The sequence below is a fragment of the Bacillus cereus genome, assembly GCF_002561295.1.
GTDB lineage: Bacteria > Bacillota > Bacilli > Bacillales > Bacillaceae_G > Bacillus_A > Bacillus_A cereus_S.
The window spans coordinates 57,672-115,342 of record NZ_NTUG01000003.1 but is presented as its reverse complement, the minus strand read 5'-3'; the positions used below and the strand labels follow the sequence as shown (position 1 = coordinate 115,342).

Genomic DNA, 57,671 nt, shown 5'->3' with positions numbered 1-57,671 from the left:
ACTAAAATATATCTATATTCTATATTACTATTAATTGTAAAGATTTTCTTGTTTTTTCATTTGATGATTTCAAAAAGGAGAAGTTGATATAGTATTTAAAGGATAATCTTGGCGTTCAAATCCCCTTGTTCACCCGTTTATTTTCTATTTTCCATCCACCATTTTTCTTAATCTCTAAAACTATATTCATCCCAATAGATTCCTTATAAAGGACATAACCACGGTCTGATTTCACGTATACCACTGGCTCTCCTATGCATGTTCTAGCACAGGAGTTATTTAGTAATTCAATTAATGATAATTCGCTAGAATCAGTTTTACTCAAATGAATCATTGTATCCATATTCACTTTACGAAACCCTTGTAAGTCTACGCCAAAGCTCTTTTCCATATCTATAGTAGTGTTAGGGTGCGTGATTTCAACTGTATTCTTTTTCTCTAAAAGATAACCGTTTCCATAAAGAAACTTCAAATATCCAATCCATACGATTAAAAGTAGCATAAGACATAGACTAGCAACTTTAATTTGTTGCAGACGTCTACTTACTAGCGTTTCTGAGCGTTTCACTAAGTTTATTCCTCCTCACATTTTTACTTTACAGTATGCATGTCTACATATATTTAGAAGCAAGTTTATCCCGCTATTTGCGGGCTGTAATACTCCCACCTCAAAATTCGGCGGGTGCAATGTCCAGCTCTAGCGGCTAAAATCTCCAGCCGTTTCGCTCCCTCGGACGAGGCAAAAAGCGCCTCTNNAACTGCCCGTAAAAGCCTGATTGGTGAGGGCTGATAATCAGTGGGGGATGAAGAACCCCCCCACTGATTAAAGTTTCACTTTATGAAGTAACGAAACATTGAATAAATCTGTACAAAATACACCTTTTCATCTCCCGTCTTTTGTTGATACATATGACGATGGTATAATAGATTGCACATGTATCGATTGGAATTTTTCATACTTGGGAATAAATAAAAAGAGAACTTGTAATGGCTGGAAAACCGTGATAATATCAAAAATGTACTGATTGACTATATTGTCCGAATGGTCATTTTGGAGGTGAAGATGTGGCGATTGATAGAAAACGTTCTATTATTGAGGCTGCAACAAAATCTTTTTCCGCTTTTGGTTATAAGGCAACCACAATGGATCAAGTTGCAAAATTAGCAAATGTGGGGAAGGGAACAATTTATACTTTTTTCAAAAATAAAGAAGAGCTGTTTGGAGAAATCATTTCTAACTTAATTGTTGAAATGAAGCAAGTAGCAAAAGACGCAATCCATTCAGATGTTTCCTTTTTTGAAAATGTACATAAAGCATTATATAGTATTTTAGAGTTTAGAAAAGAACATCAATTGATGATTAAACTTATTCAAGAAGAACGAGATATGGGGACGAAAGAAGTACAAGAAGGTATGCAACAAGTGGAGACTGAGATTGTATCGGTCATCCAATCTTATTTAGAAGTTGCGATTGAAAAGGGCGAGATTAGTAAATGTGACCCAGAGATTACAGCTTTTATCATGCTTCGTTTATACGTATCACTTATTTTTGATTGGGAAAAAAATCATAAACCACTAGATAAAGAACGAATCGCAGAACTTTTTGAACTTTATTTATTAAAAGGATTGTCAAATTAAGATAATCCTTTTATTATAGTTAAGAATGACCGATTGAACGAATTGGTCATAAGTATATAAATCCAAATAAAAAACGAACATCAAACCATTCTTTTTAGATGGGAGAGAGCATCCGGCCATGCATAGAAGCGGTCAGTGCCCTTTTTAGTCCCATGCTAAGTGAAAACAAAAGGAAAAAGTAAGTGGAGATCTTCTTTTGTTTTCAAAGCCGCGACTTAGATGCTTGAAAATCAAGTTGGATATATAAGAGGGGAGGAATATGAGGGGGTAAAAAGATAATGTTTTATTTGTTTGAATTGACCAAATGAATAAAATAGTCATTTAAAATGAAAAGGTGCATAGTATAGAGAGAAGATGATAAGAGTTAAACATATAACAGAATATAACCTTTTTATTTACTTTAAAATGACTAATTGAACGTTTTGGTCATTAATAAAGGGAGGGGAAACAATGAGAGGATTTACGTTGCTTGGTAAGGAATTTACGGAAATCATAAAAAGCAAAAAAATCTTAATACCGATTATAGCCGTTTTATTTGTACCGCTCTTATATGCGGGAATGTTTTTATGGGCGTTTTGGGATCCATATGAGCAATTAGATGATTTACCCGTTGCGGTAGTGAACCTTGATAAAGGTGCAGTATTTGATGGGAAACCAATTGAAGTTGGAAAAGGTTTAGTCGATGAATTAAAGAATAATAAAAGTTTTAAATGGGAGTTTGTGAGTGAAAAAGAAGCAAAAGAAGGAATGGAGAACCGAAAATATTATATGTTGGTGCGAGTTCCAGAAAACTTCTCAGATAACGCAACAACGCTACTAAAAGAAAATCCAAGACCATTAAACTTAGAATATATTCCAAATGAAAGTTTAAACTTCTTATCTTCACAAATTGGTGGAACTGCGATTGAAAAAATTAAAGGTGAAGTATCTAATACGTTAACAAAAACGTATGCAGAGAAAATGTTTGATTCGATTAAAGATGTTTCACAAGGATTTGCAGATGCGAAGGATGGAGCAAATAAACTACATGACGGAGCCGGAGAACTGCAAGATGGTTCTGGCAAAGTGACAGACGGCTTGCATACGTTGCAAGGGAAATCTGGCGAGATGGTAGATGGGGTCCATAAATTAGCAGATGGATCCGGCCAAGTAACAGATGGCTTGCATACGTTACAAGGGAAGTCTGGAGAAATGGCAGGCGGAGTTAATAAATTATTAGATGGATCTGGAAAAGTAACAGATGGCTTGTATACGTTACAAGGGAAGTCTGGGGAAATGGCAGGCGGAGTTAATAAATTATTAGATGGATCTGGAAAAGTAACGGATGGCCTGTATACGTTACAAGGGAAGTCTGGAGAAATGGCAGGCGGAGTTAATAAACTAGTAGATGGATCTGGAAAAGTAACAGATGGCCTGTATACGTTACAAGGGAAGTCTAGTGAGATGGCAGGCGGAGTTAATAAATTATTAGATGGTTCAAGTCAAGTCAGTAACGGCTTAAATGTATTAGTAACGAAATCAGGCGAAATGCAAATGGGAATTGGAAAGTTAGTAGACGGCTCAAGTCAATTAACAAATGGTTTAAACCTATTTGCAAGTAAAACAGGTGAGCTTCAAAAAGGAGTAGGCGATCTTTCAGATGGATCCGGCCGATTATATGATGGATTAAATAGTCTAGCTAGTAAATCTGTTGAGCTTAATGAAGGTTTAAAAGGTGCTTCAATCGGTTCTAATGGGGTACAAAAGGGTGCCAATGACCTTTCAAGTGGAATGAAAAAACTTGATGGTGCACAAGGAGAATTAGAGCAGGGAGCACAAAAAATTCAAAAAGGGTTGCAAGATTTAAATAATCAATTGCAGAACGCTGCAGCAGGATTATCAAATGTGAAAACGAACGTACCAGCTGTATTGAAACAAGCGAATGAACAAATTGCTGGATCAGCGGAAAAAGTACAGCAGTTAAATACCGTTGCGCAGTCAAATGCAGGTGATGCGAATCAAGCAGTGCAAGATATAGAGGCGTTAAAACAACAAATTGAAAAGTTACCAAAAGAATCTCAAGATCAGCTACGACCTTTTCTAACAAATGCTGTAAAGAGTACAGCTACTGTCCAAAAGAAATCAGCTGGGGTAGCAGATGCAACGACTAAGTTGAACAAAGAGGTATCACAGTTAACAGTCAAAGTAAATGAAACAGCAAACGGATTACAAACGAAGTTACCAAATCCTGAGAACCTTAACGCCGTAGTTACTGGTGTTGAAGCATTAACAAAAGGACAAAATGAATTTGTTAGTAAATTCCAAGAGTTTGGTAAAGGATTAAGTACGGCGACAACTGGAGCAGAGAAATTAGCAACAGGAAGTCAGAAGCTAAATGATGGTATGAGTCAATTAGCTGAAAATGGTCCAAAACTAGTAGAGGGAGTAAATGAACTAGCGAATGGAGCAGGCAAACTAAACGGAGGTTTAAATAAACTATCAGATGGATCTGGTCAATTATCAGCAGGTGTGACTAAGTTGGTAAATGGCTCAGGAGCAGTAACGAATGGACTAGATCAATTATCAACAGGTTCAAACCAACTGATTGCAGGTGTAAACAAGTTGGCAGATGGATCTGGAAAAGTGACGGGTGGTTTAAATACCTTATCAGGTGGAACAGGTCAATTGGTTTCTGGTGTAAATAAATTAGCAGATGGATCCGGTCAAGTGACAGGTGGTTTAAATACCTTATCAGGTGGAACGGGTCAATTGATTACTGGAGTAAACAAACTGGCAGATGGATCCGGTCAAGTAACAGGCGGTTTAAATACCTTATCAGGTGGAACGGGTCAATTGATTACAGGCGTAAATAAATTAGCAGATGGATCTGGCCAAGTAACAGGCGGTTTAAATACCTTATCAGGTGGAACGGGTCAATTGATTACTGGAGTAAACAAACTGGCAGATGGATCCGGTCAAGTAACAGGTGGTTTAAATACCTTATCAGGTGGAACAGGTCAACTGGTCGATGGCGTAAACAAACTAGCAGACGGCTCCGGTCAAGTAACAGACGGTCTAGTTAAAGTAAATGATGGAACTGGAGAACTCGCTGAAAAACTAGGCGAAGGTGCTGAAAAAACAGGCGAGATAAAAGGAACAGATAAAACATACGACATGTTTGCTGATCCAGTGAAAGTACAAACTGAGAAGATGGCAGAAGTTCCAAACTACGGAACAGGATTTACACCATACTTCTTATCTCTTGGTTTATTTGTTGGGGCACTTTTATTATCGATTGTGTTCCCATTACGCGAGACAGTTGGTATACCAAAATCAGGATTTAGCTGGTTTATAAGCAAGTTTGGTGTACTACTTGCAGTTGGCGTAATTCAGGCGCTTGTTGCAGATGCTGTATTATTATTAGGATTAGGTATCGAAGTACAAAGTTTGGCATATTTCGTATTGTTTAGTATTTTGACGAGTCTATCGTTTATCGCGTTAATTCAGTTCTTAGTAACTACTTTCAGCGACGCTGGACGTTTTATCGCCATTTTAACATTAATTCTACAATTAACAACGAGTGCGGGTACATTCCCACTGGAGTTAATTCCAAAACCACTACAAGTATTTAATGCGTGGTTACCAATGACATACTCTGTATCCGGATTTAAAGCAGTTGTATCAAGTGGAGATTTCGGATTTATGTGGCAAAATGCAGGTATATTAATGACCTTTATTGTTCTATTATCACTTGGAACAATTGGTACATTGACTTGGATGCATAAGCGCCAGTTTCGTAATTTAGTAGAAGAGAAATGAATAGAAGCCTAGGGGAGTGATCCTCTAGGTTTTTATTATGCAAAACTATATAAATAAGCATTGAAAAACCAACATAAAACTATTCTTTTTAGATGGGAGAGCGGATCCGGCCGTGCATAGAAGCGGTCAGTGCCTTTCTTTGCCCCATGCCGTGTGAAAACAAAAAGAGGAAATAAGTGGAGAATTGTTTTTGCTTTCATAGCCGCAGCTCATATGTCGAAAAATCAAAATGGATTTATATAGGCTATGTTCTAAATGATTGTTGCTATTATAAAAAGGATTACAGAATAGCGTGATGGAATAGGTTAAAAAGGGTTAAGTGACTCTTTGAAGGAGCGTGTTACATGAAAAAATGGACTGCCCTTGTAATAATTAGTATCGTTCTTGTAGGTTCATTTCTTTTATATTCTAGTCTTTATGGCAATCCGGTCAGTAAATATCGCATGGTAAAGGCTACAAAACAGTATCTTCTCGAAAAGGGGTATAAAGAAGAAGATATCATTTCTGTAGAGTCTGCTTATCATATGAAGAGAAATTCAGATAGGATGAAAGGAACGGTATCGTACGTTGTATTCAGAGACGAACCGAAAATAAAATATTTATATATCCAATGGAGAAATCCAAGTCAAGTTCAACAACACTGTTCCTATTACGATGAGGAAACAAAATTAGAGGAATTAGGAAATACAGAAAAACGCAACCACCTGGAAGCTAATTGCACTCAAAGTGATGGGTAATATTCATTTAGAGGACGATTCTTAGTTGGAGTGTTTTTTTACTAGAGGGGGATATCAATGAACGACAGTCAAGTGAAATTTAGAGATACAGTCATTAAAAACTTTTTTGATGCAAACGATAAGTTAAAAGCGATGCCTAGTCAAAAGAAGAAAAAATTAGTGATATTTGAATACCTCATAAGTAAATTAAATCCGGAGCAGCAATATACAGAGAAAGAAATAAATGCATTTATAAAGCAGTATCATGAAGACTTTTGTACGATTCGGAGGGAATTTATCATTCATGGATTTATGGACCGGAATGAAAGTGTGTATCGTGTAAATGCCAAGGAAGTGTGGAAGAATTGGGAAAGTCTGTAGAGTATCGAAAAACACACTAATCCTAGCATGTTTCTTTGGATTTCCAAGTTTCACATAATGTACAAAAAATAACCATTTCCACTATGGTAATATTAGAATGTAATCGTATTCATTTAAAACTTAATGGAGATGAGAAAAGATGACGACATGGTTTGTTGTTATGTTAGTTATTTTCGGTGCTTTTAAAATAATCGTAGCGAGTATTCCAACTTCTGTTGTGGAGTCATTGATTAGTAGATTTGCATTGCATCCACAATTAAATGCCGAAGATGTTACTGTAACAATTAATGGAGAGCCTTTAGAAGATGAAGAGAAAATTCAAATGATTGATCAATTTAATGAAGCAATATTTTTAGAAAAGTATTATTTCCCTCCGCAAAGCAGCGGAACACCAGTAGTGATTCATATGAAGAAGGGCAAACACGATTTGAGCTATTCTATGTACAGCTACGACGATCACATCGATGTAGTGAAACAATATAAGAAGAAAGTAGTCGCGTATAGTTTGCGTTCTAAAGAGCTGCAAAATCATTTTATGCTAGTAGCGGGAGATGCAATGTAGGTTACCAAATATATGATTTGGTAACTTTTCTTTTTATAAAAAAAGATGTTTGAAAAAGGAGTAGTCATGTTACAACTTTCTCATATAAATAAAATTCATATTATCGGAGCTGTTGGAAGTGGAAAAACGACTTTAGCTAGGCGAATATGTGACATGAAACATATACTTCATATTGAGTTAGATAATGTTGTGTGGAGGAGAGCGGAAACAGGTGATATAAGGCGATTAGAAGATGACAGGGATGCCTATTTACAAAGCTTCATTATGAAAGAATATTGGGTGACTGAAGGCGCACATTACCAGCAATGGATTACTCCTGCATTAGAACAAGCAGATGTTATTATCTTCATAGATCCGCCTTATTCTACTAGGATATATAGGGTAATAAAAAGATGGATTTTCCAATGCCTAAAAATAGAAAAAGCAAATTATAAACCGTCTTTTTCCATACTTGTCAAAATGATAAAATGGACAAATTCACATGAAGCACAGGGACGGAAGGCTATTGAAGGAATACTTACACAATATGAAAAGAAAGTAGTGATTGTAAAAAGTGCGAAACGGATTGCTATTGAATGAAACGAATTTATTTTCGCTATAAAGTTAGATAAAGAAAAAGACTTCCAATTCATGTGAAGCCTTTTTCTTTATTGCATTCATCTCGTTATTTAATTGTAATGTGTTGCTTTAGCCTTTCCATTTGACGAAGGTGATGGGAAAAATGCATATAAACCAATTGAAACCACTCGGCAGCATTTAAATAACCGAATCCTGGATGCTCCGCTTTATAGTTGCTTGGAATGGAGGAAATCCTTGGTTCTATTTCTTTCATTTTCTCAACGAGCTGTAACAATGCTTGTTGAATCGGCTCTTTATTTGTTGGGTTTTCTGGTGTGTATCCAGGGCGATTAGGTACTTTTATTTGTATAGGGGGGAAAGAACCTAGTGCATATATTTTTTCACCTGCTTCGGTTTTCTTTCCATCTATCGTTGCAGAATGAGTTGAACACTTTTCAATTGCATGTAATTGCATGTTTGAAGCCGTAAGTAAATGATTATACATTTGTCCGAGAGACCATTCGTCTTCAGAAGGCTTTTCTCTAAATTGTTCAAGGGAGTATGTTTCTAACTCGTTTGTGTAATGTGCTGCTAGATCCTCAAATTTCTTTAAAATAACATTTGTATTCATCGTGATAACTCCTTTTCTTGTATAAGATTTTGTTCTTAAGAGTTACTATAAATGAATGGTGTTGACACCATTATGTCAGCAGTGAAAGAAAAAATTACATTTGCAGCATTTTTTTTGCTTCTTCACGAATTTTTTTCGAAAGAACAGCCGGTTCTAACACTTTTACTTGGCTTCCCCAGCTCAATATCCAAGAGAATACTTCATCTAGGTTTCTTGATTTCAAAAAAACGTGAAATCCATCCACTCTTTGTTCATAGGAATCTATATAAAAGTAGCGGGATTCAATAATTTTATGTGAAATCGTAGATGGAAATAATAAATGGATGGTATGGGTCCGATTATTTTCAGGCTGATAGTTTGGTAAATAGAAGTCTTCAGGTTTCGTAAAGAATTTCTGTTCTTTTTGTAAGTCACTCATACGATCCAAACGAAAATGCCGTATTTGCTGCCGAAGTAGACAATAGGAAACAATGTACCAAATTCCCGGAATATTGACTAAGCCATACGGGTTCACGGTACGTTTTGTTTTGTCAGTTTCATCCGGTTTACGATAAGAAAAAGAAACACATTGCTCTGTTTGAATGGCTTCCTGCAGGAGAAGCAGCTGCTTTTCTAGTTGCTCCGGAGCTTGTTTTTGGTGAAGGAAAGTACCGGAAAGAAAACGGAATGTTCCTCTTAATTCCTTTACTCTTTGTTGTTGTTCAGGAAGGAGTATGGATTCTAATTTTTCTTTAGCAGTTTCTGCATGTATAGAAAAAGTAGAATCGAAATTATTCTCAACGTAATCACTTCCTAACAGGAGGGTTACAGCTTCTTCTGGTGTGAGTTGAATAGGCGGCAAGAAATAACCATCCATTAAAGAATAACCTTGCCCTGGCATTGAAAATAACGGAACGCCTGATTCACTAAGTGCTTGCATGTCGCGATATATTGTTCTTTTACAAGTTTCAAATTTTTCAGCTAAGCTCTTGGCTGTGACAAGTTGTTTTCTCTGTAATTCTATAAGAATAGCAAGTAAACGATCGGTTCGATTCATTATGTATCATCCTTATTTGCGTAATAATCTTGATAATGGAATGTTCGGAACTTGTAATGGGTTCTCCTGCATATACAGACTTTTTCCTATGTATAATATTAATATAGTAAAATCGTGCGAACGGATATTGCGGTTTCCAATAATATACTATATAATCTACTTAAGAAAACGTTTTCATACAAAGGGGGAGAATTTCGTGTCAACGATCGAGGACGTGGCGAAATTAGCGGGGTTATCAAGAACAACGGTTTCTCGGGTGATTAACAACCATCCGTATGTATCGGACGAGAAGAAAAAGAGGGTTCAACTAGCAATGAAGCATTTAGGCTTCGTTCCTAATTCTGCAGCAAGACGGCTTAGAAAACAAAAAACAGAAACAATTGCAGTGCTTGTTCCAAGGATTACAAATCCTTTTTTCAGTAGATTTATTGAAGCAATTGAAATTGCTGCTTCTGAACATAAATATAAACTGATTATCTGTCAAACAAGATACTTACCGGAAAAAGAGATGGAATACTTACAACTGTTATCAACAAAACAAGTTGATGGTATTATTTTATGTTCACTTGAGAATCCATGGGAGAATGTAGAGCCATACTTACAACACGGTCCAATCGTGTTATGTAATGAATATATTGAAGAGGCAAATATTCCAACGGTTAAATTTGATCATGCGCAAGGAGCGTATATTGCTGCGAAGCATGTGTTAGAACAAGGGTATCGTAACCTTATTTTCTGCCGCGGGAATGAAACGAAAGTAGTAAGCCAACAGCGAAAAATGGGCTTTTTGCGTGCAATCACTGAGAAGAGTAAACAAGTAGAAGCAATCGACTTTCTTGAAAACGCTTTCTCTTGGGATGATGGTAAGAGAATGTTCCATGAAGTATTAAAGGACAAAAAAAATCCTACCGCTATTTTGGCAGGAGGCGATGAAGTCGCAGCTGGAATTATCGCAGAAGCAAAACGCCATGGCTGGAGCATTCCTGATGATTTAGCTGTAGTGGGCTTCGATAATCAAATTTTATCACAGATTTCAGAGCCTGGTATTACGACAATTGAACAGCCAATTGATGAAATGGCCCATAAAGTTGTCGACTTAATGATGGATAAAATCCATACGAAAAATTATCGTAAAAAAGAATTGTATGAGTTTGAACTGGAGCTCTTGGTGAAAGGTTCAACGATGAAGGATACAATGTTACTAGCCTAGTAGACGATGTCTGCTAGGTTTTTCTTATATAAATCCAATTTGATTTTCCGACATGTAAATTAAGGTTATGAAAAATAAAAAGGGACTTCCACTCATTTCCTACTTCTGTTTTCACATGGCATGGGGTTAAAAAAGGAACTGACCGCTTCTATCCATGGGCGGATCCTCTCTCCAACCTAAAAAGAATGATTTTATGCCGTTTTTTCAATCCTTATTTATATATGTTTACAAAGTACTACTCTTCATGAACGCAATCGTCGCATTTGTTATGATATGCTTCGTGTTGCTCATCAATTTCCTTCCCGCAATGTGCACACGTTTTTGTTGGCAAATTTCTGAAAAATTCCATCGGTTGATCAATCATGTAAATCCCTCCATTTCCATTTCTTAGTATTATTGTATTAGTACAAATGACCGATGTCAACAACTGTTTTATAACAAAGTGAAAAATAATGAAAAAGTTTAGGAAATGGATTATAGTTAACAATGTAGAGTGTAAGTAAAAATCTTTCTCAAGTAGGGAGAGAATGCTGCATTTCTAGAGGTTTAGAAAGGATGGATACATATGAAAATGACTGTTGTTGGCTTTTGGGGTGGCTTTCCAGAAGCGGGAGAAGCAACGTCGGGGTATTTGTTTGAACACGATGGTTTTCGTTTACTTGTTGACTGTGGCAGTGGTGTACTAGCACAGCTTCAAAAATACATAACACCGTCTGATATAGATGCAGTTCTGTTGTCACACTATCATCACGATCATGTTGCAGATATTGGGGTACTGCAATATGCAAGATTAATTACAAGCATGACAAAAGGGCAATTACCACAATTGCCGATTTACGGGCATGGTTTTGATGTGCAAGGATTCGCTTCTTTAACACATGAACCATATACGAAAGGAATTGTGTACAATCCGGAAGAAACAATGCAGATTGGGCCTTTCTCTATTTCATTTTTAAAGACAGTTCATCCGGTTACGTGCTATGCAATGCGTATTACAGCGGGAGATAAAGTTGTTGTATACAGTGCAGATTCTAGCTATATTCCTGAATTTGTTCCATTTACAAAAGATGCGGATTTATTTATTTGTGAATGTAATATGTATGTACATCAAGAAGCTGCAAAAGCAGGGCATATGAATAGTACAGAAGTAGCGGACATTGCAAAGAAGGCAAATGTTAAGGAACTATTATTAACACATTTACCGCATGCAGGAAACACATCTGATTTAGTAGAAGAAGCAAAACAAATTTTCAGTGGGCCAATTGTGCTTGCACATAGTGGTTACACTTGGAATTCATGAGGTGATTACATGTTATTTATTGATAATAAAGGGATTACAGATCCTACAATTAACTTAGCAATTGAAGAATATTGCGTGAAAAATTTAGATATTGATGAAACGTATCTACTGTTCTACATTAATGAACCTTCTATTATCATTGGGAAAAATCAAAACACAGTAGAAGAAATTAATGCTGATTATGTAAAAGAAAAAGGGATTCATGTTGTGCGCCGTTTATCAGGCGGAGGCGCTGTATATCATGATTTAGGGAACTTAAACTTCAGCTTTATTACGAAAGATGACGGCGATAGTTTCCATAACTTTAAAAAGTTCACAGAGCCTGTGACAAAAGCACTTGGAAAATTAGGTGTAAATGCAGAGTTAAGTGGTCGTAATGACATTTTAGCTGAAGGTAGAAAAATTTCAGGTAATGCACAGTTCTCAACGAAAGGTCGTATGTTTAGTCACGGTACATTACTGTTTGATTCTGAAATTGATCATGTTGTATCGGCGCTGAAGGTGAAGATGGACAAGATTCAATCAAAAGGAATTAAATCAATCCGTAGCCGCGTAGCGAATATTACGGAATTTCTAAATGAAAAAATGACGACAGAAGAGTTTAGACAACTTCTTCTTGAGACGATTTTTGAAGGAGAAACAGAAGTTCCAACATACGAGCTAACAGAAGAGGATTGGAAAGAAATTCACAAAATTTCGGAAGAGCGCTACCGCAATTGGGATTGGAACTACGGTAAATCTCCGAAGTTCAACTTACAACATTCACACCGTTTCCCAGTTGGACAAGTTGATGTTCGCCTAGAGGTAACAAAAGCGACAGTGACTGAATGTAAAATATACGGCGATTTCTTTGGCGTCCTAGATGTACATGATATTGAAGAGCGTTTAACGGGTGTACAGTTTGATAAAGAAGCGTTTGCTGCAGCGTTAGAAGACGTAGATGTAAAACGCTACTTTGGTAATATTACAAAAGAAGATTTCTTAGCATTGTTCTTTTAATGGTGAACTACTCCTCAAAAATTTGAGGAGTAGTTTTTTTGTCGTGATTTACCGAAGGGGCGATATCCTGTGTTGAATCGCTGATGAAATTTTCATACATTACACCATGTTATATTTTTATGAAAAAATTGTAAGGACGACAAGTCACATTGCTACGAGCGATGAATGAATCTTCATTCCGCTCATACCTACTGGTAGCAGTACTTTACGATGTTACTTTATATACGAGTATTTGAATGTTACTTGCCACTTGAATTTTCTTTTAATATAATGTATTTAGAATTTTTAAATTTTCTAAATTTTATAAAGGTGGGATTTGTGTGAATCTCGTTCAATCTTTGGCTGAAACAGCAAAACAGAAAGGAGAGAAACCGGCTTATATATTTATGGATCAGTCGGTCTCGTATGACCGATTAAACAAAATGGTCACGCAGTTTTCTAGTAATTTAGCAAAAATGGGCATTGGAAAAGGGGACAATGTCGCATTAGTTGTTGGAAATTCACCACATTTTTTAGTTGGCTTATACGGGACGATGAAAGCTGGAGCAACTGTCATTCCAATTAATCCAATTTATACAGCAGACGAAATGCATTATATTTTACAAAATGGAGATGTAAAAACAATCATCACACTCGACGTTCTTCTACCTGTTATACAATCTCTTACAACAAGACTTCCTTCTCTCGAACATATCATCATATGCGAAACCTCATCAGATTTCAAACATACAGAAACCGAAAAAATGAAAACGTTTACTAGTATGGTAGGCAGTGGCGACCTATCATATGAAGGGCCTGAACTAGATGAAGAAGATGTAGCTGTTATTTTGTACACTTCTGGAACGACAGGAAAGCCAAAAGGAGCTATGTTAACACATAAAAATTTATATAGTAACGCCAGTGATGTAGCGTCTTATTTACAATATACAGCGGACGACCGCATTATTGCAGCACTTCCGATGTTCCATGTATTCTGTTTAACAGTTGCCGTGAATGCACCGATTGTAAATGGTGCAACGATTTTAATGATACCAAAGTTTAGTCCGAAAGAAGTATTCCGCATTTCTCGTACATATGAGCCGACAATCTTTGCTGGCGTACCAACAATGTATAACTATTTATATTTATTTGAAGAAGCAAGCGCAGACGACGTTAAGACACTTCGCTTATGTATTTCGGGAGGGGCTTCGATGCCAGTTGCTCTTCTGAAAAACTTTGAAAATCGTTTTAACGTTATTGTTTCAGAAGGTTATGGGTTATCAGAGGCTTCTCCAGTTACTTGCTTTAATCCACTAGATCGTCCGCGTAAGCCAGGATCCATTGGAACGAATATTTGGCATGTAGAAAATAAAGTTGTGAATGAACTTGGAGAAGAACTTCCTGTCGGCGAAGTCGGCGAATTAATTGTTCGCGGTCCAAACGTAATGAAAGGATATTATAAAGCGCCGGAAGATACAGCGGCAGTACTTCGTGATGGATGGCTCTATACAGGCGACTTAGCGAGAATGGATGAGGAAGGTTATTTCTATATCGTTGATCGTAAAAAAGATATTGTACTTGTCGGTGGATATAACGTATATCCTCGTGAAGTAGAGGAAGTATTATATCAGCACGAAGCAGTTGCAGAAGTTGTTGCGATTGGTGTTCCAGATGAAAACTTAGGAGAAGCAGTACGCGCTTATGTTGTTCTGAAGAATGGCGCAGTGACAGAAGAAGAGTTAACGCATTACTGTTCCTTGCACCTTGCAAAATATAAAGTACCAAAGAACATAGAGTTTTTAGAAGAACTGCCGAAGAATACGACAGGTAAATTATTGAGAAGAGCTTTGAAGGAAAAGGCGTTAAAGGTGTAATTGTATGTTTCTATAGAAGTTTCATTACAAATAGAAACCTGTATGTTATGTGTAATTGAAGAATTCATTTTGAAATACTCTGTAATATGAAAGACAAGTGGTAGTATAGGAGACTTTTAAAATCAATTAACTGTCTATCATGTTGCACATTATAGTAATGAAAGCACATCACTAGTTATATAGTGGTGTGCTTTCTTATTTTATAAGACCCCTAAATGAGATCATTTAGGGGGTACTTTAAAATCTTAGCTTGATGGGCATGGGGTATCGCCAGCACTTTGGAAAAAACACGATAAGCAAAAAATACAATAAGTCGTTCATTTGGACAGATCATTTACATAATTCTCGAAAGCGGTAGTCAACATATTTAAAATTCTATAAAGAATCCTCTCCAGTTGGTTAATCTGAAGGAGATTCTTTATTTATTCTGGAGGAGGTATATTTCGAGAAATATCTTTATAAGTATTAGCTTCGTTTATTTGCTGATTTAAACTCTTATCTACTTTAGTAGGTGTTTGATTTTTATTCTTGCGAATACTCCATATTGAGTATCCAACAATGAGTACACAGAAAGACCAAAATACAATCATAAACCAACTCATATGGCACCTCCTTTATTTATAAGTTATTCCTCTATTAACAATATATTTCCTGTTGTATATTGTATTTATATCTAGCTAACGTAACGCACAATTATACGCAGTAAACACAGAGATGAATTTTTGTTGTGGGAAAAATGAAAGGATGTAGTAGAAGAGGGCATATGTAGTACAAATAAGGATAGATAAAGCATAACTATTTCTCCTTTATCTATCCTTATTTAAATTAAAAATGACGGACGTGAACCCTAACCTTAACAGTTATAGAGATTGATTCGTATTTATTAAAGTGGAATTTCCCTCCTTAACCTGCTTTAACGTCGCTACGATAAGAAAGCTAACAATTACTAATAATAGCCATGAACTTACCTTTCCGAGATGGACGAGATGCCATGTATCGGTTTGGTTTGGATACTTCCAAGCGCCAAAGAACGTTGCGATATTTTCCGCTATCCATATAAAAAATCCGATAAGTACAAAAGAAAGTGCGAGCGGCATACGGTAACGAGTTCCGCCAACCTCATATGTGACCCATGAACGCCAAAAGACGATAATGACAAGTCCAGATAACCACCAACGAACGTCAATCCAAAAATGGTGGATGAAAAAATTTAAATAAATCGCAGCAGCAAGAGGAACAACGACCCAAAAGGGTGGCCACTTAACGAGTTCAACTTTCAACCGTCTCCACGCCTGGCAAAGATAACTCGCTACACTTGCATACATGAATCCGCTATATAAAGGCACGCCAAAAATTTTGAAATATCCTTCCTCCGGATAAGACCAGGAGCCCATATGTACCTTGAAAATTTCAAGAGCAAGTCCGATCAGATGGAACAACGTGATAACTTTTAGTTCATCCCGTGTTTCAAGCCCAGAATGCACCATCCAACACTGCATGAGAAGACAGATGATGAGCAGCCAGTCATACCGCGGGAGGAAGGGAAGTGGCACGATTTGTGTTAAAGCCAAAGAGGCAAAAATAACGACAGGAAACAAACATGATAGGGCCTGTTCAAAGCCGAAACGAACGAGTTGAGTTAGTGCTCTCATAATTTGCGCCTCACTTTATGAATCTTGACTGTCTTCGTCATGTCTATATTCTAAAATATCTCCAGGTTGGCATTCTAACGCTTTGCAAATTTCCTCTAAAGTGGAAAAACGAATTGCTTTTGCCTTTCCATTTTTCAATATAGAAAGGTTAGCCATCGTTATTCCAACCTTCTCTGAAAGTTCTGTTACACTCATTTTCCTTTTAGCCAACATTACATCAATATTAATTATGATTGCCATGTTCATCACCTCAGACCGTTAAGTCATTTTCTGATTTTATATCAATCGCTTCTTTTAATAGTTTTTGAAGAACAGCAGCAAACACTGCAATTACCATTGAAGCAAAACTAATGACTAAGCCAATTACTATGATACCTGGGGCGTCGTCCATCTCCGCCAAGAAATAAAAGAATGGCATGCCTATCACATACAAAATACTAATTGTGATTGCACAGTATTTTATATTTTTTAAAGCTCTTACAGATAATTTCGAGAAAGCTTTGTTTTTGTCAATATAGCTTAGAAGCTGGAACGCCTGATATAACGCAATGAAAAATGGTATGACTGATACACACATAATGATTAAAATGGGATACAGTATATGGGCATAATTTGGATGTACTGGATGATTAGCTAACCAAGTTAAGCCAAATATACATAAAGCAAGAATCGGAATTCCAATAAGCATAACAGCGATCTTTAAAAAGAGCGTTGATACTTGTTTCATAAAAAGCACCTCACCTATTTATTCTAAAGTTGAATTTAACATACTGTTTATTGTTTTACAATAAATTTTTATTTATTATAATGATGTTTTTGTTGTTAAGTTTATGTTGGCTGTAGATGAAGATAAAAAGTATTTCTCATTATATGAATGGATTAAGCTGTGACGCTATTGTGAAGAGGGAAGAAACGCGGTTACGAAAAGTACAATACCTTGATCATGGTATTGTGGATGAAATGAATGGGGAAAAGAAAGAGATATAGCAACTTTATAAAAGAAGAAATAAGAATTAAGTGAATATAAAGCAATTGGAAGGATTCAAGATCATTTACACATTTTATCCCGCTATTGGAGGGCAGTAAGACCCCAACCTCAAGATTCAGAGAGAAAGGAGGAAGGTAGGTGGGGGGTGAAGAAAACTCCCACTGATTAAAGTTTCACTTTATATCAAGCCATACAGCAAAACACCCAAAAATAAAAAAGATTCTAATCAGCTTGTTCGACTTACTCCAGAAGAATGGCCGGAAATCTCATCGATACGAGAAGAAAACAGTCTTTGATATTTTGGGTGTTGTCTATGGATATAATGGGTTGAGAAAACAAAAGAAAGCTACATAATTTTTAAAAACGATATCTATATAGGATTATTTGGAATAATCATTTTATATTTTTATAAATTTATTTTGTTGCTTTTCGTCCTACTAATACCCAGTACAGAGATAAACTGAAAAGGGTAATGAGTACGAGAATGAATAGGATGTTACTAAACATGGAAGCATCTGGAGTGCTTATAATCCCTAGGAAATTTTTTCTCAATGCGGAATGGTCCATCATTGCGGCTGTATAGGCAATTCCGATTGACATAGCGACATTAAGTGTTAAATTATAAAATCCGATTGCTGTTCCTGTTTTTTCTTTTTCAATCGTACAAATGCAAGAATCAAGTAATGGTGCATACATGAATGCAAATGAACTAGAGAATAGAACCATAGATATTACGAATACAACAACAGAAGTTTTTACAAAGAATCCGCCTAATAATAAGCTGACTATAATGCTAGACATAGCGATTATAATACATTGCTTGCTTCCCAAAACCTTCGCAACTTTTCCAGAAAGAGCTCCGGTTATAGTAGCTGCTATATAGCCTGGAATCAATAATAGTGAAATGGTATCTAGCTTCAAACCATAAATCTTTTCAAGCAAGAATGGAAATAAGAAAATATATGCTAACTGTACAGAGTAAATTACAAAAGCAACTCCAAGCAATGAGATAAACTGTTTATTTTGAAAGAATGATATTCCGATAAAAGCTTTTGAGTTCTTGCTGATATAAGTAAGGAACAAGGTAATTGCAACAATAAACAACAGAAGGTAAATCCAATTGAAATCGGTAATATATAGTAGTAGGGATGCTGAAATGGCTCCAACTAGAACTAATCCTAATACATCTAGATTACTGTTTTTCGCTTCTTCCTTAGGAAGATACTTTAAAATGAAAGGAAGGGTGAAAAGTGTTACAAAAGAAAGTAAAAACAGAGTTGTCCAATGGAAATATGTTGAAACATACCCCCCAGTTAATGCACCTATAAGCTGTGAAAGAGCAAAACTACTTGTACTTAATCCTAAAAATTTCTTTTGTTCATTTGCAGGTAAATGTTTTGTTACAAATATCACGTATAAGGTTTCAGCTGATGCTAGACCAGCAGTTTGGATCATTCGTGAGATAACAACTAGTAAAAACGAGTGTTGGAAAATATACCCCATGGCTGAACCGACACATATTAAAATAATACCAATGCTAAAAAGTTTTCTGATACTAACAGAATCCGCTAAAGTTGCGTAAACCACTGCCCCAATTCCAATTACAAGACCAGCTAGGGTTGCTTGCCAGCTAACTGTTGTCACTGAAATGTGAAAATCCTTTGCCATGTCAACAGAAATAATCTTAAAAGAATTGTCAATTACCAAACATAATAGAAATAACAGTAAGGTTACGGGTACTGCTTTCTTAGCGCTATATTCCTGAGTTTTCTTCATGCTTACACCTTCATTAATGGTAGACATAGCTATATTCCTCTTTTCTTGTTGTTCAGGAAATTGTCTCCCTGAGTCATGATTGTCTGACCTTTAACTACCAATTGATCCTTTTGTAAAGGGACCGTTTCAGTAATTTCTACACTTGTTGTTTTATATGTGAGACTTCCGTGTGTACAGTTGTACCGATTTTTATTCGTTCCTTCTTATGATATTTAAAAAAGGGAACGTTTTCATACACAACAAAAAATTGTCCCTCATTATAGAGGTTTCGCCACATCACGATTAAGCTAAGGTTTTCATACATCCCCTAAATGAAAATTTTCTTTCTCTACAGATAATCACTCTGAGAATTCAGATCATTTTTTCATTTTTGGTGCAGATGGATAGGGGATACTTCAAAATATTAGCTTGATGGGCATGTGGCGGTACTCAAAAAAGCTCCTAATTTCTATACTTTACAAACAAGCCTCTAATGCAATTTTCATCATTTTATCGAATGATGTTTGCCTTGCTTCAGCACTAATTTGCTCATGGGTTACTAAAGAATCTGAGATAGTTAGTATACACGCTGCTTGTTTTTCTAATATCTTTGCATTATGGAATAATGCATAGCTTTCCATTTCTGTACAAATACAATTATGTTCATTATAAAAATCAACATGATTTGGAACATTAGTTTCATGATAAAATACATCACTTGAATGTACTCTACCCTTAACAATAGGAGTATGAATGCGATTTGCAGTATCTTCAATTTTCTGCGTTAATAACTCACTAGGAAGCTGAATATCATCTTGAACTCCTGCTTGAGCCTTTGCAAATGTTGATTCACTCCATGCACTATCTACAAGCACAATATCATGTATGTTTAGTTCTTCTGTATAAGCTCCTGCACTACCAATACGGATAATATTTTCTACATCATAAAATTTATATAGCTCGTATGAGTAGATTCCAATACTTGCCATCCCCATGCCTGATCCCATTACAGATATTTGTTTCCCTTTATAAGTTCCTGTATAGCCAAACATATTACGTACAGTATTAAATTGCACTGGATTTTCTAGATATGTTTCCGCAATATATTTCGCACGTAGTGGATCACCTGGCATTAAAACTGTTTTTGCAATTTCTCCAATTTTCGCGGTATTATGTGCTGTTGTCATATTATAATCTCTCCATTTCTATTTTTTTAATTTACTTAACCATCAAGAACTATAATCCAAATAAAATGATTACTCGTTTTACATATCGAGTAATCTGTACAATTTATTTCTTTATTAAAATGTATTCGGTTTCAAAACTGTATGATCAATTACCTTTGCAATGATCATTTTCTTCACTCCTCATATTTTTTAACAAATTCATTCTAACTCCAGTTTGAACAAATGTAAATATACTTATGAAATTTCGTTCAAACTTTTTTTGGGGTAGTGAAATAAGTTTTTAAAATTGACACAAAAAAGGGATACCCTATTAACAGCTCCCCATAAAACACAGTATTTATTCATTTTATCGTTTTGGGGTATTTGCTTTTCTTAGCTTGATGGTGATGGTACCTCTTATAAAACATGTAATTATTTTTTATAATATTCAAACCAATTTGTCTATCTGTACGTTTACATAGAACAAAGGGATAAAAATTCAGACAAGATTACGAAAGGAGGGAATCAAAAGACGTATAGCAAGTATATTTGTAAAGATTCAAACACCCTGTTTACCTGCCGGGCTTGCGTGTACCTATGGAAGTTATTCCTGTGTCTTGAAGATTTATCATGTGAAAAAATTTTTAACGAGGTGAAGAAATGTTAAAAAAAATGAAATTTACAGGCGTATTGGTTGTAGCTTTGCTGTTTGTTACTATTCTTCCGACTGCCATTTTCGCTTCATTTACTGAAAATAAAAGCTCTATGGAAAAGGAGAGCTTCGATGGAAGCATCACTAACAACTCCCTCGCTATAAGTCCTGATGAGCAGATTGCGATTGTTTCAGATAGTCGCGAACAATCCCTTCGTATTTATGACCTTGCTAAAGGTACTTTACGCAAGAAAATCGATGGCTTTGTTACACCGAGAAACATCGTGTTCGTTAACAATGGTTCAGAGTTTGTTGTCTCGGACAGTACGCTAGGCACTTTACGATTCTACAACGCAAAAAGCCTAACCTTAAAGGATGAAGTCGTAGTCGGTCCAGGTGCATTCGGCACCGCCGTCAGCCCCGATGGAAAGACGCTGTACGTGAACAATCAGGCACATAGTTCTGTAACCGTCATAGACCTTGAGAAACGTAAACCGACTGCAGTCATCACTGGTTTCTCCCAACCACGCCAAGGTATTACAGTCTCTCCGAATGGAAAATATGTGTTTGTAACAAACTTTAAAGGAGATAAGGTGTCCGTAGTTGATGCAGCCACTAAGAACATCGTACGTGAGATTATTGGTTTCTCTATGATTCGTGGAATCTCCGTGACTGCCGATGGTCAAACATTGTATGCCGCAAACAGTGGTCGTGACAGCATTTCCGTGGTGGACACCTCTCTAGGACAAATCGTTAACGAGGTAAAAGTTGGACGTGAGCCATATGGTGCAGCCTTGTCGCCCGATGGTAAACTGCTTTTTGCAAGCAGCAAGGCCGACAATACGATCGATGTGATCAACGTCTCTGATAACCATGTGATTAAGACAATCAGTGGCTTCACAGAACCCCGGCAAGCCATTGTCTTTAGCCAGGACGGAGAACGCGCTTATGTCCTTAATCGTGATCTCTCCATTTCCCGTGTGAATATAAAAGACTTATCTATCACCGATACGATTCGTGATAAGTCAAACAAATACAAGCTTTAGGTGTTAGAATCAGACGGAATCAGAAAATATTTAGCAGACGATTAAGGAATGACACTTTATTAGGGGTCACTGTACATTACAATCAACCTAAGGTGAATTTATATCCATAATTCATAGAAAGCGTTATTCTTTTTGTAGAAATATACAGAAAGGATGGCGTTTTTGTATGAATCTATCGATTCAAGATGAGTTTCATTTGTTCGCTGAAGAACTACAGCGATATCTATATGTCTACTCTCTACGTTGGCAAATAGAGATTGTATTCAAAATATGCTCTTCTTGTGTTAATTTAAATGATTCTTTTAGAAAAAAGTTTAATCGTTTTATGCCCCTTATTCAATAAAAGCACTCCGCTTAACAAGATTTTATTAAGCAGAGTGCTTTTGTTTTTCTATTACTCTTAAAAATTAACTACTGAATATTTTTATTGCACTCTAATTGATTTTGAATTCCTGACCTATCAATTTGAATCCAATACTCTGAAATTTTCCCATCTTCTATTCTATACACCGCACTTGCCATTTGAATTATTGGGAGTCCTGTAGGTTGATATCCATCGATTTCCCCTAAGTGTGCACCTACTTGTTTCCAACGTACATATACTTTACTTCCTTGTACTAAAAATTCTTGAATTTCTAAAGAAAAATTACCGTATACTTCAATTACGATAATTATTGGTTATGTAAACTTCACATGAATATGATATACGTCATTTAATTGTGGTGAAATTTAGTTAATTCATTATTTTAAAAGGGGATTTAGAATTAGAACAAGACCGCCAAGAAACGGTCTTGTTCCTTGTTTTCTTTGATCAACTATTACAACAGAAACTCAAATAAATCATCTTGCTGTAATATCTTTAACTGTATCGGAAATACGGTCAACCGCTGCTTTTCCAGCATCTTCAACAACATCAATTGCATTTTGTACTGTATCGCTTGCTGCTTCAATCCCACGTTTTGTTTTGTTACGCCCTTGGTCGATGGCAGATTGATTTCGATTTTGCTCAGTCATTTGTTACTCCTCCTTAAATCGTTCTTCGACCTTAGTATAAGAAAATGTTATTTTGTTATTCATTCATTTGTTTACTAACTATGCAAACATCAATTATTGATGCTGTAACAAAGAAGACAACTGCTGTCAGCTCACAAAAAATCGAGCAATAGTAATTTACTTGGCCACGAATTGTGGCCTTTTTATTTTGGATTGATGGGTCTATATCATCGTCATCAACTTAAAAATTCAAAATTACCCTAAAACCAAAAAGAGTCCTAAATTAAATGCGATAAATTTACTTTATATGGTATTGTATTTATAAGAGTTTATTCAGCTAAAACAACAGGTTAAAACGAGCTAAATTATCATAAATAACTGTAGAGATATATAATTTTCGTTTTGGGGACATTTCAAATTCTAAGCTTGATAGGCATGCGGCAGTACCCAAAAACAAGAAAAAGTACAATTACATTCTTAAATATAGGTAAATAAAGAAACACTAGACAAATCATCTAGTGTTTTTTAATTTGTGTAATCTTTGGAAGTGCATATGATTTACGGTATAAAAAGATTACAGGTTATAATAGAAGAAATAGAAAAGGAGGCATACGGTGAAGATTAGTCGATATTTCAATATAGTTACTATTTTTATTCTATATACATTACTGATGTTTTACATCGGATGGAACGGATGGGTTTGGCTTCAAGTGACTTTTGGCTGGGAAGCTTGGGGGTATTACGCTGCCCTAGTTGGATTGTTTTCATATGCATATTTAATTGTTCAAGTGTTCAAATTTCTTCCTTTCTTACGGACGATCGGTTCCTATTGGTTTGCGGTTATACAATATGCTCTTATATTGGTACCACTCGCTGATATAGCGGTATTTATTTTACAACTATTCGCACCAATAGATACGGTGATTATGTGGACAGGAATTGTGACCATTGGTGTATTTCTTTTCGTATTCGGTTATGGAACATTTAATGCGTATAGTCCAGTTGTTCGAAAATATGAAATTCACTTACCAAAAGAAGCGAAAGGTCGTAAAACGCTTCGCATTGCGATGGCTTCTGATATGCATTTTGGTAAACTATCAGGCACTTCTCATTTAAAAAGATTAGTGCACCATGTAAATGAAATGAAGCCAGATATTATTTTGTTGCCAGGAGATATTATTGATGATCATCCTGGAGAATTTATTAAGAAAAACATGGGGCAAGTGATGAAACAGATGCAGGCGCCACTAGGTACATACGGTGTGCTCGGAAACCATGAGTATTACGGGAGAGCCATTCCGGAATTTCTGCAGGAGATGGATAAGATAGATGTTCATATCATGTTAGATGAAGTAATTAAAGTGGAAGATAGTTTTTATCTCGTTGGAAGAAGAGATAAAACAGAGCGAGATCGGAAAAGCTTTGAAGAACTTATGAGTACAGTAGATAAAGAGCTTCCTGTTATTGCGATGGATCATCAGCCGTTTGAACTAAAACAAGCAGCGGAATCTGGCGTTGATTTACTATTGTCAGGTCATACACATCGCGGGCAAATGGCACCGAATCATTTGATTACGAGAAGAATGTATGAACTAGACTGGGGATACTTGCAAAAGGAAACATTCCATGCGATTGTATCTTCTGGATTCGGCTTTTGGGGACCACCGCTTAGACTAGGGAGTCGGTCGGAGGTAATTCAGATTGATGTTACTTTTGAGTAGTGTAAGAAAAACAACCATTCGATTTTGAATGGTTGTTTTTTGTTAGTGACGATATCCACTTATAGGACGATCAAACCAATTCCAAGGTTCAATATCTCCAAGAGTAGCATAGCGTACATGGGGTGAATTTTGTAATTTTAATAATTCTTTTGATGGGCCAGTAATGACAATGCCATATACTTTTACACCATTTTTTTTCACATATTCATAGCGCTTTTTCATATTTAATTCTTGTTTACTAAGCCAAGTAACTTTCTCAACAGTCTCTTCATGATTAGATAGAATGCGCATCATTTCTAAGACTTCATCTTCTTTTGTTTTTAGCTTTTTTTCTTCCACATCAAGTCGACCAATAAAATCAGGAAATCCGAAATTTGATAAAGGAAAATCATCTTCATTTACTCCTTCCACCCCTGTATCTAAAGCATACCATACAGGGGTTGGCGGCATCTCTTGCGCTTCAAATACACTATACAGAATGGGTTCTAATTCTTGTAATGTGTAAGCTTTATCAAAAGAAATCGCGAGTTCGGCTACGGTTCCCTCGTGTACTTTTTGCAATGCTTCCCATACCTTTGGGGAAGTTTCCTTGAAATGGTCAGTTTGTTTTAGTTTCGGATGAGCAAAGAAAAGGTTTTGTTCATATGCTGCTTCAGCCCACTGTTTTTCTATACGTACAGATGAGAAAAAACTATCAACTTGTAGAGTACCTAATTTGAATTCCTTCTTCCCAACTGTTTTTGCTAAGTGAATATCACTATGCATACGAAAGAAAGCCTCTACATTTGTCCCGCTACCAGCAATATGGCTATTTGGAATAGTTGCCTGCAATGCCAGTGCTGGCACGTCCGTAACTTCTTTTAGATTTTGTTCATCGTTCACTTGAAAATAAATAGTGGATAAGATGCCACCAACCATGTATATAGCCATACAAACTGCAAGTAGAAAAGATAAAGTTTGCAAACGATGCTTCCATTTAATCTTCCAAAATGGAACTTGAACATTCGAGATTGGCGGAAGTTTTTTCTTTGTTTTTTCTGTTTTCGCAAGTAATTCATCTAAATATGCTTCACATATTGTACAAGTTTCAATATGGTTTTCTAATTCTTCTTGTTCTTCAGTTGTAATCGTACCGTGCTCATATTTCTCCCAAAGCTCTTTGCACTTCATACAAGTCATGTATATCACTCCTTTGTCGGTCTTGTTTCTTTTCGGCCTCGGTGTAGTTCGATTTTCACTTTTGCTAATGTAAGCCCTGTCATCTCTGTAATTTCTTTATAAGAGAATCCATAGTAATCTCGTAGTAAAAGAACGTTTCGCCTAGCAATAGGAAGAGATGAGAGGCGTTGTAACCACTCTGCAATTTCATACTTTGTAAAATAGGCTTGTTCTGTACTTGGAACATCGGGTAAATGAAAATCTTCTAGCATCGTTGTCTTCTGTTTTGTTTCTTTTCGCTTCCAATCAATGAAAGCATGATAGGCGATTGTAAATAACCAAGGCCTAATTTCTTCACCTTTGTAATAGTCAATGTGGACGAGCGTCCGGTAAAAGGTTTCTTGCATTAAGTCTTCTGCTGAGTGGAAGTTTCCTGTTAGGGAGAGAAGATAGCGAAAAAGGTCATGCATATGTTGTTTATAAATGTCTTCAAGTGTGTGCTTGTTTTTCACTTATCTCCCTCCCTTCACTTATAACAACGAAATATATGTAAAAAAGTTACAAAGTTTTATAAAATAAAGTGAAACTTTAATCAGTAGGGAGTTTTATCCCCCACTGATTATTAGCCTTCACGAATCGGGCTTTTACGGGCAGTTGATTCCCTTTAGCTTCTTTGCTTTTGCTGAATGGTGGTCTTACTGCCCGTTAATGCGGGATAAAAGCAAAAAACGTCAAGAAAACAATTGTTTTTTCTTCTATCATAATACATATAAGGCGGGTGAACAGAGATGGAAAGCTATGAAACACAAATTCAAAGAACAATTGATTACATTGAAGAAGATGTAATGGAGAAACAAACATTAAGTGATTTGGCTCGTATTGCAGGATTCTCGGAATATCATTTTCATCGCGTATTCCAAGAGTTAGTAGGCGACACTGTTATGGAGTATGTTCGGAAGAGGAGGCTAGCCCGGGCAGCTTATCAGCTTTCTCATACGGAAGAAAAAATTATTGATATTGCGTTTGAACATGGATTTCAATCTCATGAAACATTTACCCGTGCCTTTAAAAAACTATTTCAGATGACGCCAAGTAACTATCGAAAGCAAGAGATTCAGACACCAATGTATTACAAAGTAAATGTGAAACAGAGAAAATTGAATCCATATTTAGGGGGAATACAAATGGAATTTCGTATTGAAACAAAACCAGCATTTTATGTAGCGGGATATGAGATGAAAACAACGAGTAAAGAAGGGAAAAACCTTACAGATATTCCGGTATTTTGGGATCGTTATTTGCAGAATAATCTAGCAGATCGCATTCCAAATCGTAAACATACAGACCAATATGTAGAACTTGGGATGTGCACAGATTTTCAGTTAGAAACAGGGGAGTTCACATATGTGATTGGAATGGAAGTAACAAGTTTTGACGGCGTACCAACTGAACTAGCACATCGCACGTTCCCAGAAGCAACGTATGCTGTATTTACAACGCCAAAAGTGCCGCATGAAGATATGGTGTCTTCTATTCAGCAAACGTGGAATGCGATTTTCACAGAATGGTTCCCGCATTCAGGGTATGAGCATGCGGGAGTGACAGAGTTTGAATTATACGATGAACGCTGTCATGCGGATAAGAGCGAGTTTGCGCAAGTAGAGATTTGGTTGCCAGTTCAGAAGAAACAGCAATAAGAAAGAAGAGAGAAAGTTTCCTAGGTTATAGGAAACTTTTTTTGTATGGATTTTGTTTTATTTTTGTAATATTGACAATATTTATTCTTCGTTGTTACGATGAAAATAACGTTGTAAAAATCGCATGAGAGAGGAGTGGGGGAAATGAATTACGAAATTTTAATAGAAGAAACAAGAGCGGATTTACTAGAAAATATTCATGTAGGTGTAATATGCGGTGTGGATGAGAAGAAAGAAGTGAACTATCAGGTAGGGAATATGGAACATAAAACGTATTTCCGCTCTGCGGCGAAACCGATTCAAGCGTTGCCTGCTTTTCTTGCGGGGATTGATAAAAAGTATGAACTTACGAAAGGGGAAGCAGCGTTACTGACAGCTTCTCATCGCGGAGAAAGTTACCATATTGAAGCGCTGGAGACGATGAAAACAAAGTTATTAATCAATGAAAATGAATTGTTTTGCCCGGCTGCTTATCCGTTAAACATGAAACCAAAGGAAGATATGCTTAGAAAAAATCTAGAGAAAAGAAAGCTATACCATAACTGCGCGGGCAAGCATATGGGGTTTATAACTGTATGCCGTGAATTAGGATACCCGGTAGAAGGGTATTGGAAAGCGGAGCATCCTCTTCAAGTGAACATACTGGATATTTTATCGTATTTATCTGAATGCCCACTTTCTGATATACATATTGGTGTAGATGGATGCGGTGTTCCTGTATTCGCTATTCCGTTACGAAACATGGCAATTACATATTTAAAGTTAGCATGTCCGCATTTCATTGAAGATATCGCTTTAAGAAATGCGGTAGAGAGAATGACGAGTGTAATGAATCAAGAGTATAAGATGGTTGCTTCTGAAAACTTTATTTGTTCCGCTTTATTAGAAGACTCAAATATTGTAGCAAAAGGCGGAGCGAAAGGTGTGTATTGCTTTGGTTTGAGAGAAGAGAAGCTGGGCTTTGCTTTAAAGGTACTAGATGGTTCGGAAGAGGTATGGCCTAATATTGTTGCTTCTATTTTGGAACAAATTCAATATACAAATAAAGAAACGATAACTCGGCTTCGTGCGTTGCATCCAGCGATTATGAAAAATAACGGTGGTATGGAAGTCGGTGCTCTTCAGGAAATGTTTATATTAAATAAAAAAGAACTTCCTAGATTTGGAGACTAGGAAGTTCTTTTGTTATTAGGAACGAGAGGAAACACCATATTAACAGTCGTCCCTTTTCCAAGCTCACTTTCAATAGAAATCGTACCGTTATGTGCAAGAACAAGCTGTTTTGTAATGGCTAAGCCAAGACCTGTTCCAGCATTATTTTCTTCTGTATTTGTGCCACGATAGTATCGGTCGAATAAAAGTTCTTTCGTTTGTTCATCCATTCCTTTCCCATTATCAGAAATAGAAAGTGTGAAAGAATGTTTATCTTGTCCAAGTTTGACAATCACATTTGTGGTTTCATTATTATGCTTTACGGCATTTGCTAGTAAATTCTCAATGATGCGCCTGAACCATTTCTCTTCAATGCAATAGTGGATAGACCCGGAACTAGGAACAAATTCAATGTTTTGGTTTTGAAGCGTCGGGTTGTTAATAAATTGCAATAGGACTTTTTGGACAAATTGATTGATCTCAGCTTTGACGCGTTGAGAGGGAATTGCGTTATTTTTTAATTGGTAAGTTAAGCTTAAATCATCAATTAACGTTGTCATATATTGAGATTTTTCTCGTATAACACGGCCAAAATCTTGAATGTCTTTATCAGTCCAGTTATATTGTTTCGATTCTAGTAAAAGGGAGTACCCATAAATCGAACTAAGTGGTGTTTTTAAATCATGGGTGAGGCCCGTAATCCATTCTTCACGTGTTTGCTCAATTACCTTTCGGATCGACTCATTTTTTTTGAGTGTAATCGTGAGGTGCTCTAGAGCGTTTGTGACATCTTTAAAGAGACGGAATGACCATTTTTCTTTGCCTGAGCGCCGGAAACGAATTGCCTTTCCTTTTTTACTGACAGGTTCTTCGTATGTTCCGCCCGCTATATTTTTAAGCCAGCGCATCGTATGTAATAGAGGTTTACCAAATTTTCTTCCATACCAAATAGAAAGAATAACTAAGTAGACAAACGCAATTAAAATAATCACGCCAAATCCTATGAAGATTTTTTTAATTAATACATCGTCATTCATATCAGATGGGTAATAACATTCATTTTTGACTGTTATAGTAAATAAGGTTTGATCTTCTGGATTATAAAGACTTGAGATATTTTCTTTATGATTCCAAGGCTCTTTTTCAGAAATGACAGCTTGAATAGCTGAAAAGGACTTTCGTTTTGTTTCCGGATAAGCAAAAATTTCTTCTCCTTTTGCATTAAATATTTGCAGTAAGGCACCATTTGTTGTAAGTTGTTTTTTTTCTTGTTCTGTTAGCGCGAATGTAGCTGATAATGGTGAAGCGTGTTTTTCTTTCAAGTTTTGGAGTATCGTATTACTTTTTAGTTTACCGCCATAAATGACAATTGCAGGTTTCTCTTTTACTTCAATGTCCCAATAAGTAAATTTGTAAGGACTTTGTATATGATGCTGTAAGTAAGCAACTAATGATGTTTTTGTATAAGAACCAGGAACATCTTCTGGAGTGTTGAAGTCATAGAGTACGTTTCCATTTTCATCAACAACTTGAAGCCAATCATTTTTTTTCTCAACTATTTCTTTTATTTCAGAACTTAATGTAACGCGTCCATTTTCTGAAGAAATATACTGAGAAATAGTAAAGTTATCAAACTCTGGAACATTTGAGTCGTAAAGGGTCGTACTAAAAAGATGCCCCAGGTAAGCGAAAGCGACGATTACTGCAATGAGCAAAGTAAACAAGACGAAAAGATGTTGGATAATAAATTGGATAATAAGTCTTCTACTTAAGTTCATAGCAGTCACCTACTTTGCAACAAACTTATAACCAAGTCCACGAATCGTTTTGATGTACTTCGGGTTACTTGGATCAAGTTCAATTTTTTCACGTAGTTTTCGAATATGAACCATGACGGTATTGTCATCACCGTTATAGGCAGGAGCACCCCATACTTTTTCATATATTTCTTCTTTTGAAAATACGTAATTCGGATGTTCGCAGAAAAAGAGTAATAATTGAAAAAGTTGAGCGGAACATTCCACAATTTCTCCATCTACTTGTAATTCAGCAGCATGTTTATCTATTTGGACCCTCCCAAATGAAAGGGTATATTCTTTTATTGTTTGTGGTGTTTGTTTCATATGTCTTCGGAGTTGTGCTTTCATACGAGCGACAACTTCAAGCGGGTTGAATGGTTTTGTAATATAGTCGTCAGCCCCGTATAAGAAACCAGATACTTTATCTAAATCAGATGATTTCGCTGTTAGAAAGAAAATGGGACAGTCCGTTTTTTGACGGATGATGGGACAAATATCAAAACCAGATTGTCCGGGAAGCATGACGTCTAAAATCATTAAATCAAAATGTTTTTGTTCTACTAAGAGTAAAGCTTCTTCAGCCGAAGTTGCCGTTGTAATATGAGAAAATCCTTCTTTTTGTAGAATGGTAGTTAATAGTTGTAAAATTGCTGTTTCATCATCAATAAGTAAAATGTTTGCATGATACAATTTGAATCGCCCCCCTATTTTCTTCGAATATCATAACATTTTCTTGTAAGTTATGGGATTTTTAAGGAAAATTTAAGGTTTTCTTAGCTTAAAAATAAGATTGGAATGATATGATAAATGTAACATAGGGGAGGAGATGGGGATGAATCCGTTTTGTTCAATGCGAGCCAGATATTTTTTTATTGTATTTGTACTCCTTTATTTGATTGAAAGCATCAGTAAACAAGTGCTAGAAAATACATTTCACATATCAATCTCTTCTTTTACAAGCATACTTACACTATACATATTTCCAAGCATTTGGTTATTCTACTACTGTAAGCGCCATCGTGTACCGTTCACTATGTTTATGAATAGAAGAGAATCGTTTAATCTTCTGCAAGTTTTTATGATTACAGGAATGTTATGTTTGTTTAGTTACGGATACCTTGTCTTATATATGTATAGCTTTGCATGGATTACACCAGATTTTGTGATAACTATATTACATGAACCGATTATAGGTAGTACAGGTGGATACGTATATCAATTTATCATAATCGTATTCGTAGCCCCAATTGTTGGTGAATTCGTATTTAGAGGATTTCTATTTCAGCGCTTTGCAGCGAAATGGGGAACGGGGAAAAGCATGGTGACGGTAGCACTTCTTTTTGGATGTGTGCACATTGACTTTTTCGGAGCAGCTATGTTTAGCATCGTCTTATCAGTTGTATACATGAGGACGCAGAGCTTACTGATGCCTATTAGTATTCATATATTAAACAATATGGTTGTATTTATTACATCTTTTATACTCAGTAAGGAAGAAATGATAAGCTTTGCGGATTATTTCACATACACTCCATTTTTTACAGGACTGCTTATCTTTATTATGGGATTAAATTTCGTACTGATCTTTTTATATATGAATCGTCGTTATATGAGTAAAGAAGTGCCGGTAGTATATACGAATAGAGTGAGAGAATTGTAGTTTAGATAACATAGAAAAAATAAAAGAGATATAAACCCTTTCTTTTTAGACGGGAGAGAGAATCTGTCTATGGATAGAAGCGGTCAGGGCCTATTTTAGCCACATGCCGCTTGAAAACAAAGGTGCAGGTCACCTTTTGTTCTCATAGCAGTGATTTATCCCGCTATTTGCGGGCTGTAATACTCCCACCTCAAAACTTAAGAAAATGCAAAGAAGTTTAGGTGGGAGATAAACAGCCCGTAAAAGCCCACTGATTGAAGTTTCACTTTATATGTTTGAAAATCAAATAAGATTTATATAGAAAGGAATGTATGTGATTCTATGAATGAAACGATGCGAGCGAATAAACTGTTTTATTTGATTATGGTGAGTTTAGTTGTGATTACGACAGTGAATGTAGGTTTTCGCTGGAATGAAGCATACTTTTTTATGTATTTAGCATTGCATATTTTAGGGCTTCTCTGTATTGGAGGCGGGATGGTAGTCGAGAAAAGAAGGGAAGATGGAATTAATTATATATGTGTACTTGGTCTTATACTACTTCTAGCTGTACAAGGAATTATGAAATATAGTTCCATTTCTTTTCAGGATTTAAATTTCTTTGTTTACATGTTTCAATAAGGGATGCTGATTCAAGCTTTCATTCGAAAGAAACCTCTTCATGATAGAAGAGGTTTTTGTCGCTATTTGACGAATGGTCGATATCCTTTGACGAATGGTCGATATCCTTTGTCGAATGGTCGATATATTCGAATTTGCGCCGATAAAAATTTATTTACCCCCTTATAATGCATCTTTAATTTTCTCAAGCACTTTTTGGCTGTTAAAGCCACGTTCTCCCATACCAAATACTTCAATTAAACGATCATTTTCATCGAGTAAATAGGAGTTTGAAGTATGAATATAAAGCCCGCTTCCAGGGTCGCGGTATTGAAAGTTAAATGTATTTGCTAGTTGTTTCGTTTCATCTGCATCACCGCGAAGTAAGTGCCATCCTTTTGTTTTTTTCATTTCAAATGTGTCCGCATATGCAGTTAAGATTTCCTTTGTATCGAACTTTGGGGCAATGGTAATTGTAATAAATTCAACCTTCGTTCCAAACAGTTTTTCCTTCTCTAATTCATCTCGTAAATGTTTCATTTTGTAGGTCGTAGCAGGACAAATATCAGGGCATTTTGTGTATATAAATTCTACGAGCTTAAGTTTCTTCGGTAGTTGATCAAAAGATAGCGTTGTACCATTTACATCCTCCATAACGATTCCGCGTGGTATTTCAGCAGAAGCTTTACGATAATCTGTAAAAAAGTAAATTCCAATTCCGATTACAATGATTAAACCTAATGTAAAAGTCATATAAATTTTTTTCAAGTTCTATCCCTCCCAAATTTATTTTATAAGAAAAATCCGAAAATTTATGAGGAGGGATTGAAAATTGCATGACAATTCGGTGGATTAGCTTGTTCTATTTTAGAAGGAACGAACTTACAATAATAAGAGACAGGCAGCATAGAGGAGGAGATACCGTGAAGAAGGTTGTTACATGGTCACTTTTTTTGTACGTTGGTTTTGCGCTATTTATATATTGGTATTTATTTGGATGGAATCATGAGATGATTCCAGATATGTATAAAGGCACAAGTGCGGATCCACAAACGTTTATGAGCGCAAGAGAACTTACATTAAGTCAAGATTACTCGCGCGTGAAAAATTTACTCTTTTTTTTAGCGACACCTTTGGAATGGATTATTTTATTGTTTGTTCTTGTTTTAGGGGTATCAAAGCGCTTTGAAAAGTGGTCAAAAGAAACGGTAAAAGTAAGGGTCATTCAAGTTGCGATCTATCTCTTTTATTTATCGTTACTTACAACTGTTCTTGCATTGCCGCTGCAATGGATAGGACATCAAGTATCAGTTAATTATGGTATTTCAACACAATCCACTGCGAGCTGGATTAAAGATCATGTCATCGATTTTTGGGTCAATTATATTATGATGTTTCTCATCGTTTCTGTTCTTTTATGGTTGATTCATAAATTCCCGAAGCGGTGGTGGTTAGCGGGATGGGCGTTATCTGTGCCATTTACAATTTTTTTAACGTTTGTACAGCCCGTTGTAATTGATCCACTATACAATGATTTTTCTACATTACAAAATAAAGAATTAGAAGATAAAATTTTAGCACTTGCTGATCGGGCGGATATTCCAGCTAATCATGTATATGAAGTGAACATGTCTGAAAAGACGAACGCGTTAAATGCATATGTAACGGGCATTGGATTAAATTCTCGGATTGTATTATGGAATACAACGCTCCAGCAACTGAAAGATAAAGAGATTTTATTTATTATGGCTCATGAAATGGGACATTACGTGATGAAACATATATATTTGGGTGTGGCAAGTTATATCGTATTAACGTTTATCGGGATGTATTTCATTAGTCGTATTATCAATATGTGTATACGCAAATGGGGAAGCACATTACAAATTTCAAAAGTAGCATGTTTTTCAGTTATACCACTGTTTTTTCTAATCTCTTCCGTATTGTCTTTCGCGGTAAGCCCGGCATCAAACTACGTATCTCGCATAGAGGAACGAGCTGCCGATCAATACGCATTAGATATGACGAAAGATGGAAAGTCTGGTGTGAAAACGTTCCAATATTTATCGAAAACAAGTTTAAGCCAAGTCAATCCACCAGCGTTAGTGAAGTTTTTCTTATATACACATCCACCAATTTTTGAAAGAATCCATACATTTGAGCAGTATGAGAAAGAAAAGAAATGAGAAGCAGCGCGTGCGCTGCTTCTTTATTTTATAATGCTAGTTTATGAAGTCTTTTTAATCAAACACAAAAGTGTCTAGGATTGAGAGGCTTAAAAAATCATTCTCGGGATCTATATTTCTTTAGTTATATCATATTTCAACAATTGTCGTGTATCATAGAACTTCTCATAAATAATACCTATTAAATAGAAAAATAATAGACCGAAACAAATATGAATGAGTGTAAATTTAGCTCCAAATGAAGAAAATTCATATACAATAACCGGTAATTTTGCAGTTGTCCAAACTCCTAAAAAAAATACAATGTATCGTATGCTCGCTCCTTTTTTTAATAAAAGTGCCGCGATTGGAAAAGCAACATAGAGGGGACCAGCTGCAATTCCTCCTAATAATAGGGAAAACAGGATGCCATAGATGCCAGATTTTTTTCCCATATATTTAATTAGTGTTTCTTTCTTCACCCACTGGTCAAGCAATCCTACGAATAGTAAGACAGGAGGAAGTAGAAACAGCATATCTAAAATACTTTTTCCTGTTAATTGCAATGCGTTCCATCCCAACGATTGGTTTATAAAAGTCAATATAATGAGTCCCAATAGTAAAATGAAAAAGAAACGATATCTTTTTAATTCATTCATACCATCACCACCCAAATAATATACGAGAATATGAGAGACATTAACAATGCGGATGCATTACGAGAATAAGCAAAACTTCGCCCAAAAATCTTTTGTTCCATCGGTAAAGTTGTGATTCCTACTGACATTAATGTAGACATTAATGCCGCAACTTGAGGAAGGCCCGCACCATTTTGGACTAATGTATTTCCAAGAGGAAACACGACAAAGCTTGGAATGAGTGCAACAGAGCCAATTATTGCTGAATAAATAATACCGATGAATCCAGATTTTTGCCCAATGATGGAAGAAATGAAGGAAGGCGTTAATATAGAGAGTGATAGTCCAACGAAAAGCATAATTGATAGCATAGAAGGTATAAGATTACGAAACATTTTCCATGACTTTAATAGAGCATCTTTTGTTTTATTCCGATCTTTTATAAAAGAAATGCTGATAAGAATAATGGCTAAAGTGTAAAGGATAGCGCCATTAATCATGATTAGACTCTTTCCAGTCTTTATATTTGTCCAAGAAAAATGATAAGTTTTTAATTTTTTCTTCAATATCTATTTGAAACTCTTCTAATTGTCTTTTTCCCACTGTAGTAATTTTGTACATCTTTCTTGGCTTATCTTGATTAGATGTGTCCAAATAAGATTCAACAGCACCTTCGTTTTCTAATTTTTTGAGTGTACGATATATAATGGCACTATCAATTGGATTGATGGGAAGCTCTTCCTCACATCTCTGCAGAAGTTTCCCTCCATAACTATCTCCCTCTGCTAAAAACAGCAAAAGAAATGCACCTGTATGTCTCCCTGTATGTTTCATCAAACATCTAACCTCCTTCATGAAATGTGAAAAATGGATTTGTTATCATAACAGTAACGTACTGTTAGTAACATTATACTGTTAATGACAGTATAATGTTACTGGCAGTATAACCTTAATGTAATTTCATGTCAATTCTAAAATGCACAACATGTTTTTGACCAAGCTTTATTCTAAAGCTACAATAGGATCCGTCCATGAGTAGAAGCGGTCCGTGCCTATTTTCGTCCCGTGCCATGGGAAAACAAAAGGGAGGATATCGATTTTTGTTTACATAGCCGTGATGTAGATGTTAGAAAAATTGAAATAGATTGTTTAGGGGAAATATCGTTATGTAAAATATGGTAAAATGTAAAAGGGAGGTAGTGAAAATGAAGGCGTACATGAGGAAAACGAGTACTTCTATGTTGACTTTACTCATCTTCATTTTTGTTTTGTTTGTCACGATGGTATTTTATATTGTAAGAGGAATGCGTATTGCCGGTGCTACCTCATAAGAAAAGACTTAAGTGTAGGTCGAAAGTTTAGAAGATTAAGAAATTTAATGCGTGAATGCGTGCTTCAAATTAATGGGGGTTGTTTATATTGTTTCAAAAGAGCGCTACGAATATGTTATTCCAAACAAAATCATTACCAGCTATAAAAATGATCATATCGATGTCTATTTTTGGTTCAATCGGATTTTTTTCAGTGAAAACAAATTTACCATCGTTTGAATTAGTATTTGTTCGTTGTATTTGTGCCACGCTATTTTTAACGTTATGTTGGATTGTGACAGGTCAGTTTAAAGAAGAAAAGTGGAACAGAAAAGAAGTGCTACAAATATTAGCGTGTGGTGTTTTTCTTGTTTTTAACTGGGTTTTTCTGTTCAAAGCTTTCGAAGTTATGTCAGTGACGATTGCGATTTCTGTGTATCATCTGGCGCCAATTATCGTATTAATCATTGGGAGTATCGTGTTTAAAGAAAAGTTAACCATGTTATCTATTATTTCGATTGTTATTTGTTTTCTCGGTACGATTTTAGTAGCAGGAGTAGATGGTAACGTTTCTTTAGAGAAGTTAATGTCTTCTGGAATGGTTTGGGCATTACTTGCAGCGTTATTCTATGCATTTACGACCTTGTTAGGAAAAGGAATTAAACAAACAAGTGCATATGCGATGACGTTTTTACAAACTTTTTTAGGGATATTTCTATTATTACCATTTGTAGACTTTGGAGAATTTCAAGGGTTAACAGAGAGTAATTGGATTGCGATTACAGCGACCGGGCTCATTCATACAGGCTTTGTTTATTATTTGTTTTTTGATAGTTTAAGAGATTTACCAACACGGCTTATTTCTGTATTGGTGTTTTTGGACCCAGGTGTAGCAATTCTATTGGATACAGTATTTACGGGATTTCGTCCGACTACAATGCAAGTTGTTGGCATGATTCTTATTTTTGCTGGAATGGCCTTTACTTTTTGGAAACCGAAGACAGAAACGGTTGTACAAGAAGAAAAAGCGTATTCAGAAGGGTAGTATTACATAAAGTGAAACTTTAATCAGTGGGGATTCTTTATTCCCCACTGATTATTAGCCTTCACCAATCGGGCTTTTACGAGCAGTTGATCCCCGACCTATCTTCTTTAGAAAAGCGGAAGCAGTTCTCTCTGAATCTTGAGGTGAGGATCTTACTGCTCGTTAATGCGGGATAAAGTGAACTTTCACAGTTGTTATATAACAACTGTGTTTTTTTTATTTGCAAAGAGTAACAGATGGGGGGATTGAAACAGGTGTCAAATGTGATGATACTGCCGTTTGGTCGCTATTAAAGTAATGTTTTTGTATAAATGGATGTTGTAAAAAGGAATTAATTTTCAAAAAAATACCTTCCTTTTCTGAAAATTTGTTATATAATATAAAACATAAAATCAAATCTGTTATAAAACAGTTTTAAAAGGAGATGCTAATATGTCGACGCAAACTTCACGGGTTACATTCACTCTGGAAGTATTACCGGCGTATGGAGAAATTTTGACACCAGAAGCGCTCACTTTTTTAAAAGAGCTGCATGAGAATTTTAATACACGCCGTAAAGACTTACTGCAAAAACGTGTGGAAAAGCAAAAAAGGATTGATGCAGGGGAGTTTCCAAGCTTTTTATCAGAAACAGCACATGTACGTGCCGGAGATTGGACAATTGCCCCGCTCCCAAAAGATTTAGAAGATCGCCGGGTGGAGATTACTGGTCCAGTAGATCGTAAGATGGTGATCAACGCTTTAAATTCAGGTGCTCATCTTTTTATGGCAGACTTTGAAGATTCTAATTCACCGACGTGGCATAATGCGATAGATGGCCAGATTAATTTAAGAGATGCTGTGAAGGGAACGATTTCATATAAGAACCCGAGCGGAAAGGAATACCGCCTAGGAGATAAAACTGCTGTACTGATTGTTCGTCCGCGCGGTTGGCATTTAGAAGAAAAACATATGTTAGTTGATGGAGAGAAGATGTCAGGTAGTCTCGTTGATTTTGGTTTGTACTTTTTTCATAATGCGAAAACATTATTAGAAAAAGGAAGCGGACCTTATTTTTACTTACCGAAGATGGAGAGTTATTTAGAAGCAAGATTGTGGAATGACGTTTTTATTTTTGCGCAGAAGTATATCGGGATTCCAAACGGGACGATTAAAGCAACTGTCTTAATCGAAACGATCCACGCTTCTTTTGAAATGGATGAAATTTTATATGAACTTCGTGACCATTCAGCCGGACTGAATTGCGGGCGCTGGGATTATATTTTCAGTTTCTTAAAAAGTTTTCGGAATCATAACGAATTCTTGCTTCCAGATCGAGCGCAAGTTACGATGACGACGCCGTTTATGCGCTCGTATTCTTTAAAGGTAATTCAAACGTGCCATCGCCGAAATGCACCGGCAATTGGCGGAATGGCAGCGCAAATTCCGATTAAAAATAATCCGGAAGCAAATGAAGCAGCTTTTGAAAAGGTGCGTATGGATAAAGAACGTGAGGCTTTAGATGGGCATGATGGGACTTGGGTTGCCCACCCGGGACTTGTACCGGTTGCTATGGAAGTATTCAATCACATTATGAAAACACCGAATCAAATTTTTAGAAAACGTGAAGAAATATATATAACAGAAAAAGATTTATTAGAAGTACCTATGGGAACGATTACAGAAGAAGGGCTTCGCATGAATATTAGCGTTGGCATTCAATATATCGCATCGTGGTTAAGTGGCCGCGGAGCAGCACCGATTTACAATTTGATGGAAGATGCAGCGACTGCAGAGATTTCACGAGCGCAAGTATGGCAATGGATTCGCCATGAAGGCGGGAAACTACATGACGGTCGTAACATTACATTTGCTTTAGTGGAAGCACTTAAGGCAGAAGAGTTAGCGAAAATAGAGCGAGAGATTGGCAAGGAGCAATTTGAGAATGGTAGATTCATAGAAGCAACAAAGCTCTTTACTCATTTCATTCGTAGTGATGAGTTTGAAACATTTTTAACATTACCAGGTTATGAGATTTTATAAATTGAAAAGGGGATGGAAGAGATGACAAACGAAAGAGTACAAAAGTTACAAGAAAGCTGGGAGTTAGATAAGCGCTGGAAAGGGGTAACACGTCCTTATTCGGCTGAGGATGTTATTCGTCTTCGCGGGTCAATTGATATTGAACATACGCTAGCACGTAAGGGAGCAGAAAAACTTTGGCAATCGCTTCATACAGAAGATTATATTAATGCGCTCGGTGCATTAACAGGAAATCAAGCGATGCAACAAGTAAAAGCAGGATTAAAAGCAATTTATTTAAGCGGCTGGCAAGTGGCAGCGGATGCCAATTTATCTGGGCATATGTATCCGGATCAAAGTTTATATCCAGCAAACAGTGTACCAGCTGTTGTAAAACGTATTAATCAAACGTTGCAACGTGCGGATCAAATTCAGCATATGGAAGGAAGCGGTGATACAGATTATTTCGTCCCGATTGTTGCCGATGCAGAAGCAGGATTTGGCGGGCAATTAAACGTGTTTGAATTAATGAAAGGTATGATCGAAGCAGGTGCATCAGGCGTGCACTTTGAAGACCAGTTATCTTCAGAGAAAAAATGCGGACATTTAGGTGGAAAAGTGTTACTACCAACGCAAACAGCGGTACGTAATTTGATTTCTGCGCGCTTAGCAGCGGATGTAATGGGAACACCGACCATTATTGTAGCGAGAACGGATGCAGATGCAGCCGATTTAATTACGAGCGATATTGATCCAGTTGATCAAGAATTTATTACAGGAGAGAGAACACCAGAAGGTTTCTACCGGACAAAAGCAGGACTTGACCAAGCAATTGCGCGCGGTTTAGCATATGCGCCGTATGCAGACCTTGTTTGGTGTGAAACATCTGAACCGAATTTAGAAGATGCGAAGCGTTTTGCAGAAGCAATTCATGCGAAATATCCAGGGAAATTACTAGCGTATAACTGTTCACCGTCCTTTAACTGGAAACAAAAACTAGATGAAAAAACAATTGCAACATTCCAAAAAGAAATCGCTTCATACGGATATAAGTTCCAATTCGTAACACTAGCAGGATTCCATTCATTAAACTACGGTATGTTTGAACTTGCACGCGGTTATAAAGAGCGCGGCATGGCGGCGTATTCTGAACTGCAACAAGCAGAATTTGCGGCAGAAGAGCACGGCTACTCTGCAACGCGCCATCAACGCGAAGTTGGAACGGGTTACTTTGATGAAGTAGCGCAAGTGATTACAGGCGGAACATCCTCTACAACGGCTTTAAAAGGATCTACGGAAGAAGCACAGTTTACGAAGTAAGTGATGAGGCGGGTGCCATGTAAGGTACCCGCTTTTATTTTTGATTGGCGAAAGTGTTCTAGTGACGCTGGTACCAAAAATTAGAAGGAATATTTTCAAAAAATATTGTACATTCTATTTTAAGTATGCTATGATTATCTCAGTTGAATAACTAAATCAAGCAATCCATATATTATCAAGTGCTGAAAACGAACGAGAAAAAGATATGTGAGACCTGTTTTAATTTTCGTATTTGATAATGTGTGGATTCTTTTTTTACGTATGAAGACTAAAAAAATAATATGTATTTTCTTAGGAGGAAATAATCATGGCAGTAACAGGACAAGTAAAATGGTTTAACAACGAAAAAGGCTTCGGTTTCATCGAAGTTCCAGGCGAAAACGACGTATTCGTACACTTCTCTGCAATCGAAACTGAAGGTTTCAAATCTTTAGAAGAAGGCCAAAAAGTTAGCTTCGAAATCGAAGAAGGTAACCGTGGACCTCAAGCTAAAAACGTTATCAAACTATAATTTTATAGTTCGTGATGAGAAAAGGATGGCTTATGCCATCCTTTTTTTGTTTGTTTGAAAATAAGTGCTGATACGATTTTGTTATGTCGATTTTTGTTGAATGGTTGATATCCTTTGTCGAATCGCCGATATATTTGAAAAAGCGCTGATAAAATGCAAGTGTAATCATTGGAGGTCTTTCAAGCTGCTCTTTTTCCCCTTCTTACTACACTTAGGGCATTTCGTTTTACGAAATGGCTTCGCAAATAGTAGTAAAAGACAAAATAAACCGATCATAATACTAGCTGAATTTTTCACGATAACGATGCTACTATTTTCCATTTTGATTATTGATTGATCATGTTTTTCTTCCATAATGGACCCCCGTCTATCGAATTTATCCCGCTATTTGCGAGCGGTAATACTCTCACCTCAAAATTCAGCGAAAGCAATGTCCAGTTTAAACGTCCTACGATTTTGAACGAGTTGCTTCCACTTTTCTAAAGAAAGTAGGTGGGAGGTAAACTGCCCGTAAAAGCCCGGTTGGTGCGAGCTGATTAAATTTTCACTTTATACGTATTATAGCAAAGAAGTGAGGTTTGGGATGAAGAAAATCTACGTCTATTCAATTTTCACTTTATAAATCAGAGTTTTGTAGTAGCTATTTTGTTATCACTTATAATAATATGTTACAAATGTTTCAAAAAGAAAAGATTGTATTTTTCTATAGGCATTCATCTTTTTAAGTTAAGAGAATATGTAGATTTCATATAGATATTTATATGAAGGGATATTATGAAACTTTAAAGTTTTATAAGAAAATGTAAAATATTTGAAAAAATAATCTATTTTGGATTTTAAATGGTACAATTATCCATGCAGCTGCTATTATGAATTGCAAGAAAAATAATGAGGGAGAGAGTGAAGAATGGGTGAACAGGTAGAACGCTATGTCGAAAATTATGTCGTAAACAAGAAAACTATGGCTTTACTTCCAGTTATTTTAGGTGAAAAGCGTATTGTAACACGAGTAGTTGAAGTAGAAGACTCTTTTTTTATGTATCAAAAACCTCTTGATATTGTAGAACAAAGTTGTCGCAAGCACGGATCTAGTTTTTTAGGTAGAAAAGACGGCACAAAAGAGTTGACGCGTATTACGCACAAAGCACCCATTGCGATTAGCCCGACAGATCAGCTTTATTTTTTTCCTACGTATTCTTATTCTAGAAAGGAATGTGCGTGGTTGTCGCACTTTCATATTGCAAATAATAAAGAACTAGCAGATGGAAATTTAATCATTCGATTCATTAATGGCCTTGCAGTGAAATTAGAAATATCCAAAAACAGTTTTGAGAATCAGCAAAATCGAACCGCAAAACTACGGACAGAATATGAGGATCGTAAAAATAAACAAGGAACAATTCAGTTTAAGCAGGTTGATAAAGAAGATGAATCAGCGCTAAAGCCTGCCTATGAAAAAGCGTATGTTGTGAAAGAAGAGGACGAAAAGGAATAGTAATTTATAAGTAAAGAGGATGGGATAACCATCCTTTTTATATTTCTCAATATGTAAAAACGTGTCAAATATTGATAGATTATCATACAATGATAATGAAGGATTTCTACATAAAAGTATGGAACATTAATAAATACATCTCCATATGTCGTATCTACCATTTCCTCTTTCGAATGAGCAATGATAAAGTATAGGGATAGGAATATAGCAAAGGGGTAAATCGTAGAATGGATTTTCAAACAATCAAAGAATATTTTTCAGCGGAAAATATGAATCAACTTGTAGAAAGTTATCGGGCATTTGGACCGCTCCTTGGTATTGGCCTGCCGATGGTGGAGGCAATTATCCCAGCATTACCACTTATTGTGTTTGTGATGGCGAATGCAGTTGCTTTCGGGTTATGGTTTGGTTTCTTGTATTCATGGATTGGATCGGTTCTTGGGGCATTAATTGTATTTTCGGTAATTCGTCGTTTCGGAAGGACTCGATTCTTCTCGTTTGTGAATAAGCATCCGAAAGTGCGCAAAGCGATGGGATGGATTGAACGGAAAGGATTTGCACCTATTTTTATCTTATTTTGTTTTCCTTTTACGCCGTCTGCACTCATTAATGTTGTGGCGGGCTTATCCCGCATTAGCAGAAAGCAATTTGTGTTAGCGCTAGCGCTTGGAAAGTTAGTCATGGTTTTTATTTTAAGTTATATCGGTTCTGATTTAACTTCTTTTATCTATAAGCCAGTGAAAACAATTATTGTACTAGGTGTCATTTTTATTTTATGGTATGTCGGTAAAAAAATTGAAGTAAAGCTAGAACTACATTAAGACGAGTCTTCACTGTAAGTAAAGCTCCATTATAGAAAAGGGTGAGGGGATCCGCCGATGAAGCGAACTTTGAAAAAAGAAAGCTTAGAATGGATGAGAACCATCTTTATAGGCGTGCTATTAGCTGTTTTTTTTCGAACGTTTTTCTTCTCCACGTATGTTGTAGAGGGGAAGTCAATGATGCCGACGCTTCAAGATGGGAATATGCTTGTGGTAAATAAGGTGAGCTATCAAGTTGGGGATTTGAACCGATTTGATGTTGTGGTGTTTCATGCGAATAAAAAAGAAGACTATGTAAAGCGCGTTATCGGTTTACCAGGTGACCATATTGAATATAAGCATGATAAATTGTATATAAACGGTCAATTTATTGACGAGCCTTATTTGGAAACGTATAAGAGGCAAGCGGAAGGTCGGCAGTTGACAGGTGACTTTAAATTAGAAGAATTAACAAGAGAAAAGACTGTTCCAAAGGGGTATATTTTTGTAATTGGTGATAATCGTCTCGGTAGCTGGGACAGTAGACACTTTGGCTTCGTAAAAGCAGATACTGTTGTCGGGAAAGTGGATTTACGATATTGGCCAATTCATGAAGTGCAAACGAATTTTTCAAAAGGATAATGAGGTGAAGAGGCAAACAAAATAATCTTTGTTTGTCTTTTTGTTGTGGGTGGAAAAGGGTTTTCCAACAAATACAACAAAAACGGGGAGCCTGCTAGCTCCTATTTTTTTGTGTTATAATACAAGGATGATATCAAACTAACGTTCGTTATGTAAGAGAAAGGTGGGGATTACATGTCGCTTCGATTTGTGATCGGACGGGCTGGAAGTGGAAAAAGTACGTTTTGTTTACATGAAGTACAAGAAGAATTAAAGCAGCGTCCAAGAGGCGAAACCATTTTATATCTTGTACCGGAACAAATGACGTTCCAAACGCAGCAAGCTTTAATAGGAAATGAAGAAGTTAGCGGCTCTATCAGGGCGCAAGTGTTTAGTTTTTCAAGGTTAGCATGGAAGGTTCTGCAAGAGGTTGGTGGCATGAGTCGTCTTCATATTGATGAGGCCGGTGTACATATGCTATTGCGTAAAATTGTAGAGGCGCGTAAGGAAGGATTATATGTGTTTCAAAAAGCAGCGGAACAAAATAGCTTTTTTGAACATTTAGGAAGCATGATTGCCGAGTTTAAGCGTTACAATGTAACACCATCGAATGTATATGAGATGTGGCAACAGTTAGATGCTCACTCAAGCGGTGATGAGCAAAAGTTGTTAGCAAATAAAATATATGACCTTCAGCTTTTATATGATGATTTTGAACGAGCTTTAATTGGTAAATATTTAGATTCTGAAGATTACCTGCAGTTGCTTGTCGAAAAACTTCCGCAGTCTGATTATGTAAAAGGTGCGGAAATTTATATAGATGGATTTCATTCGTTTTCGCCGCAGGAATTAGAAATTATAAGGCAACTTATGATTTATGGAGCGAGAATAACAGTTACGTTAACGGTAGATGAAAAAACGTTAGCACAGCCGGTAAGTGAACTAGATTTGTTTTATCAAACAGTCCTTACGTATGAAAAAGTGAAACAGTTAGCACGTGAAGAGAAAATCGCGGTTGAAAATACGATTCCGATGAGAGAACAACCGCGTTTTCATTCACCAGCACTCGCACATCTAGAGGCGGAGTTTGAATCTCGTCCTTCTAAGAAGTTTCAAAGTGAACCAGATATTACATTATATACAGCGGCAAACTTGCGAGCAGAAGCGGAAGGAGTAGCACGTGAAATTCGCAGACTTGTTGCGGAAGAGGGATATCGCTACCGAGATGTTGCGGTTCTTCTTCGTAATGGAGAAAGCTATTATGATGTTATGAAAACGTTGTTTACGGACTATGATATTCCGCACTTTGTTGATGAGAAGCGCCCGATGTCACATCATCCACTCATTGAATGTATTCGTTCTGCGCTAGAAGTCATTAGTGGAAATTGGCGTTATGACGCGGTATTCCGCTGCATAAAAACGGAACTCTTATATCCGTTAGATGTAAGAAAAGAATCTATGCGCGAAGAAATGGATGAGTTTGAAAACTACTGTTTAGCGTATGGTGTACAAGGAAAGAGATGGACGGCAGATGAACCGTGGACATATCGTCGTTATCGTTCGTTAGATGGGGCGGGGACGCAAACAGATAGTGAACGTGAAATGGAAGAAAAAATCAACCGTCTTCGTGATGTAGTGCGAACACCGATTATTCGTTTGCAAAAGCGTTTTAAACGTGCAACTTCAGTCATGCAAATGTGTGAAGCTATGTATTTATTTTTAGAAGAGTTAGAAGTTCCTAAAAAACTGGAAGATTTACGTATGCGTGCTGAAGCAGAGGGGAATTTCTTATTCGCAAGTGACCATGATCAAGTTTGGGAAGAGGTAATGAATCTTCTTGATACATTTGTAGAAATGCTGGGCGAGGAAAAGATGTCCCGTGCCATGTTTATCGATGTAATCACAACTGGGCTTGAGGCACTTCAATTTGCAAATATCCCTCCATCTTTAGATCAAGTGCTAATTGCAAATATTGATCGAACAAGGATATCAAATGTTCGTGCGGCGTTTGTAATTGGTGCGAATGAAGGGATTATTCCAGCAGCGCCTTCAGATGAAGGGATGTTATCAGATGAAGAAAGAGAATCTCTCGCTACAGCTGGTGTAGAATTGGCGCCAACAACGAGGCAGACTTTATTAGAAGAACAATTTGTTATTTATCAAACGGTAACTCGTGCATCTGAGAAGTTATATATTTCTTGTCCGCTTGCGGATGAGGAAGGAAAGTCGTTACTTTCATCTAGTTTTATTAAGAAAGTGAAAAGAATGTTTCCTTCTGTCAAAGAAGTCTTCATAACGAATGATGTGAATGATTTATCTCGCCAGGCGCAAATTTCGTACGTAGCAACGCCAGAAGTTACGTTGTCGTATGTAACGCAGCAACTTCAAAACTGGAAGCGATACGGTTTTGAAGGGAATCTTGATTTTTGGTGGGATGTATACAATTTCTATGTGACTTCACCCGATTGGCAGCAAAAAAGTAGCCGTGTGTTATCTAGTTTATTTTATCGAAATCGTGCGCAGAAACTTAGCCCAGTTGTAAGTAGAGATTTATACGGAGATAAAATTAAAGGAAGCGTCTCTCGTATGGAATTATTTAATCGCTGTGCGTATGCTCATTTTGCGCAGCACGGATTATCGCTAAGAGAGCGTGACATTTTCAAATTAGATGCACCTGATATTGGGGAACTATTCCATGCGGCATTAAAGAAAATTGCTGACAAGTTACTGAGGGAAAATCGTACTTGGGCTGATTTATCAATAAAAGAGTGTGAGCATCTTGCGGCGGTGGTAATTGAAGAAATCGCACCGCTATTGCAGAGACAAATTTTATTAAGTTCAAATCGAAATCACTATTTAAAACAAAAACTGCAACAAATCATTTTCCGTACATCGCTAATCCTTCGTGAACATGCGAAGTCAAGTGGATTCGTACCAGTTGATTTAGAGGTTCCATTTGGCATGGGCGGGACAGGTTCACTTCCGCCAATGGAGTTTACACTCGCAAACGGTGTGAAAATGGAAGTGGTTGGACGCATTGACCGCGTGGATAAAGCAGAAGATGAAAATGGCACGTTCCTTCGTATTATTGACTATAAATCGAGTACAAAAGCGCTAGATTTAACGGAAGTGTACTACGGTTTAGCGCTTCAAATGTTAACATATTTAGACGTTGTCATTTCAAATGCAAATACGTGGATGAAAAAGGATCAAACGGCATCACCCGCTGGCGTTTTATATTTCCATATTCATAATCCAATTGTGGAAATGAAAGGCGATGCTTCAGAAGAAGAGATTGAAAAGGAAATTTTAAAGAAATTTAAAATGAAAGGTCTCGTGTTAGGAGATGCGGATGTTGTTCGTTTAATGGACAATAAGCTAAGTACGGGAAGTTCAGACATTATTTCTGCCGGTCTGAAAAAAGATGGTAGTTTTAGTGCACGTTCTAGCATTGCAAGTGAACAAGAGTTTACAACCTTACAGCAATATGTACATCATACATTTGAAAACATCGGGAAAGACATTACAGAAGGTGTCATTGATATCGCACCTTATAAAAAGGGGAATAAAGCTGCTTGTACGTTTTGTAATTTCCGCTCTGTTTGTCAATTTGATGAATCGCTTGAAGATAATAAGTTCCGCACGTTAAAAGATATGAAAGATAGTGAAGCGATGGAGAAAATAAGAGAGGAGGTTGGCGGCGAATGATAGAGAATTGGCCACAAAAGCCAGAAGGTAGTCAATGGACAGATGATCAATGGAAGGCTGTTGTCAGAGATGGTCGTGATATTTTAGTTGCGGCGGCAGCTGGGTCAGGAAAGACAGCTGTGCTTGTAGAAAGAATGATTCGTAAAATTATTAATGCTGACAATCCAGTAGATGTAGATCGTTTGCTAGTCGTAACATTTACAAATGCAGCGGCGCAAGAGATGAAAAACCGAATTGGTGAAGCGTTAGAAAAGGTATTAATTGATGAACCAGGATCACAGCACATTCGGAAGCAACTTAGTTTGTTAAATAAAGCATCGATTTCAACGATTCACTCGTTCTGTTTACAAGTGATTCGAACATACTACTATATGCTCGACGTTGATCCGCGTTTTCGCATCGCGAACCAGACGGAAAATGAGTTATTAAAAGAAGAAGTATTAGATGACATATTAGAAGAGGAATATGGACTTGAAGGAAATGATATTTTCTTTGAACTCGTTGATCGTTATACGAGTGACCGAAGTGATGATGACTTGCAGCGTATGATTTTAGCGCTTCATACAGAATCAAGAGCGCATCCAGACCCAGAGAAATGGCTGGATAAACTTGTTGAAGCGTATGATGTGGAAGGGAAATCAATTGAGGATTTAACGTATGCGTCTTATTTATTAGAAGATGTGAAGTTTCAGCTGGAAACGGCTGAAAAACATGTTCAAAAAGCAATTGAACTTGCGATGCTTCCAGATGGACCAGCGCCTCGCATTGAAACGTTGCAGGCAGATCTTGTTTTACTTGGAACGTTATCTCATGCAGCTCGTAAGTCTTGGACAAGTGTATATGAAGCGATGCAAAATGTTTCGTGGCAAACGTTAAAGCGCATTAAGAAGAGCGACTACAATGAAGAGGTTGTCAAACAAGTCGATTCACTTCGAAATAAAGCAAAAGATGAAGTGAAGAAGTTACAAGAAGAGCTATTTAGCCGAAAACCAGAAAGTTTTTTACGTGATTTCAAGGAAATGCATCCTGTACTAGAGAAGCTTGTTCAAATTGTAAAAGTATTTACGGAGCGTTTCCAAACGATTAAGCGCGATAAAGGAATGGTTGATTTCACAGATTTAGAGCATTTTTGCTTGCAAATTTTAAGTGAACGTACAGAAAATGGTGAATTGCGACCATCACCAGTTGCAATGCAATATCGCAATAAATTTGCTGAAGTACTTGTTGATGAATATCAAGATACAAACTTTGTACAGGAGTCGATTATTAAGTTTGTAACGAAAGACTCTGAACAAGAAGGAAATCTGTTTATGGTTGGTGACGTAAAGCAATCTATTTATCGATTCCGACTAGCAGAACCGGGCCTTTTCCTAGGTAAATATAAACGTTTTACACCTGAAGGAATAGATGGCGGTATGAAGATTGATTTAGCGAAAAACTTCCGTAGTCGTCATGAAGTGCTAGCAGGTACGAACTTTGTTTTTAAACAAATTATGGGCGAAACGGTCGGGGAAATCGATTACGATGCCGATGCGGAACTAAAGCTTGGAGCGAGTTATCCAGAAGGAGAAGATGTAGCGGCTGAACTTTTATGTATTCATCAATCTGAGGGCGAAGAATCGGCAGAGGGAGAAGACGGTGTCGAAGTAGAAAAAGCACAGCTAGAAGCACGCTTAATGGCGCAAAGAATTAAGGCGATGGTGGATTCAGGTTATGCAGTATATGACCGTAAAACAGATGAAATGCGCCCGGTGAAATATCGTGATTTTGTTATTTTACTGCGCTCGATGCCGTGGGCTCCGCAAATTATGGAAGAGTTAAAGTTGCAAGGTATTCCTGTATACGCTGAACTTGCGACGGGTTATTTTGAAGCAACTGAAGTGACTGTTATGATGAATGTGTTTCGCGTCATTGATAATCCGATGCAAGATATCCCGCTTGCAGCTGTACTTCGTTCTCCAATTGTTGGATTAAACGATGAGGAACTTGCGATGCTTCGTGCTCATGAAAAGAAAGGTTCGTTTTATGAAGTACTGCGTTCTTTCTTACGAGGAGCACCACTTGAGGAAGAGGCAGAATTACACTGGAAACTGCAGTGGTTTTATAACCTTCTGCAAGGGTGGCGCGAGTTTGCACGCCAGCAGTCTCTATCTGATTTAATTTGGAAAGTGTATCGTGAGACAGGCTACTATGACTTTGTTGGTGGTCTTCCAGCAGGAAAGCAGCGCCAAGCAAACTTACGTGTATTATACGACCGCGCCCGGCAGTATGAGGCAACATCTTTCCGTGGTTTATTCCGTTTCCTTCGCTTTATTGAGCGTATTTTAGAGCGCGGGGATGATATGGGAACAGCGAGAGCACTCGGCGAACAAGAGGATGTTGTTCGGATTATGACGATTCATAAAAGTAAGGGACTCGAGTTCCCAGTCGTATTTGTAGCGGGGCTTGGGCGCCGTTTTAATACGCAAGATTTAATGAAACGATTTTTACTGCATAAAGATTTCGGTTTTGGATCACAGTTTATTGATCCTCGTAAACGAATTAAATATACGACGCTATCACAATTAGCCATTAAACGTAAAATGAAGATGGAACTCATTGCTGAAGAGATGCGCGTATTATATGTTGCTTTAACGCGTGCGAAAGAAAAATTGATTTTAATTGGTACGGTGAAAGATCAAGAGAAAGAAATGGAAAAGTGGCTTGATGCACGGGAACATACAGATTGGTTATTACCAGATTACGTTCGTGCGGGAGCATCTTGCTATTTAGATTGGATTGCGCCGTCATTATATAGGCATCGTGATAGTGAAATGCTTCTTGAACTTGGACAAGGAAATATACCAAGTGAAATTTATGGGTACGATGCGAGCTGGAAAGTGGAAGTTGTTGATGGTAGTACTTTACTTGCCCCTGAGCCAGTGCAAGAAGAGAAGCAAGAATTGTTAGAAGCGCTTCGTGAGAAAAGAGCAGTTCCGCTTGAAAGTGAACGAAAAGAAGAAGTGTATGCTCGTTTAACATGGGAATATGACCATAAAGATGCAACAGCACACCGAGCGAAGCAATCTGTTACGGAGATTAAGCGGAATTATCAGTCGGAAGATGGAAGTGATAATACTTTCATTAAAAAACTTCGTGCTCCTATAAAGACGCGTCCGCGTTTTATGGAGAAAAAGGGATTAACCTATGCTGAACGTGGGACAGCTGTCCATGCTGTCATGCAGCATGTGAATCTACAAAAACCGATTACAGCAGAAGTCATACAGGAACAAATTGCGGAAATGGTAAATAAAGAATTATTAACATTTGAGCAAGCAGAAGAAATTACGATCGATCGTATTGTAGCCTTTTTTGATACGGACCTTGGTAAACGTGTATTAGCTGCAAAAAGTGTAGAGCGTGAAGTGCCATTTACGATGATGCTTTCAGCAGAAGAGGCCTATCAAGATTGGCAAGGGCAGGGTAAAGAATCTGTACTTGTCCAAGGGGTTATTGATTGTATGATAGAAGAGGAAGATGGGATTGTATTAATTGATTTTAAAACAGATACAATTGAAGGCCGTTTCCCAGGTGGATACGATCAAGCGAGACCTATTTTAGAAGATCGATATAAAGTGCAGCTTTCATTGTATGCGAAAGCTTTGGAGAAAAGCTTACATCATCCTGTAAAAGAAACATATTTATACTTCTTTGATGGAGGCCACATGCTGCGTGTAGAAGATGAAAAATAAGCAAAAGAAGATAGTGAAGTAACAAACTGAAAGTGTCATAAAGAAAAAAGTAGGGGAGTTCCCCTACTTTTTTTCATGCTGTTCCAATCTGATCTTGATCTGCAACATCTGAATCAAATGTATTCGTTGCACTGACACCGTTAAATGTATTGACTACAAAACCAACATTTGATGCTCCTGACCCGTTATATGCTTTTGTATTTTCTTTTGGAGATACATTATAGAAGTCACCTAAGTTAAAAGAGCCATTACTATTTTGAACAACGAGGTTCCCGACAACAGAGGGCATATTATTCACCTACCTAAGCGCGTTTCTTTACCATTACTATATGATTCATTTGTTGAAAGGTTCATCTGTAATATATTGACGGATTTGAAGAATACGTGAATTACTAAATACATAGTCAACTGAGCCAATTTGAAAGCAAGCAGAATTTAATAAGGAACGAATCGTAACATCATCGACTTCAATAAAGGGACATTCATTTATAATATTCATTTTGACATCAGTTGACCGAGTGGGAATTGTGATTTCATCGTCTGTAAAGATTTCATATGCGTCGAAACTCCCCTCATTCTTAAAATAGTAAGGAATTTCACGATGTACAACGAGAGCTCGACTTTTTAATTCCATTTGGCTTGCATCACCAATTTGAAAAACACCCGCAATCCCCATAGAGATAACATTTGCTCGGTGAACAACGGAAATGTGTTGAAGCATAGAGAGCCCTCCCTTAACCTGGAGTAGTAGGCACATCAGTTACGAGAGGTACAAATGGACCTTCAGTAACTGATTCGAAAGGCGTATCGAGAATAGAAGAGAGAATTAAAAGATTCGCATCACCGATTAAAAAAAGCGCAGATGAAGATACCCCGTTCATTTTGATTTGTCCAACCTTTATTTCACGATTCACAACGGTCCAATTCATGTATACTTACTCCTTTCGGAAGTTGCCTGGTATGTGCTGAATAAAGGAAAGGAATGCTTTATCGATATCTTGTTTCATAGCTTGAATGATGACATCTTTCATATACTGAGGATTTGATGTAATGTCCTCATATGGCTGTACTTGTGATAAATAATAAGGAAGGCGATGTTCCATTTGTTTTTTTATATCGTCAATCATCATTTGTCGATACATATCATCGAGTGGTGTCCGCTCTTCTTGTTCGAAATGAAGAATCCTGCTATATGCTTCTTCATCTAAATAGCGATGCATTTCTTGTATAATATCTTGATAAAAATCAGGATTTGTTTGTGTTTCTGGATTTACTTTTAATGTTTCTGTATCTACTTGAAAATCTTCAATTTGTTGGCTATGCGCTCCGAACGGATTTAAGCCAATGTTTAATGTGCCGTTTAAGTTTTCCACTTTTAATTGATCGAATTTATATTCTACTTTTCCTATAGAAGAGGAAGGACGGCTTTTTAATTCATCAAGTTCTTCTGTTAGTTTCCGTACTTGTTCTTCTAATATATGAATGGTTTCTTGTTGTTTTTGCAGAGCTTGTTGAAATTGTTGTAAGTAAATATATACATCTTGATTCACTGTGTGAAGCCTCCTTTTTGAACAGGGAGGTGTATATCCATTTTGATTTGCTTTCCTATGAAGAGACCTGTACTCATTTTTTCTCTATGTTAAACGTGGCATTGACAGAGAAAGAATCTGACCATTTCTATGTAGGAGCGGATGCTTTCTCCCGTCTGAAAAAATAGTATTCTATCATTTATACATGCTTATGATAACAATCGTTTAAGAAGAACTCATCGTGGGTTTAATTGAAATAATTTGTCCTTTTGATTTTAATGGGCGAAGCGGCTCTGTAAATCCACCTGTATTGGAAAATTTAGATAACGCCTTAATGCTACCTGCGGTTCCAATTTGAAAAACAGATGATGTTGTAATGCTATCGATTTTGACGCTGTTAATGATAATACTCTGATGTACATAAAAGTTCATTCGTCAGTCGCCTCCTTTATCCCGCTATTTGCGGGCATTAAGCCCCCCACCTCAATATTCAGGGAGAAACGAGGAAGGTAGGTGAGGGATGAAAAAAACACTGATCAAAGTTTCATGTTATGTGGATCCAATTATAGCTTGATCAACGACGTCTGAATCGTTGACTGTCGTTGTATTTTGATAATTGTATACGGAAATGTTTTCACCAACATTAAAAGAACCAGCTCCTGCAAAAGCACGAGAGTAACTAATCGGTCTAATTGCAAATACATCTCCAATATGAAAAATACCACTCGATCCAATATTAACGATATGAATATGTCCAACCATTGCTGGCATAGCAAACACCTTTCATAAATGAAATTTTTCATGCTGTTAAAGGAACAATACATATTCTTTTCTATTATTGTATGGGCGTTTTTATTAAAATGTGTGTTCTTTTTAAAATAAAAGACACACACTTCATTGTGTGTGTTCGTCTATCATATAAGTTGGAACGAAATCTACCTCCAAAAGCCAAACAACATTTAAGAGCCTGTCCAGTTCTTGGCTACAATTCACTGTTTTTTGAGAAGTAATTCCATAGCGCTGCGCAAAATAGATCATTTTTTCACGTTTTTTTTCAATCGCTTGCTCAAACATAGAATCGGCTCCATCTCTTTTAAAATTTTTATGTATATATGTAGTACATATTATACAAAAATTCCATAAAAAAGAAATACCTTCGATAAAAAAAGTAAAAATTCTACATTTTATTTCAAAATAATATAAGGCGAGTCAAAAAAATAAAGAATTTTGTAAAAATTAAAAAGGATTAGCAGGGTTTTTTTGAAGGAATACGAATACAATTACAGTGTATGAGTTTTAGGATGGAGAGTGGAAAGTGTGCAATTTGTGACAGTGAAGAAGGAAGAAAAAGTATTTGTCGGGATTGTAGATGAGCAAGAAGAAAAGGTGCTGCATTTGAGAGAAGCACAAAGGCAAAAAGGTGAGAAGATTACAGTTCCGATTACAATGTTAGAATGTATTGAACAAGGAAATACCTTTATTGAAAAAGTAAAAGAAATCGTAAACTGGGCAAAAGAGAATGAAACAACGGCATATTATCCTTTGCAAGACATTAAAATATTAGCACCGATTCTAAGGCCGAGAAAGAATATTCTTTGCGTCGGAAAAAACTATCGTGATCATGCGATAGAGATGGGCGGGGAGGAATCTGTTCCGAAGGATATCATGATTTTTACAAAAGCGCCAACGACGGTTATTGGAAATGGGGAGAAAATCCACAGTCATCCACATGCGACGAATGAACTAGATTATGAAGGCGAGCTCGCAATTGTAATTGGAAAACGTGGAAAACAAATTGCGAAAGAGAAGGCACTTGAATATGTTTTCGGTTATACAATTGTAAATGACGTAACGGCTCGAGATATTCAAAGAAAACATAAACAATTTTTCTTAGGAAAAAGTTTTGATACATTTTGTCCAATGGGCCCATATTTAGTTCATAAGGCGGGAATTGAAAATCCAAACGAATTAAACATTGAAACAAAAGTGAACGGGGAAGTTCGTCAAACTTCAAATACTGCAAATATGATGTTTTCAATAGAAGATATTATTTCTATCGTAAGTAAAGGGATGACATTAGAGCCTGGGGACATTATTGCGACTGGAACACCAGCGGGAGTTGGAAAAGGATTTACGCCGCCTAAATTTTTGCATGCGGGTGATGAAATTACAATTACGGTGCAACATATTGGAACACTTCAAAATGAAGTTAAATAGTAATTTTTCTATTTGGCTCATCCCTATATTATTTGCACTTCATAATGCTGAGGAATATTATTTTTTTCCTGAAATGAAATATTTACAACCAATCCATATGGAAGAGAACATGTGGAAAAAGCAATACTTTTTTACGGCATTATGTGTCTTAACAGTTATTGTTGTATTTCTTGTATATGTTCATTCTATATGTAAAAAGAAAGTCACACTTTATATATTACTCGTTATACAAGCGATGATTTTTATGAATGGATGGCTTCATATAGCCTCGGCGATTGTATTAGAAAGATACGTTCTGGGATTGGTAACAGCAGTGATATTGATTCTACCTTTTTCCTTGTTTTGGTTTCGGGAAGGGATCAGAAGTGGTTGGTGGAAATTAAAACATGTGATTGCTTCTTGTGCAGTAGGGGTGTTGCTTCTATTTCCGGTTATCGTAAGTATATTATTTTTTTCGAAAATGATTGTTTCATAGAACAAGCTGCCTCTACGAGGCAGCTTGTTTACATTAAGATAATACCGCTTTAATTTTTTGGAATGCCCACTCTAAATCTTCTTCAGAGATTACAAGAGGTGGTGCAATGCGGATTACATTTTCATGTGTTTCTTTACATAAAAGACCAGCTTCTTTTAACTTTTCGCAATATGGACGAGCAGGCTCGTTCAATTCGATTCCGATAAATAATCCTTTGCCGCGAATTTCTGTAATCATAGGATTATCAATTTCATTTAATTGTCCTACTAATTTTTCTCCTAATTGAAGAGAACGCTCTGTTAATTTCTCATCTTGTAATACGTCAAGAGCTGCGATAGAAACAGCACATGCAAGTGGATTACCACCGAATGTAGAACCGTGAGAACCTGGCTCGAATACGCCTAAAATGTCGCGATTTGCAGCAACGCAAGAGATTGGGAATACACCGCCGCCAAGCGCTTTACCAAGTATGTACATGTCAGGAATTACGTTATCCCAATCACATGCAAATAGTTTACCTGTACGACCTAAACCAGTTTGGATTTCATCAGCTACAAATAAAACATTCTCTTCTTTACAAATATTATGTGCTTCTTTTAAGAATCCAGCTGGTGGAATGTTAATACCTGCTTCTCCTTGAATTGGCTCTAGAATAAATGCAGCTGTATTTGGTGTAATTGCAGCTTTTAATGCGTCTAAATCACCGTAAGGAATTACAACAATACCAGGAAGCATTGGTCCAAATCCGCGCTTATATTCTTCATTAGATGACATAGAAACAGCGCCCATTGTACGACCGTGGAAGTTATCTTCACAAACGATAATTTCAGCTCTATTTGCTTCTACTTTTTTCACATCATATGCCCAACGACGTGCAGTTTTGATAGCGGTTTCAACAGCTTCTGCACCTGTATTCATCGGAAGTACCATATCTTTATGTGTTAATTTCGCAACTTTTTCGTACCAAGGACCTAATTGATCGCTATGGAAAGCACGAGAAGTTAACGTAACACGGTTTGCTTGATCGATTAACGCATTAATAATTTTTGGATGGCGATGTCCTTGGTTTACCGCAGAATACGCACTTAGTAAGTCCATATAGCGATTGCCTTCAGGATCTTCTACCCAAACACCTTCTGCTTTAGAAATAACGATTGGAAGTGGATGATAGTTATGTGCACCGTATGTGTCTGTTAGTTCGATGATATCTTTTGTTTGAATCATGATTGTTCCCCCTTTTGTTATTACAAGAAGTTTATAAATTCTCTAAATATTATATCATTTAAATTGGAAAAAGCGAAACATTTCCTGAAAAGAAATGAACATGGTATCATATAGAGTGAAAAAGTGTGGAAAGAGGAGGTTGGGATACGATGGTACATAT

The 57,671-nt window shown here is 36.7% G+C and carries 59 protein-coding genes and 2 pseudogenes (1 of these 61 only partly in view); 32 read left to right on the top strand and 29 right to left on the bottom strand.

The features are described 5' to 3' along the window. Positions 1–115: 115 nt before the first annotated feature. A complete protein-coding gene (locus CN373_RS02560) occupies positions 116–568 on the bottom strand; it encodes a hypothetical protein (protein WP_098358770.1) in 453 nt (150 codons plus the stop codon). Between the two features lie 497 nt (positions 569–1,065). Between CN373_RS02560 and CN373_RS02555 the strand changes: the two genes are divergently transcribed. From CN373_RS02555 to CN373_RS02530, 6 genes are all read left to right on the top strand, one after another. Further along, on the top strand, positions 1,066–1,638 hold the full coding sequence (locus CN373_RS02555) for a TetR/AcrR family transcriptional regulator (RefSeq protein WP_098358769.1): 573 nt from the start codon (positions 1,066–1,068) through the stop codon (positions 1,636–1,638). Positions 1,639–2,088: 450 nt separating this feature from the next. Continuing rightward, the gene (locus CN373_RS02550) at positions 2,089–5,436 is read left to right on the top strand and encodes a YhgE/Pip family protein (RefSeq protein WP_098358768.1); all 3,348 of its coding nucleotides are present in this window, start codon (positions 2,089–2,091) and stop codon (positions 5,434–5,436) included. A gap of 344 nt (positions 5,437–5,780) precedes the next feature. Then, a complete protein-coding gene (locus CN373_RS02545) occupies positions 5,781–6,173 on the top strand; it encodes a DUF3139 domain-containing protein (RefSeq protein ID WP_000759342.1) in 393 nt (130 codons plus the stop codon). A gap of 57 nt (positions 6,174–6,230) precedes the next feature. Further along, entirely contained in the window at positions 6,231–6,533 is a 303-nt protein-coding gene (locus CN373_RS02540) for a DUF2087 domain-containing protein (protein WP_098358767.1), read from the top strand. 139 nt (positions 6,534–6,672) lie between these two features. Then, complete coding sequence (locus tag CN373_RS02535; RefSeq protein ID WP_098358766.1) at positions 6,673–7,095, top strand: YfmQ family protein; 423 nt, start codon at positions 6,673–6,675, stop codon at positions 7,093–7,095. A 66-nt stretch (positions 7,096–7,161) separates the two neighbouring features. Then, positions 7,162–7,674 carry a DNA topology modulation protein FlaR gene (locus tag CN373_RS02530; protein WP_240519102.1) on the top strand — a complete coding sequence of 171 codons (513 nt, stop codon included), beginning with the start codon at positions 7,162–7,164 and terminating at the stop codon, positions 7,672–7,674. 85 nt (positions 7,675–7,759) lie between these two features. On the opposite strand, the gene CN373_RS02525 is transcribed toward CN373_RS02530, so the two are convergent. Beyond that, positions 7,760–8,284, bottom strand: a complete 525-nt coding sequence (locus CN373_RS02525) for a DinB family protein (RefSeq protein WP_098358764.1) — start codon at positions 8,282–8,284, stop codon at positions 7,760–7,762. Between the two features lie 94 nt (positions 8,285–8,378). Next, positions 8,379–9,320 (bottom strand): helix-turn-helix transcriptional regulator, encoded by a 942-nt coding sequence (locus CN373_RS02520; protein WP_098358763.1) that lies wholly within the window; start codon positions 9,318–9,320, stop codon positions 8,379–8,381. Between the two features lie 196 nt (positions 9,321–9,516). Here CN373_RS02520 and CN373_RS02515 point away from each other — a divergent pair, with 196 nt between their 5' ends. Beyond that, positions 9,517–10,530 carry a LacI family DNA-binding transcriptional regulator gene (locus tag CN373_RS02515; protein WP_098358762.1) on the top strand — a complete coding sequence of 338 codons (1,014 nt, stop codon included), beginning with the start codon at positions 9,517–9,519 and terminating at the stop codon, positions 10,528–10,530. A 235-nt stretch (positions 10,531–10,765) separates the two neighbouring features. Here CN373_RS02515 and yhfH read toward each other — a convergent pair whose 3' ends face one another. After that, positions 10,766–10,894 (bottom strand): protein YhfH, encoded by a 129-nt coding sequence (gene yhfH, locus CN373_RS02510; protein WP_000567010.1) that lies wholly within the window; start codon positions 10,892–10,894, stop codon positions 10,766–10,768. 201 nt (positions 10,895–11,095) lie between these two features. On the opposite strand from yhfH, the gene CN373_RS02505 reads away from it, so the two are divergent. The 3 genes from CN373_RS02505 to CN373_RS02495 all read left to right on the top strand — a co-directional run bounded on the left by CN373_RS02505 (position 11,096) and on the right by CN373_RS02495 (position 14,682). Further along, positions 11,096–11,830: an MBL fold metallo-hydrolase gene (locus tag CN373_RS02505; RefSeq protein ID WP_000784649.1), complete on the top strand. Its 735-nt coding sequence runs from the start codon at positions 11,096–11,098 to the stop codon at positions 11,828–11,830. 9 nt (positions 11,831–11,839) lie between these two features. Continuing rightward, positions 11,840–12,829 carry a lipoate--protein ligase gene (locus CN373_RS02500; RefSeq protein ID WP_000897294.1) on the top strand — a complete coding sequence of 330 codons (990 nt, stop codon included), beginning with the start codon at positions 11,840–11,842 and terminating at the stop codon, positions 12,827–12,829. A 320-nt stretch (positions 12,830–13,149) separates the two neighbouring features. Beyond that, positions 13,150–14,682 (top strand): fatty acid--CoA ligase family protein, encoded by a 1,533-nt coding sequence (locus CN373_RS02495; RefSeq protein WP_098358761.1) that lies wholly within the window; start codon positions 13,150–13,152, stop codon positions 14,680–14,682. 422 nt (positions 14,683–15,104) lie between these two features. On the opposite strand, the gene CN373_RS02490 is transcribed toward CN373_RS02495, so the two are convergent. The 4 genes from CN373_RS02490 to CN373_RS02475 all read right to left on the bottom strand — a co-directional run bounded on the left by CN373_RS02490 (position 15,105) and on the right by CN373_RS02475 (position 17,061). Next, the gene (locus CN373_RS02490; protein ID WP_098358760.1) at positions 15,105–15,284 is read right to left on the bottom strand and encodes a hypothetical protein; all 180 of its coding nucleotides are present in this window, start codon (positions 15,282–15,284) and stop codon (positions 15,105–15,107) included. A 258-nt stretch (positions 15,285–15,542) separates the two neighbouring features. After that, a complete protein-coding gene (locus tag CN373_RS02485) occupies positions 15,543–16,334 on the bottom strand; it encodes a DUF817 domain-containing protein (protein WP_098358759.1) in 792 nt (263 codons plus the stop codon). A gap of 15 nt (positions 16,335–16,349) precedes the next feature. Then, positions 16,350–16,574, bottom strand: coding sequence for a helix-turn-helix domain-containing protein (locus CN373_RS02480; protein ID WP_098358758.1), 225 nt, complete (start codon positions 16,572–16,574; stop codon positions 16,350–16,352). Positions 16,575–16,584: 10 nt separating this feature from the next. Then, on the bottom strand, positions 16,585–17,061 hold the full coding sequence (locus tag CN373_RS02475; protein ID WP_098358757.1) for a DUF2975 domain-containing protein: 477 nt from the start codon (positions 17,059–17,061) through the stop codon (positions 16,585–16,587). Between the two features lie 116 nt (positions 17,062–17,177). Between CN373_RS02475 and CN373_RS25450 the strand changes: the two genes are divergently transcribed. Both CN373_RS25450 and CN373_RS02470 read left to right on the top strand, forming a co-directional pair. Continuing rightward, the gene (locus CN373_RS25450) at positions 17,178–17,321 is read left to right on the top strand and encodes a hypothetical protein (RefSeq protein WP_165770702.1); all 144 of its coding nucleotides are present in this window, start codon (positions 17,178–17,180) and stop codon (positions 17,319–17,321) included. 179 nt (positions 17,322–17,500) lie between these two features. After that, positions 17,501–17,676 (top strand): annotated as a pseudogene (locus CN373_RS02470) (IS4 family transposase); the annotation flags it as partial. 60 nt (positions 17,677–17,736) lie between these two features. On the opposite strand, the gene CN373_RS02465 reads toward CN373_RS02470, so the two are convergent. Further along, the gene (locus tag CN373_RS02465) at positions 17,737–19,125 is read right to left on the bottom strand and encodes an MFS transporter (RefSeq protein ID WP_098358756.1); all 1,389 of its coding nucleotides are present in this window, start codon (positions 19,123–19,125) and stop codon (positions 17,737–17,739) included. Between the two features lie 428 nt (positions 19,126–19,553). Next, positions 19,554–20,264, bottom strand: a complete 711-nt coding sequence (gene deoD / locus CN373_RS02460) for a purine-nucleoside phosphorylase (RefSeq protein ID WP_000205262.1) — start codon at positions 20,262–20,264, stop codon at positions 19,554–19,556. A gap of 639 nt (positions 20,265–20,903) precedes the next feature. On the opposite strand from deoD, the gene CN373_RS02455 reads away from it, so the two are divergent. Next, complete coding sequence (locus tag CN373_RS02455) at positions 20,904–21,941, top strand: YncE family protein (RefSeq protein ID WP_000914521.1); 1,038 nt, start codon at positions 20,904–20,906, stop codon at positions 21,939–21,941. A 411-nt stretch (positions 21,942–22,352) separates the two neighbouring features. Here CN373_RS02455 and CN373_RS02450 read toward each other — a convergent pair. Together CN373_RS02450 and CN373_RS25445 are read right to left on the bottom strand one after the other, a co-directional pair. After that, positions 22,353–22,607: pseudogene (locus CN373_RS02450) on the bottom strand (ester cyclase); the annotation flags it as partial. 174 nt (positions 22,608–22,781) lie between these two features. Beyond that, the gene (locus CN373_RS25445; protein ID WP_000139430.1) at positions 22,782–22,955 is read right to left on the bottom strand and encodes a hypothetical protein; all 174 of its coding nucleotides are present in this window, start codon (positions 22,953–22,955) and stop codon (positions 22,782–22,784) included. Between the two features lie 593 nt (positions 22,956–23,548). Here CN373_RS25445 and CN373_RS02445 point away from each other — a divergent pair. Beyond that, positions 23,549–24,655 (top strand): metallophosphoesterase, encoded by a 1,107-nt coding sequence (locus tag CN373_RS02445; protein WP_098358755.1) that lies wholly within the window; start codon positions 23,549–23,551, stop codon positions 24,653–24,655. 42 nt (positions 24,656–24,697) lie between these two features. Here CN373_RS02445 and CN373_RS02440 read toward each other — a convergent pair whose 3' ends face one another. Together CN373_RS02440 and CN373_RS02435 are read right to left on the bottom strand one after the other, a co-directional pair. Continuing rightward, positions 24,698–25,834, bottom strand: a complete 1,137-nt coding sequence (locus CN373_RS02440; protein ID WP_000128315.1) for an anti-sigma factor — start codon at positions 25,832–25,834, stop codon at positions 24,698–24,700. 5 nt (positions 25,835–25,839) lie between these two features. Continuing rightward, entirely contained in the window at positions 25,840–26,325 is a 486-nt protein-coding gene (locus CN373_RS02435) for an RNA polymerase sigma factor (protein ID WP_000790877.1), read from the bottom strand. A 276-nt stretch (positions 26,326–26,601) separates the two neighbouring features. Between CN373_RS02435 and CN373_RS02430 the strand changes: the two genes are divergently transcribed. Next, positions 26,602–27,510 (top strand): AraC family transcriptional regulator, encoded by a 909-nt coding sequence (locus CN373_RS02430; RefSeq protein ID WP_098358754.1) that lies wholly within the window; start codon positions 26,602–26,604, stop codon positions 27,508–27,510. 144 nt (positions 27,511–27,654) lie between these two features. Then, the gene (locus CN373_RS02425) at positions 27,655–28,683 is read left to right on the top strand and encodes an asparaginase (RefSeq protein WP_098358753.1); all 1,029 of its coding nucleotides are present in this window, start codon (positions 27,655–27,657) and stop codon (positions 28,681–28,683) included. Here CN373_RS02425 and CN373_RS02420 read toward each other — a convergent pair. After that, positions 28,680–30,440 carry a sensor histidine kinase gene (locus tag CN373_RS02420; protein WP_001054384.1) on the bottom strand — a complete coding sequence of 587 codons (1,761 nt, stop codon included), beginning with the start codon at positions 30,438–30,440 and terminating at the stop codon, positions 28,680–28,682. The two genes, CN373_RS02425 and CN373_RS02420, sit on opposite strands and share 4 nt — an antisense overlap. Before the next feature lie 9 nt (positions 30,441–30,449). Then, positions 30,450–31,151, bottom strand: coding sequence for a response regulator transcription factor (locus CN373_RS02415; protein ID WP_098358752.1), 702 nt, complete (start codon positions 31,149–31,151; stop codon positions 30,450–30,452). Between the two features lie 142 nt (positions 31,152–31,293). On the opposite strand from CN373_RS02415, the gene CN373_RS02410 reads away from it, so the two are divergent. Continuing rightward, positions 31,294–32,121, top strand: coding sequence for a CPBP family intramembrane glutamic endopeptidase (locus CN373_RS02410; protein WP_001067766.1), 828 nt, complete (start codon positions 31,294–31,296; stop codon positions 32,119–32,121). Positions 32,122–32,442: 321 nt separating this feature from the next. Beyond that, positions 32,443–32,742, top strand: a complete 300-nt coding sequence (locus CN373_RS02405) for a hypothetical protein (RefSeq protein WP_001006352.1) — start codon at positions 32,443–32,445, stop codon at positions 32,740–32,742. Positions 32,743–32,904: 162 nt separating this feature from the next. Here CN373_RS02405 and CN373_RS02400 read toward each other — a convergent pair whose 3' ends face one another. Next, positions 32,905–33,489 carry an SCO family protein gene (locus tag CN373_RS02400; RefSeq protein WP_098358751.1) on the bottom strand — a complete coding sequence of 195 codons (585 nt, stop codon included), beginning with the start codon at positions 33,487–33,489 and terminating at the stop codon, positions 32,905–32,907. A 155-nt stretch (positions 33,490–33,644) separates the two neighbouring features. Between CN373_RS02400 and CN373_RS02395 the strand changes: the two genes are divergently transcribed. Beyond that, entirely contained in the window at positions 33,645–34,907 is a 1,263-nt protein-coding gene (locus tag CN373_RS02395) for a M48 family metallopeptidase (protein ID WP_098358750.1), read from the top strand. A 110-nt stretch (positions 34,908–35,017) separates the two neighbouring features. On the opposite strand, the gene CN373_RS02390 is transcribed toward CN373_RS02395, so the two are convergent. From CN373_RS02390 to CN373_RS02380, 3 genes are read right to left on the bottom strand one after another with little or no spacing between them, the layout of a single operon-like run. Continuing rightward, entirely contained in the window at positions 35,018–35,545 is a 528-nt protein-coding gene (locus tag CN373_RS02390) for a permease (protein ID WP_111901851.1), read from the bottom strand. Then, positions 35,542–36,024, bottom strand: a complete 483-nt coding sequence (locus tag CN373_RS02385) for a hypothetical protein (RefSeq protein ID WP_000606927.1) — start codon at positions 36,022–36,024, stop codon at positions 35,542–35,544. The genes CN373_RS02390 and CN373_RS02385 overlap by 4 nt, the downstream gene beginning before the upstream one ends. Continuing rightward, positions 36,017–36,358, bottom strand: coding sequence for a PadR family transcriptional regulator (locus CN373_RS02380; RefSeq protein ID WP_002055979.1), 342 nt, complete (start codon positions 36,356–36,358; stop codon positions 36,017–36,019). The genes CN373_RS02385 and CN373_RS02380 overlap by 8 nt, the downstream gene beginning before the upstream one ends. Before the next feature lie 371 nt (positions 36,359–36,729). Here CN373_RS02380 and CN373_RS25990 point away from each other — a divergent pair, with 371 nt between their 5' ends. The 5 genes from CN373_RS25990 to cspA all read left to right on the top strand — a co-directional run bounded on the left by CN373_RS25990 (position 36,730) and on the right by cspA (position 41,711). Next, a complete protein-coding gene (locus tag CN373_RS25990; protein ID WP_269719399.1) occupies positions 36,730–36,855 on the top strand; it encodes a hypothetical protein in 126 nt (41 codons plus the stop codon). Between the two features lie 112 nt (positions 36,856–36,967). Beyond that, the gene (locus CN373_RS02375) at positions 36,968–37,879 is read left to right on the top strand and encodes a DMT family transporter (protein ID WP_002055976.1); all 912 of its coding nucleotides are present in this window, start codon (positions 36,968–36,970) and stop codon (positions 37,877–37,879) included. Positions 37,880–38,311: 432 nt separating this feature from the next. Next, positions 38,312–39,901, top strand: a complete 1,590-nt coding sequence (gene aceB / locus CN373_RS02370) for a malate synthase A (protein WP_000107296.1) — start codon at positions 38,312–38,314, stop codon at positions 39,899–39,901. A gap of 21 nt (positions 39,902–39,922) precedes the next feature. After that, positions 39,923–41,200 (top strand): isocitrate lyase, encoded by a 1,278-nt coding sequence (aceA, locus tag CN373_RS02365; protein ID WP_000180689.1) that lies wholly within the window; start codon positions 39,923–39,925, stop codon positions 41,198–41,200. Positions 41,201–41,507: 307 nt separating this feature from the next. Beyond that, a complete protein-coding gene (gene cspA / locus CN373_RS02360) occupies positions 41,508–41,711 on the top strand; it encodes an RNA chaperone/antiterminator CspA (RefSeq protein ID WP_000301522.1) in 204 nt (67 codons plus the stop codon). 165 nt (positions 41,712–41,876) lie between these two features. On the opposite strand, the gene CN373_RS02350 is transcribed toward cspA, so the two are convergent. Continuing rightward, on the bottom strand, positions 41,877–42,065 hold the full coding sequence (locus tag CN373_RS02350) for a hypothetical protein (RefSeq protein ID WP_000391468.1): 189 nt from the start codon (positions 42,063–42,065) through the stop codon (positions 41,877–41,879). A gap of 553 nt (positions 42,066–42,618) precedes the next feature. Between CN373_RS02350 and CN373_RS02345 the strand changes: the two genes are divergently transcribed. The 5 genes from CN373_RS02345 to addA all read left to right on the top strand — a co-directional run bounded on the left by CN373_RS02345 (position 42,619) and on the right by addA (position 52,066). Beyond that, positions 42,619–43,206: a competence protein ComK gene (locus CN373_RS02345; RefSeq protein WP_000504478.1), complete on the top strand. Its 588-nt coding sequence runs from the start codon at positions 42,619–42,621 to the stop codon at positions 43,204–43,206. A gap of 227 nt (positions 43,207–43,433) precedes the next feature. Continuing rightward, on the top strand, positions 43,434–44,027 hold the full coding sequence (locus CN373_RS02340; RefSeq protein WP_000347511.1) for a TVP38/TMEM64 family protein: 594 nt from the start codon (positions 43,434–43,436) through the stop codon (positions 44,025–44,027). Between the two features lie 57 nt (positions 44,028–44,084). Then, on the top strand, positions 44,085–44,648 hold the full coding sequence (lepB, locus tag CN373_RS02335) for a signal peptidase I (protein WP_000831626.1): 564 nt from the start codon (positions 44,085–44,087) through the stop codon (positions 44,646–44,648). A gap of 174 nt (positions 44,649–44,822) precedes the next feature. After that, a complete protein-coding gene (gene addB / locus CN373_RS02330; protein ID WP_098358748.1) occupies positions 44,823–48,335 on the top strand; it encodes a helicase-exonuclease AddAB subunit AddB in 3,513 nt (1,170 codons plus the stop codon). Beyond that, on the top strand, positions 48,332–52,066 hold the full coding sequence (gene addA / locus CN373_RS02325) for a helicase-exonuclease AddAB subunit AddA (protein ID WP_098358747.1): 3,735 nt from the start codon (positions 48,332–48,334) through the stop codon (positions 52,064–52,066). Before addB ends, addA begins: the two co-directional genes overlap by 4 nt. Before the next feature lie 73 nt (positions 52,067–52,139). Here addA and gerPF read toward each other — a convergent pair whose 3' ends face one another. The 7 genes from gerPF to CN373_RS02290 all read right to left on the bottom strand — a co-directional run bounded on the left by gerPF (position 52,140) and on the right by CN373_RS02290 (position 54,669). Further along, positions 52,140–52,355: a spore germination protein GerPF gene (gene gerPF, locus CN373_RS02320; RefSeq protein ID WP_001141566.1), complete on the bottom strand. Its 216-nt coding sequence runs from the start codon at positions 52,353–52,355 to the stop codon at positions 52,140–52,142. 45 nt (positions 52,356–52,400) lie between these two features. Beyond that, positions 52,401–52,787, bottom strand: coding sequence for a spore germination protein GerPE (locus CN373_RS02315; protein ID WP_098358746.1), 387 nt, complete (start codon positions 52,785–52,787; stop codon positions 52,401–52,403). Positions 52,788–52,800: 13 nt separating this feature from the next. Further along, a complete protein-coding gene (locus CN373_RS02310) occupies positions 52,801–52,995 on the bottom strand; it encodes a hypothetical protein (protein WP_001104655.1) in 195 nt (64 codons plus the stop codon). Positions 52,996–53,001: 6 nt separating this feature from the next. After that, positions 53,002–53,616 carry a spore germination protein GerPC gene (locus CN373_RS02305; protein WP_098358745.1) on the bottom strand — a complete coding sequence of 205 codons (615 nt, stop codon included), beginning with the start codon at positions 53,614–53,616 and terminating at the stop codon, positions 53,002–53,004. Positions 53,617–53,820: 204 nt separating this feature from the next. Beyond that, on the bottom strand, positions 53,821–54,027 hold the full coding sequence (locus CN373_RS02300) for a spore germination protein GerPB (RefSeq protein WP_001012503.1): 207 nt from the start codon (positions 54,025–54,027) through the stop codon (positions 53,821–53,823). A gap of 117 nt (positions 54,028–54,144) precedes the next feature. Further along, a complete protein-coding gene (locus CN373_RS02295) occupies positions 54,145–54,366 on the bottom strand; it encodes a spore germination protein (RefSeq protein ID WP_001111185.1) in 222 nt (73 codons plus the stop codon). Between the two features lie 123 nt (positions 54,367–54,489). Next, complete coding sequence (locus CN373_RS02290; protein WP_098358744.1) at positions 54,490–54,669, bottom strand: aspartyl-phosphate phosphatase Spo0E family protein; 180 nt, start codon at positions 54,667–54,669, stop codon at positions 54,490–54,492. Positions 54,670–54,912: 243 nt separating this feature from the next. On the opposite strand from CN373_RS02290, the gene CN373_RS02285 reads away from it, so the two are divergent. After that, the gene (locus tag CN373_RS02285) at positions 54,913–55,812 is read left to right on the top strand and encodes a fumarylacetoacetate hydrolase family protein (protein ID WP_001161061.1); all 900 of its coding nucleotides are present in this window, start codon (positions 54,913–54,915) and stop codon (positions 55,810–55,812) included. Then, the gene (locus CN373_RS02280) at positions 55,799–56,287 is read left to right on the top strand and encodes an HXXEE domain-containing protein (RefSeq protein WP_240519101.1); all 489 of its coding nucleotides are present in this window, start codon (positions 55,799–55,801) and stop codon (positions 56,285–56,287) included. Before CN373_RS02285 ends, CN373_RS02280 begins: the two co-directional genes overlap by 14 nt. A 33-nt stretch (positions 56,288–56,320) precedes the next feature. On the opposite strand, the gene rocD is transcribed toward CN373_RS02280, so the two are convergent. Next, entirely contained in the window at positions 56,321–57,511 is a 1,191-nt protein-coding gene (gene rocD, locus CN373_RS02275) for an ornithine aminotransferase (protein ID WP_098358742.1), read from the bottom strand. Positions 57,512–57,660: 149 nt separating this feature from the next. Between rocD and CN373_RS02270 the strand changes: the two genes are divergently transcribed. After that, positions 57,661–57,671 carry the beginning of a YisL family protein gene (locus tag CN373_RS02270; RefSeq protein ID WP_000233502.1) on the top strand. It continues 355 nt past the right edge of the window, so the window shows 11 of its 366 coding nt (coding positions 1–11); the start codon lies at positions 57,661–57,663; the stop codon falls past the right edge of the window.

What these genes read in the sequence shown, in the direction of transcription:
- CN373_RS02405 (WP_001006352.1), top strand. Translation starts at nt 32,443, where the DNA reads ATGAATGAAACGATGCGAGCGAATAAACTGTTTTATTTGATTATGGTG.
- CN373_RS02455 (WP_000914521.1), top strand. Translation starts at nt 20,904, where the DNA reads ATGTTAAAAAAAATGAAATTTACAGGCGTATTGGTTGTAGCTTTGCTG.
- CN373_RS02290 (WP_098358744.1), bottom strand. Translation starts at nt 54,669, where the DNA reads ATGTTTGAGCAAGCGATTGAAAAAAAACGTGAAAAAATGATCTATTTT.
- CN373_RS02315 (WP_098358746.1), bottom strand. Translation starts at nt 52,787, where the DNA reads ATGCTTCAACACATTTCCGTTGTTCACCGAGCAAATGTTATCTCTATG.
- CN373_RS02545 (WP_000759342.1), top strand. Translation starts at nt 5,781, where the DNA reads ATGAAAAAATGGACTGCCCTTGTAATAATTAGTATCGTTCTTGTAGGT.
- lepB (WP_000831626.1), top strand. Translation starts at nt 44,085, where the DNA reads ATGAAGCGAACTTTGAAAAAAGAAAGCTTAGAATGGATGAGAACCATC.
- CN373_RS02465 (WP_098358756.1), bottom strand. Translation starts at nt 19,125, where the DNA reads ATGTCTACCATTAATGAAGGTGTAAGCATGAAGAAAACTCAGGAATAT.
- CN373_RS02410 (WP_001067766.1), top strand. Translation starts at nt 31,294, where the DNA reads ATGAATCCGTTTTGTTCAATGCGAGCCAGATATTTTTTTATTGTATTT.
- CN373_RS25445 (WP_000139430.1), bottom strand. Translation starts at nt 22,955, where the DNA reads ATGACTGAGCAAAATCGAAATCAATCTGCCATCGACCAAGGGCGTAAC.
- CN373_RS02525 (WP_098358764.1), bottom strand. Translation starts at nt 8,284, where the DNA reads ATGAATACAAATGTTATTTTAAAGAAATTTGAGGATCTAGCAGCACAT.
- CN373_RS02345 (WP_000504478.1), top strand. Translation starts at nt 42,619, where the DNA reads ATGGGTGAACAGGTAGAACGCTATGTCGAAAATTATGTCGTAAACAAG.
- CN373_RS02485 (WP_098358759.1), bottom strand. Translation starts at nt 16,334, where the DNA reads ATGAGAGCACTAACTCAACTCGTTCGTTTCGGCTTTGAACAGGCCCTA.
- CN373_RS02280 (WP_240519101.1), top strand. Translation starts at nt 55,799, where the DNA reads ATGAAGTTAAATAGTAATTTTTCTATTTGGCTCATCCCTATATTATTT.
- CN373_RS02500 (WP_000897294.1), top strand. Translation starts at nt 11,840, where the DNA reads ATGTTATTTATTGATAATAAAGGGATTACAGATCCTACAATTAACTTA.
- CN373_RS02475 (WP_098358757.1), bottom strand. Translation starts at nt 17,061, where the DNA reads ATGAAACAAGTATCAACGCTCTTTTTAAAGATCGCTGTTATGCTTATT.
- gerPF (WP_001141566.1), bottom strand. Translation starts at nt 52,355, where the DNA reads ATGCCCTCTGTTGTCGGGAACCTCGTTGTTCAAAATAGTAATGGCTCT.
- cspA (WP_000301522.1), top strand. Translation starts at nt 41,508, where the DNA reads ATGGCAGTAACAGGACAAGTAAAATGGTTTAACAACGAAAAAGGCTTC.
- CN373_RS02340 (WP_000347511.1), top strand. Translation starts at nt 43,434, where the DNA reads ATGGATTTTCAAACAATCAAAGAATATTTTTCAGCGGAAAATATGAAT.
- CN373_RS02440 (WP_000128315.1), bottom strand. Translation starts at nt 25,834, where the DNA reads ATGACTTGTATGAAGTGCAAAGAGCTTTGGGAGAAATATGAGCACGGT.
- CN373_RS02540 (WP_098358767.1), top strand. Translation starts at nt 6,231, where the DNA reads ATGAACGACAGTCAAGTGAAATTTAGAGATACAGTCATTAAAAACTTT.
- deoD (WP_000205262.1), bottom strand. Translation starts at nt 20,264, where the DNA reads ATGACAACAGCACATAATACCGCGAAAATTGGAGAAATTGCAAAAACA.
- CN373_RS02505 (WP_000784649.1), top strand. Translation starts at nt 11,096, where the DNA reads ATGAAAATGACTGTTGTTGGCTTTTGGGGTGGCTTTCCAGAAGCGGGA.
- rocD (WP_098358742.1), bottom strand. Translation starts at nt 57,511, where the DNA reads ATGATTCAAACAAAAGATATCATCGAACTAACAGACACATACGGTGCA.
- CN373_RS02490 (WP_098358760.1), bottom strand. Translation starts at nt 15,284, where the DNA reads ATGAGTTGGTTTATGATTGTATTTTGGTCTTTCTGTGTACTCATTGTT.
- CN373_RS02420 (WP_001054384.1), bottom strand. Translation starts at nt 30,440, where the DNA reads ATGAACTTAAGTAGAAGACTTATTATCCAATTTATTATCCAACATCTT.
- CN373_RS02385 (WP_000606927.1), bottom strand. Translation starts at nt 36,024, where the DNA reads ATGATTAATGGCGCTATCCTTTACACTTTAGCCATTATTCTTATCAGC.
- CN373_RS02375 (WP_002055976.1), top strand. Translation starts at nt 36,968, where the DNA reads ATGTTATTCCAAACAAAATCATTACCAGCTATAAAAATGATCATATCG.
- CN373_RS02380 (WP_002055979.1), bottom strand. Translation starts at nt 36,358, where the DNA reads ATGAAACATACAGGGAGACATACAGGTGCATTTCTTTTGCTGTTTTTA.
- CN373_RS02430 (WP_098358754.1), top strand. Translation starts at nt 26,602, where the DNA reads ATGGAAAGCTATGAAACACAAATTCAAAGAACAATTGATTACATTGAA.
- CN373_RS02295 (WP_001111185.1), bottom strand. Translation starts at nt 54,366, where the DNA reads ATGCCAGCAATGGTTGGACATATTCATATCGTTAATATTGGATCGAGT.
- CN373_RS02310 (WP_001104655.1), bottom strand. Translation starts at nt 52,995, where the DNA reads ATGAATTGGACCGTTGTGAATCGTGAAATAAAGGTTGGACAAATCAAA.
- CN373_RS02535 (WP_098358766.1), top strand. Translation starts at nt 6,673, where the DNA reads ATGACGACATGGTTTGTTGTTATGTTAGTTATTTTCGGTGCTTTTAAA.
- CN373_RS02350 (WP_000391468.1), bottom strand. Translation starts at nt 42,065, where the DNA reads ATGGAAGAAAAACATGATCAATCAATAATCAAAATGGAAAATAGTAGC.
- yhfH (WP_000567010.1), bottom strand. Translation starts at nt 10,894, where the DNA reads ATGATTGATCAACCGATGGAATTTTTCAGAAATTTGCCAACAAAAACG.
- CN373_RS02530 (WP_240519102.1), top strand. Translation starts at nt 7,162, where the DNA reads ATGTTACAACTTTCTCATATAAATAAAATTCATATTATCGGAGCTGTT.
- CN373_RS02480 (WP_098358758.1), bottom strand. Translation starts at nt 16,574, where the DNA reads ATGGCAATCATAATTAATATTGATGTAATGTTGGCTAAAAGGAAAATG.
- addA (WP_098358747.1), top strand. Translation starts at nt 48,332, where the DNA reads ATGATAGAGAATTGGCCACAAAAGCCAGAAGGTAGTCAATGGACAGAT.
- CN373_RS02520 (WP_098358763.1), bottom strand. Translation starts at nt 9,320, where the DNA reads ATGAATCGAACCGATCGTTTACTTGCTATTCTTATAGAATTACAGAGA.
- CN373_RS02300 (WP_001012503.1), bottom strand. Translation starts at nt 54,027, where the DNA reads ATGAACTTTTATGTACATCAGAGTATTATCATTAACAGCGTCAAAATC.
- aceA (WP_000180689.1), top strand. Translation starts at nt 39,923, where the DNA reads ATGACAAACGAAAGAGTACAAAAGTTACAAGAAAGCTGGGAGTTAGAT.
- aceB (WP_000107296.1), top strand. Translation starts at nt 38,312, where the DNA reads ATGTCGACGCAAACTTCACGGGTTACATTCACTCTGGAAGTATTACCG.
- CN373_RS02550 (WP_098358768.1), top strand. Translation starts at nt 2,089, where the DNA reads ATGAGAGGATTTACGTTGCTTGGTAAGGAATTTACGGAAATCATAAAA.
- CN373_RS02390 (WP_111901851.1), bottom strand. Translation starts at nt 35,545, where the DNA reads ATGAATGAATTAAAAAGATATCGTTTCTTTTTCATTTTACTATTGGGA.
- CN373_RS25450 (WP_165770702.1), top strand. Translation starts at nt 17,178, where the DNA reads ATGAAGATAAAAAGTATTTCTCATTATATGAATGGATTAAGCTGTGAC.
- CN373_RS25990 (WP_269719399.1), top strand. Translation starts at nt 36,730, where the DNA reads ATGAAGGCGTACATGAGGAAAACGAGTACTTCTATGTTGACTTTACTC.
- CN373_RS02425 (WP_098358753.1), top strand. Translation starts at nt 27,655, where the DNA reads ATGAATTACGAAATTTTAATAGAAGAAACAAGAGCGGATTTACTAGAA.
- addB (WP_098358748.1), top strand. Translation starts at nt 44,823, where the DNA reads ATGTCGCTTCGATTTGTGATCGGACGGGCTGGAAGTGGAAAAAGTACG.